The sequence below is a fragment of the Bradyrhizobium sp. i1.15.2 genome, assembly GCF_040548425.1.
Taxonomy (GTDB): Bacteria; Pseudomonadota; Alphaproteobacteria; order Rhizobiales; family Xanthobacteraceae; genus Bradyrhizobium; species Bradyrhizobium canariense.
In genome coordinates this window covers 108,293-165,963 of record NZ_JBEPRQ010000010.1, presented here as the reverse complement: position 1 = coordinate 165,963, position 57,671 = coordinate 108,293, and the positions used below count along the sequence as shown (strand labels likewise).

At 64.0% G+C, this 57,671-nt stretch carries 48 protein-coding genes (2 of these 48 running past the window's edge); 20 read left to right on the top strand and 28 right to left on the bottom strand.

All coding sequences use genetic code 11. From position 1 onward, the window contains the following. The 5 genes from argC (ABIB80_RS20060) to ABIB80_RS20040 all read right to left on the bottom strand — a co-directional run. Positions 1-159: the 5' end (the start) of an N-acetyl-gamma-glutamyl-phosphate reductase gene (gene argC, locus ABIB80_RS20060; RefSeq protein ID WP_007591529.1), read on the bottom strand. It extends 888 nt beyond the left edge of the window; the window shows 159 of its 1,047 coding nt (coding positions 1-159); it begins with the start codon at positions 157-159; the stop codon falls past the left edge of the window. A 99-nt stretch (positions 160-258) separates the two neighbouring features. Next, a complete protein-coding gene (argC, locus tag ABIB80_RS20055) occupies positions 259-1,257 on the bottom strand; it encodes an N-acetyl-gamma-glutamyl-phosphate reductase (RefSeq protein WP_007591530.1) in 999 nt (332 codons plus the stop codon). Then, positions 1,254-1,922 carry an FMN-binding negative transcriptional regulator gene (locus tag ABIB80_RS20050; protein ID WP_007591532.1) on the bottom strand — a complete coding sequence of 223 codons (669 nt, stop codon included), beginning with the start codon at positions 1,920-1,922 and terminating at the stop codon, positions 1,254-1,256. Before ABIB80_RS20050 ends, argC (ABIB80_RS20055) begins: the two co-directional genes overlap by 4 nt. Before the next feature lie 297 nt (positions 1,923-2,219). Continuing rightward, a complete protein-coding gene (locus ABIB80_RS20045; RefSeq protein WP_354128172.1) occupies positions 2,220-4,820 on the bottom strand; it encodes a DUF3857 domain-containing protein in 2,601 nt (866 codons plus the stop codon). Between the two features lie 174 nt (positions 4,821-4,994). Next, the gene (locus ABIB80_RS20040) at positions 4,995-5,525 is read right to left on the bottom strand and encodes a DedA family protein (protein WP_354128171.1); all 531 of its coding nucleotides are present in this window, start codon (positions 5,523-5,525) and stop codon (positions 4,995-4,997) included. A 273-nt stretch (positions 5,526-5,798) separates the two neighbouring features. On the opposite strand from ABIB80_RS20040, the gene parE reads away from it, so the two are divergent. The 4 genes from parE (at position 5,799) to ABIB80_RS20020 (ending at position 10,291) form a co-directional block, all read left to right on the top strand. Continuing rightward, complete coding sequence (parE, locus tag ABIB80_RS20035) at positions 5,799-7,841, top strand: DNA topoisomerase IV subunit B (protein ID WP_247286189.1); 2,043 nt, start codon at positions 5,799-5,801, stop codon at positions 7,839-7,841. Between the two features lie 467 nt (positions 7,842-8,308). Further along, entirely contained in the window at positions 8,309-9,091 is a 783-nt protein-coding gene (locus tag ABIB80_RS20030; RefSeq protein ID WP_007591537.1) for an outer membrane protein, read from the top strand. Between the two features lie 222 nt (positions 9,092-9,313). Beyond that, positions 9,314-9,499, top strand: a complete 186-nt coding sequence (locus ABIB80_RS20025; RefSeq protein WP_007591540.1) for a hypothetical protein — start codon at positions 9,314-9,316, stop codon at positions 9,497-9,499. 21 nt (positions 9,500-9,520) lie between these two features. After that, on the top strand, positions 9,521-10,291 hold the full coding sequence (locus tag ABIB80_RS20020; RefSeq protein ID WP_007591541.1) for an SDR family NAD(P)-dependent oxidoreductase: 771 nt from the start codon (positions 9,521-9,523) through the stop codon (positions 10,289-10,291). 109 nt (positions 10,292-10,400) lie between these two features. Here the strand turns inward: ABIB80_RS20020 and ABIB80_RS20015 are convergent, their stop codons facing one another. Together ABIB80_RS20015 and ABIB80_RS20010 are read right to left on the bottom strand one after the other, a co-directional pair. Next, positions 10,401-11,168: an outer membrane protein gene (locus ABIB80_RS20015; RefSeq protein ID WP_007591542.1), complete on the bottom strand. Its 768-nt coding sequence runs from the start codon at positions 11,166-11,168 to the stop codon at positions 10,401-10,403. Positions 11,169-11,347: 179 nt separating this feature from the next. Continuing rightward, positions 11,348-12,565 carry an FAD-dependent oxidoreductase gene (locus ABIB80_RS20010; protein WP_354128170.1) on the bottom strand — a complete coding sequence of 406 codons (1,218 nt, stop codon included), beginning with the start codon at positions 12,563-12,565 and terminating at the stop codon, positions 11,348-11,350. A gap of 151 nt (positions 12,566-12,716) precedes the next feature. On the opposite strand from ABIB80_RS20010, the gene ABIB80_RS20005 reads away from it, so the two are divergent. Continuing rightward, positions 12,717-12,857 (top strand): hypothetical protein, encoded by a 141-nt coding sequence (locus ABIB80_RS20005; RefSeq protein WP_245285860.1) that lies wholly within the window; start codon positions 12,717-12,719, stop codon positions 12,855-12,857. A 142-nt stretch (positions 12,858-12,999) separates the two neighbouring features. Here ABIB80_RS20005 and ABIB80_RS20000 read toward each other — a convergent pair whose 3' ends face one another. Beyond that, positions 13,000-14,514, bottom strand: a complete 1,515-nt coding sequence (locus ABIB80_RS20000; protein WP_354128169.1) for a caspase family protein — start codon at positions 14,512-14,514, stop codon at positions 13,000-13,002. A 211-nt stretch (positions 14,515-14,725) separates the two neighbouring features. On the opposite strand from ABIB80_RS20000, the gene ABIB80_RS19995 reads away from it, so the two are divergent. The 4 genes from ABIB80_RS19995 to fabA all read left to right on the top strand — a co-directional run bounded on the left by ABIB80_RS19995 (position 14,726) and on the right by fabA (position 19,449). Then, positions 14,726-15,691 (top strand): AraC family transcriptional regulator, encoded by a 966-nt coding sequence (locus ABIB80_RS19995; RefSeq protein WP_354128168.1) that lies wholly within the window; start codon positions 14,726-14,728, stop codon positions 15,689-15,691. Between the two features lie 298 nt (positions 15,692-15,989). Then, entirely contained in the window at positions 15,990-17,576 is a 1,587-nt protein-coding gene (locus tag ABIB80_RS19990; RefSeq protein ID WP_354128167.1) for a DEAD/DEAH box helicase, read from the top strand. Positions 17,577-17,742: 166 nt separating this feature from the next. Continuing rightward, positions 17,743-18,810, top strand: coding sequence for a GGDEF domain-containing protein (locus ABIB80_RS19985; protein WP_354128166.1), 1,068 nt, complete (start codon positions 17,743-17,745; stop codon positions 18,808-18,810). A 108-nt stretch (positions 18,811-18,918) separates the two neighbouring features. Beyond that, positions 18,919-19,449, top strand: a complete 531-nt coding sequence (fabA, locus tag ABIB80_RS19980; RefSeq protein ID WP_354128165.1) for a bifunctional 3-hydroxydecanoyl-ACP dehydratase/trans-2-decenoyl-ACP isomerase — start codon at positions 18,919-18,921, stop codon at positions 19,447-19,449. 74 nt (positions 19,450-19,523) lie between these two features. On the opposite strand, the gene ABIB80_RS19975 is transcribed toward fabA, so the two are convergent. The 8 genes from ABIB80_RS19975 to ABIB80_RS19940 all read right to left on the bottom strand — a co-directional run bounded on the left by ABIB80_RS19975 (position 19,524) and on the right by ABIB80_RS19940 (position 27,153). Then, positions 19,524-19,949: a TfoX/Sxy family protein gene (locus ABIB80_RS19975; protein WP_007591550.1), complete on the bottom strand. Its 426-nt coding sequence runs from the start codon at positions 19,947-19,949 to the stop codon at positions 19,524-19,526. Positions 19,950-20,085: 136 nt separating this feature from the next. Further along, positions 20,086-20,496, bottom strand: coding sequence for a HesB/IscA family protein (locus ABIB80_RS19970; protein ID WP_081747958.1), 411 nt, complete (start codon positions 20,494-20,496; stop codon positions 20,086-20,088). A 74-nt stretch (positions 20,497-20,570) separates the two neighbouring features. Further along, positions 20,571-20,942, bottom strand: coding sequence for an SUF system Fe-S cluster assembly protein (locus ABIB80_RS19965; RefSeq protein WP_007591551.1), 372 nt, complete (start codon positions 20,940-20,942; stop codon positions 20,571-20,573). Next, on the bottom strand, positions 20,939-22,186 hold the full coding sequence (locus ABIB80_RS19960; protein ID WP_007591552.1) for a cysteine desulfurase: 1,248 nt from the start codon (positions 22,184-22,186) through the stop codon (positions 20,939-20,941). Before ABIB80_RS19960 ends, ABIB80_RS19965 begins: the two co-directional genes overlap by 4 nt. Beyond that, positions 22,183-23,505: a Fe-S cluster assembly protein SufD gene (gene sufD, locus ABIB80_RS19955; RefSeq protein WP_354128164.1), complete on the bottom strand. Its 1,323-nt coding sequence runs from the start codon at positions 23,503-23,505 to the stop codon at positions 22,183-22,185. Before sufD ends, ABIB80_RS19960 begins: the two co-directional genes overlap by 4 nt. An 11-nt stretch (positions 23,506-23,516) precedes the next feature. Continuing rightward, complete coding sequence (gene sufC, locus ABIB80_RS19950; RefSeq protein WP_007591556.1) at positions 23,517-24,269, bottom strand: Fe-S cluster assembly ATPase SufC; 753 nt, start codon at positions 24,267-24,269, stop codon at positions 23,517-23,519. Between the two features lie 131 nt (positions 24,270-24,400). Continuing rightward, positions 24,401-25,897 (bottom strand): Fe-S cluster assembly protein SufB, encoded by a 1,497-nt coding sequence (gene sufB / locus ABIB80_RS19945; RefSeq protein WP_007591558.1) that lies wholly within the window; start codon positions 25,895-25,897, stop codon positions 24,401-24,403. A gap of 116 nt (positions 25,898-26,013) precedes the next feature. Next, complete coding sequence (locus ABIB80_RS19940) at positions 26,014-27,153, bottom strand: cysteine desulfurase family protein (protein WP_007591560.1); 1,140 nt, start codon at positions 27,151-27,153, stop codon at positions 26,014-26,016. 344 nt (positions 27,154-27,497) lie between these two features. On the opposite strand from ABIB80_RS19940, the gene ABIB80_RS19935 reads away from it, so the two are divergent. Beyond that, complete coding sequence (locus ABIB80_RS19935) at positions 27,498-28,145, top strand: alpha/beta hydrolase (protein ID WP_007591562.1); 648 nt, start codon at positions 27,498-27,500, stop codon at positions 28,143-28,145. A gap of 7 nt (positions 28,146-28,152) precedes the next feature. After that, on the top strand, positions 28,153-28,665 hold the full coding sequence (locus tag ABIB80_RS19930; RefSeq protein WP_354128163.1) for a DUF1697 domain-containing protein: 513 nt from the start codon (positions 28,153-28,155) through the stop codon (positions 28,663-28,665). Here the strand turns inward: ABIB80_RS19930 and ABIB80_RS19925 are convergent. From ABIB80_RS19925 to ABIB80_RS19915, 3 genes are all read right to left on the bottom strand, one after another. Further along, positions 28,662-28,985, bottom strand: a complete 324-nt coding sequence (locus tag ABIB80_RS19925; protein WP_354128162.1) for a DMT family transporter — start codon at positions 28,983-28,985, stop codon at positions 28,662-28,664. The genes ABIB80_RS19930 and ABIB80_RS19925 overlap by 4 nt on opposite strands. Before the next feature lie 10 nt (positions 28,986-28,995). Next, entirely contained in the window at positions 28,996-29,673 is a 678-nt protein-coding gene (locus ABIB80_RS19920; protein WP_354128161.1) for a glutathione S-transferase family protein, read from the bottom strand. Between the two features lie 108 nt (positions 29,674-29,781). After that, positions 29,782-30,885, bottom strand: a complete 1,104-nt coding sequence (locus ABIB80_RS19915) for an anhydro-N-acetylmuramic acid kinase (protein WP_007591569.1) — start codon at positions 30,883-30,885, stop codon at positions 29,782-29,784. 164 nt (positions 30,886-31,049) lie between these two features. On the opposite strand from ABIB80_RS19915, the gene tyrS reads away from it, so the two are divergent. The 3 genes from tyrS (at position 31,050) to ABIB80_RS19900 (ending at position 34,257) form a co-directional block, all read left to right on the top strand. After that, the gene (tyrS, locus tag ABIB80_RS19910; protein ID WP_007591570.1) at positions 31,050-32,303 is read left to right on the top strand and encodes a tyrosine--tRNA ligase; all 1,254 of its coding nucleotides are present in this window, start codon (positions 31,050-31,052) and stop codon (positions 32,301-32,303) included. Positions 32,304-32,360: 57 nt separating this feature from the next. Then, positions 32,361-33,632, top strand: a complete 1,272-nt coding sequence (locus tag ABIB80_RS19905) for an MFS transporter (protein ID WP_354128160.1) — start codon at positions 32,361-32,363, stop codon at positions 33,630-33,632. A 220-nt stretch (positions 33,633-33,852) separates the two neighbouring features. Next, complete coding sequence (locus ABIB80_RS19900) at positions 33,853-34,257, top strand: DoxX family protein (RefSeq protein WP_354128159.1); 405 nt, start codon at positions 33,853-33,855, stop codon at positions 34,255-34,257. Between the two features lie 93 nt (positions 34,258-34,350). On the opposite strand, the gene ABIB80_RS19895 is transcribed toward ABIB80_RS19900, so the two are convergent. Continuing rightward, entirely contained in the window at positions 34,351-34,671 is a 321-nt protein-coding gene (locus ABIB80_RS19895; protein WP_219682609.1) for a hypothetical protein, read from the bottom strand. Here ABIB80_RS19895 and ABIB80_RS19890 point away from each other — a divergent pair. Then, complete coding sequence (locus tag ABIB80_RS19890; protein ID WP_219682608.1) at positions 34,654-36,348, top strand: methyl-accepting chemotaxis protein; 1,695 nt, start codon at positions 34,654-34,656, stop codon at positions 36,346-36,348. The two genes, ABIB80_RS19895 and ABIB80_RS19890, sit on opposite strands and share 18 nt — an antisense overlap. A gap of 185 nt (positions 36,349-36,533) precedes the next feature. Here ABIB80_RS19890 and ABIB80_RS19885 read toward each other — a convergent pair whose 3' ends face one another. Next, positions 36,534-40,337, bottom strand: coding sequence for a YhdP family protein (locus ABIB80_RS19885; RefSeq protein WP_354128188.1), 3,804 nt, complete (start codon positions 40,335-40,337; stop codon positions 36,534-36,536). 204 nt (positions 40,338-40,541) lie between these two features. Here ABIB80_RS19885 and ABIB80_RS19880 point away from each other — a divergent pair, with 204 nt between their 5' ends. Beyond that, positions 40,542-41,234 carry a peroxiredoxin gene (locus ABIB80_RS19880; protein WP_354128187.1) on the top strand — a complete coding sequence of 231 codons (693 nt, stop codon included), beginning with the start codon at positions 40,542-40,544 and terminating at the stop codon, positions 41,232-41,234. A 110-nt stretch (positions 41,235-41,344) separates the two neighbouring features. Beyond that, the gene (locus ABIB80_RS19875; protein ID WP_354128158.1) at positions 41,345-42,694 is read left to right on the top strand and encodes a M23 family metallopeptidase; all 1,350 of its coding nucleotides are present in this window, start codon (positions 41,345-41,347) and stop codon (positions 42,692-42,694) included. Between the two features lie 18 nt (positions 42,695-42,712). Here ABIB80_RS19875 and ABIB80_RS19870 read toward each other — a convergent pair whose 3' ends face one another. From ABIB80_RS19870 to ABIB80_RS19845, 6 genes are all read right to left on the bottom strand, one after another. After that, positions 42,713-43,948 (bottom strand): ABC transporter substrate-binding protein, encoded by a 1,236-nt coding sequence (locus ABIB80_RS19870; protein WP_354128157.1) that lies wholly within the window; start codon positions 43,946-43,948, stop codon positions 42,713-42,715. A 106-nt stretch (positions 43,949-44,054) separates the two neighbouring features. Continuing rightward, positions 44,055-44,966, bottom strand: a complete 912-nt coding sequence (locus ABIB80_RS19865; protein ID WP_354128156.1) for a DMT family transporter — start codon at positions 44,964-44,966, stop codon at positions 44,055-44,057. Positions 44,967-45,104: 138 nt separating this feature from the next. After that, positions 45,105-45,986, bottom strand: a complete 882-nt coding sequence (locus ABIB80_RS19860; protein WP_007591584.1) for an NAD(P)-dependent oxidoreductase — start codon at positions 45,984-45,986, stop codon at positions 45,105-45,107. Next, positions 45,986-47,117, bottom strand: a protein-coding gene (gene prfB / locus ABIB80_RS19855) for a peptide chain release factor 2 (protein WP_007591586.1) whose coding sequence is annotated in 2 segments (ribosomal slippage) — positions 45,986-47,047 and positions 47,049-47,117 — 1,131 coding nt in all. Because the reading frame shifts where the segments join, the coding sequence is not laid out codon by codon here. Before prfB ends, ABIB80_RS19860 begins: the two co-directional genes overlap by 1 nt. Positions 47,118-47,228: 111 nt before the next feature. Continuing rightward, positions 47,229-49,730 carry a penicillin-binding protein 1A gene (locus ABIB80_RS19850; RefSeq protein WP_354128155.1) on the bottom strand — a complete coding sequence of 834 codons (2,502 nt, stop codon included), beginning with the start codon at positions 49,728-49,730 and terminating at the stop codon, positions 47,229-47,231. A gap of 251 nt (positions 49,731-49,981) precedes the next feature. Further along, entirely contained in the window at positions 49,982-51,274 is a 1,293-nt protein-coding gene (locus ABIB80_RS19845; protein WP_007591588.1) for an N-acetylmuramoyl-L-alanine amidase, read from the bottom strand. Positions 51,275-51,978: 704 nt separating this feature from the next. Between ABIB80_RS19845 and ABIB80_RS19840 the strand changes: the two genes are divergently transcribed. Then, on the top strand, positions 51,979-55,053 hold the full coding sequence (locus ABIB80_RS19840; RefSeq protein WP_007591589.1) for an Rne/Rng family ribonuclease: 3,075 nt from the start codon (positions 51,979-51,981) through the stop codon (positions 55,051-55,053). A gap of 65 nt (positions 55,054-55,118) precedes the next feature. On the opposite strand, the gene ABIB80_RS19835 is transcribed toward ABIB80_RS19840, so the two are convergent. After that, positions 55,119-55,802, bottom strand: a complete 684-nt coding sequence (locus ABIB80_RS19835; RefSeq protein ID WP_007591591.1) for a helix-turn-helix domain-containing protein — start codon at positions 55,800-55,802, stop codon at positions 55,119-55,121. A gap of 209 nt (positions 55,803-56,011) precedes the next feature. On the opposite strand from ABIB80_RS19835, the gene ABIB80_RS19830 reads away from it, so the two are divergent. Beyond that, positions 56,012-57,508, top strand: a complete 1,497-nt coding sequence (locus ABIB80_RS19830; protein ID WP_354128154.1) for an amidase — start codon at positions 56,012-56,014, stop codon at positions 57,506-57,508. A gap of 84 nt (positions 57,509-57,592) precedes the next feature. Beyond that, positions 57,593-57,671, top strand: partial view of an MFS transporter gene (locus ABIB80_RS19825; RefSeq protein WP_007591597.1) — the 5' portion only. The gene runs 1,148 nt beyond the window's last position; 79 of the gene's 1,227 nt are visible here — the first part of the coding sequence; its start codon is at positions 57,593-57,595; its stop codon lies off the right edge, out of view.

Genomic DNA, 57,671 nt, shown 5'->3' with positions numbered 1-57,671 from the left:
CATGAAGAAATGCGGAAACACCTCGCCCATCGACTTGCCGGCGTGGGTGTTGGCGGTGAGCGCGACGATCTCGGCATTCGGATGCCGCGCCAACAGGCGCACCGCATCGGCCCCGGTGTAACCGGAGGCGCCGAGAATGCCGATCTTCTTCGAGCTCATCACGCGTTCCTTTCAGGCGTCACTGGATCGTCTTGCCGGGCCGAAAGTTGCAGCATCGCTTCGTCCGCCGGGCTGGCCTCGCGAGCAACGCTCGATCGGCTACTCGTCGGCAAGGCCCAACATCAGTCGCATGTTCTGCACGGCCGCGCCGGAGGCGCCCTTGCCGAGATTGTCGAGCCGGGCGACCAGCACCGCTTGGTGATGTTTGTCGCTGGCGAAGACGTAGAGCTCGAGCATATTGGTCTCGTTGAGCGCTTCCGGCTCAAGCTTGCCGCCCTTGGTCGCTTCGTTCTGAAGCGGCATCGCCGAGACGTATTTCGAGCCGGCGTAACGCTTTGCCAGCGCGGCGTGGAGATCGGCGCCGCTGGGCTTGCCGGGCAGCGTGTCGAGCTGGAGCGGCACCGAGACCAGCATGCCCTGCCGGAAATTGCCGACGGAAGGGATGAAGATCGGCCGCCGGGTCAGGTTCGAATAGAGCTGCATCTCCGGCAGATGCTTGTGCTCGAAGCCGAGGCCGTAGAGTTCGAAGGACGGCGCGCTGCCGTCCTCGAAAGTCGCGATCATCGACTTGCCGCCGCCGGAATAGCCGCTCACCGCATTGACGGTGACGGGATAGTCCGCAGGCAGCAGGCCGGCATCGACGATCGGTCGCAGCAGCGCGATCGCGCCGGTCGGATAGCAGCCGGGATTGGAGACCTTCTTCGCAGCCTTGATCTTGCCAGCCTGATCCGGCGTCAGTTCCGGAAAGCCATAGGCCCAGTCGGGCGCGACCCGGTACGCGGTCGAGGCATCCAGCACCCTCGGCCCCGACGGCCCCATGCTGTCGATCAGCGCAACCGTTTCCCTGGCAGCATCGTCCGGCAGGCAGAGGATGACGAGGTCGACCTCCTCCATCAGTGCCTTCTTCGCGGCGGGATCCTTGCGCTTGTCCTCGGCGATCGTCTTCACGACCACGTCGTTCTGCAGCTTCAGCCGCTCGTTGATGCCGAGCCCGGTGGTGCCGGAGCCGCCGTCGACGAAGACGGTGGCGGGCTTCGTCGCAGCGCCCGTCTTCGGGGCGTTTTTGGTGTCAACGAGGCTGGCTTCAGAAAAGGTCATGGCGCGCTCCTTTCGAGCATGTTGGTCTCGGATGCGAAGGCTTCCGGCCTTACGTCCTGCATCAGTTGCGCAATCTCCCTGGCGTCGGCATGGGCTTGCGCGCCAAGAGCGTTGGCGATCGCCGTATAGTCGGCGTCGGACTTGTGCTGGTTGAGCTTGAAGCTGCCTTCGACCTCTTCAACCGCCATGACCAGACCCACGATCGCCTTCTTCATCGCCTCGAGCCGCCCCGCCGTCATCTTGCCCGACGTCCATGGCGTCTTCGGCAACAGCCAGTTTTCGAACTTCTCCCTGAGCGTGTCGATCTGCACCGCCAGCTCGTCATCCGACAGAAGCCGCACCGGCCCGCTGAGATGCACCGACTGGTACAGCCAGGTCGGCACCTGATCCGGCGAGACGTACCAGTCCGGCGACACGTAGGCATCGGGGCCGTTGACCGCGAGCAGCCAGGAGCTCGTCCCGTCCGCAAGCTTTAGCAGGGGATTGTGACGGGCGACATGAAAGGCAGCCTGCGGCGTGCCGTCCGCGGCATAGGTCAGATAGAACGGAATTGGCGAGGCGACCGGCTTGTGGCCGTCGAAGGCGCACACGGTGCCGAAGCCGCGCGTGTCCGCAAATTTCAGGCTCGCGGCGCGGTCTTGCTTGAAAAAGGGTGGCGTGTACATCGTTGTCTCCTGCTGGGCCTCCTTGGGGGCCGCCGGATCAGATCGCGCTGACAGGAGAGAGAATGCCGCGGATCGGATCCAGCGGCAAAGACGATGATCTCAAACGCGATCGACCGCCCAAACCGCTAAAGAGCGGCGGCGGCGGCGGGCGAACAAAATGGTCGCGGCGTTGATCATGGCGGGCGGCTATAAGGCCAGATCGGCGAGCCGTCAAGGTATTGGAACCGGTCATTCCGGGCTGCCGTAGCCAAGAGAGGGGGCCGGTGCGCTCGATCGGCTGGCCTGCACTCGCCGTCGCTACCACCTGGCCATGCCGAGCTGGCTGAAGAGAATCTCCCAAAAGGAACCTGCGCGGGTTAGCTCGTATAAATGGGCGCTTGCCTGGCCGTTTCCAAGATTGGACGCCTTGCTGTACCACTTGATCGCCTGCCGGGTGTCCTTGGACACGCCCGTGCCGCTCTCATACGCCCACCCCAGATTGTATTGGGCCAACCCGTCGTTCTGATCAGCGGCCTTGCGCAGCAAGGATATACCCTTGGCGAGATCCTGCGGCACGCCTTCGCCTTTGATGTGCAAGAGGCCCAGACGTGTTTGCGCGAACGTCAAGCCCTGGTCAGCCGCCTTCGAAAACAGATCGAAAGCCAAAGAGAAGTCTTGGGGAACGCCGCGTCCGTCCCAGTACATAGCTGCAAGTCGGGATTGGCTAAAAGCGTTCCCCTGATCCGCCGCCTTGGCGTACCAGTCGGCCGCCTGCTTCTCGTCGCGAGCTGTACCCAGGCCCATCTCATAGACGTACGCAAGACTCTCCTGGCCGTAGGCATCGCCCTGTTCGGCAGACAGGCGAAACCATTTGATGGCCTCCGCGCTATTGCGCTTAGTCCCACTTCCGTTCCGGTACATCGCTCCCAGATAGAATTGCGCACGTGCGCTTCCGATTTCAGCCAGCGGCTTCAAGCGCTCCATCGCGCGTTCAAAATCATGCGCAAGATATGCGCTCACGCCGTCCTTGAAGTCGGCGCTGACGTCGATGACCGAGGATCCGCCTTTCGAGGTCACGCCGATCAGCCCGTACTTGAACTCGTCAAGCTTATCGAACCCTTTCTCGATTGCCGGAGCAAACTCTGCCGGACAGACCGGCGCATCGAGTGTAAGGCGAAGAACTGCGTTGGAACGAATGGTTCGGCCATCGAGGTCAATGGTACCACTCACGTCAATCCGGCCGTGAACGTCTCCGTAGCCTGTCCTGCCCTCGAAAGTCGCCGAATAGACGACCGGCGCCGGTTTTTCGTAGAAGAAAGTGTTTTCGGGAATCGTGAGCGAAGCGGCCTCGCGGTATTCCATCGGCCGACAAACAAACGGCCGCCCGCTCGCCTGGCGCGCAACCAACCGCAAGAGCGATTGCCTTGGATCCGTCAAAGGCAACATCCTGACGCGCGTGGGCCGATCAACTTCGAGGGCTTTGCTGATCTGAAATGTTGACGTGATGGCGTAGTTGTCCGTCAGCTCGCGCGGATTGGGGTAAGTATAATCACCGGTGCCGGTCAGGCCGGCCTGCTCGATCAGCCGGCTGGCGGCCATCCGCCGATCCGCATCATCCAAGCCCTGCGCGACCACGCGTCCTAATTGTGCACCGACGCCTGTCCCGGACAGGATCGACCGGACCTCGCGCTTCCCGTCCTTGCCAAGGACGTAGTCCGTTTCCGCGGCCAGCCGGAAGCGCGCCGGCTCGGTCATGGGGATGCGGCCCAAGGCACCTCTGTCGATGTTGAGGACCGGCTTGCCCGCAAGCTCCGGCGGCAGCGATCCGAAGGCAAAGAGAGAGGCTGTCGGATCGAGGTACTGGTCAATCTCCGGGACGTAAGCGATCGCGTGGTCAAAATTTGGCGTCGCCACTTCGGTGAGCATGTACCTTGCGTCCGAGTTCACCGCGACCAGATTGGCTTCTATGCCCTGGGCGGCGAGCAGCGCCTTGAACAGTGTCGCGTGCGCCTTGCAGTCGCCATAGCGCGACGCAAGCACGGCCGAGGCGGGCTGAGACGTCCAGCCGCCGTCCTCGAGGCCAATGCCGACGTAGCGGATATTACGGGCCACCCAATTGTAGATGCGCTCGATCTTCGCGCGTGCGCCGATGGCGTCGCCGACGATCTCCTGCGAAAGTCGTGTAATCCTCTCATCCGGTCGCGCCATGGGGGCGTTGCGGGAGTTCAGCGTCGCCGCGAAAGCGGAATAGTCAGCAAACGTGCTCACCTCGAAACGCTCTGCACCCGCGAGAGTCTCCTCGTCGATCTGCCGGGGTCTCGGCGCGTCTCGCCGGAAACGCACCCGATGGATGATCCGATCGTTCACTCTCTCTTCATGGTGCTCGACGTTGCGCAATGCGATCCGCAGCGGCCTGGATGCCGGTCCGTCAACGGTCACTTCGAGTAACTCGGGTGGCTGGTTAGCCGGCTCGCTCCAAAAGCGCGCAAACTCACCCGGAAATCTCGGCTGCTTGGCCTTGTAGACCAGACGCCCGCGGATGCTGTCGCCGGGAGCAACATGCGGAAAGGCGATGATCCTGTCGCGCACCTCGTCGAAATAGGGAGATGAGGAATCTGTCGATGCCGGTTGATCGCGAATGGCGCGCTGATCCACCGCGACCACGCCGCCGTCTGCCTTGAGAGTGGCAAGCTCGATTGACGTCAAATCGTCAAAATAGCTGTTGTATTGAAAACGTTGCTGCGCGATGGCTGCTGCGCCCTTCTCGTCGAGCGCCTTGATTTCGAACTCGAAGACCTCGGTGCTGAGCCCGTTCTCATCGAAGCTAACGGCATCGCGGGCCACCGTTCGGCGCCAGCCCGGGTCGATCCAGCCGGGCCTACCGTCGCTATCCGGTGACTCGGCGGCACGCAGTTTCATGCACGGCGACGAGAGTAGCGATGCTGCCAGAAAAGCTGAACAAATTCGTACGATCATATGCTGAGCGCTCGGCCGTCAGGTCGGCAGCTCAACTAGCAGGTGAAAATTACCAGCCGCACTCTCGGAAAGAACAACTTTTAAGTTTCTCCACGACCTTCCAAGCCGCGCGCTTTGTCACACCACGCGCCAGAGCCATTCCATGATCTTCGCGATCACGTCGCCGAACAGCAGCAGCGCCGCCGACCAGATCAGCGCCGAGACGAAATTGGCGGCCTGGAAGCTCCAATAGGGCATCTCGAAAATGCCGGCTGCAAGTGGCACGGAGGCACGCAAGGGGCCGAAGAAGCGTCCGATGAAAATGCTCGGCACGCCCCAGCTGCGCACGAAAGCCTCACCCCTGGGCAGGAGTTCCGGATAGCGCGAGAGCGGCCACATCTGGGCGACATGCTCCTTGTAGCGATAGCCGAACCAGTAGGAGACCCAGTCCCCGAGTGCTGCGCCGATGCCGCCGGCGATCCAGACCGGGTAGAAGCTGATGCCGCTCACCCCGATCAGCGCGCCGATCGCGACCAGCGCGCCCCAGGCCGGGATCAGCAGCGAGATGAACGCGAGTGACTCCCCGAAGGCGAGCACGAACACGATGGGAGCTGCCCACGTCTGATGAGCGCGCACGAAATCGGCCAGCGCGTGCGCATACTGCTCCATTCAAAATAGCCTTTCCGCCCTGCCTGAAGGTGCTGCTCGATGAAAAGGACTGGTAAGCCAAGGACTTGTGTGACATCAAGTCACAAAGTCCGATCCAGACCGGACCGGAACGTCACATTGGCGGGAATTGATGGGGCTGCGGCGTAAAATCGCCGGGATTGGCTCCCAACCACACCGCCCGGCCCGGCCTGCGATAACCTTTCCAGGTCAGAAGTGGCATAGTCGGCCCAACCGATTCGCCGCTCATGCGGCCCTCAAAGCGCATAAAGATATATGTCCAAGCAGTTGAAGCCCAAAGCAAAAGACGATTTTTTCGGCGGCGATGAGCCCAAGCCCCGCGCCGCCAAGGCCGCCCCACGTGCGGGCGGCGCCGAGGCCGACTACACGGCAGCCGACATCGAGGTGCTCGAAGGTCTGGAACCGGTGCGCCGCCGGCCCGGAATGTATATCGGCGGCACCGACGAGAAGGCGCTGCATCACCTCTTCGCCGAAGTTATCGACAACTCGATGGACGAGGCGCTGGCGGGGCACGCGACCTTCATCGGAGTCGAGTTGAGCGCGGACGGCTTTTTGACCGTCACAGACAACGGCCGCGGCATCCCGATCGATCCGCATCCAAAATTCCCGAAGAAGTCGGCGCTCGAAGTCATCATGTGCACGCTGCATTCGGGCGGCAAGTTCGACTCCAAGGTCTACGAGACCTCGGGCGGCCTGCACGGCGTCGGCATCTCCGTGGTGAACGCCCTCTCCTCGCTGCTCGAGGTCGAGGTCGCGCGCAGCCAGAAACTCTATCGCATGACGTTCGAGCGCGGGCACCCGAAGGGCAAGCTCGAGGATCTCGGCAAGATCAACAACCGCCGCGGAACCCGCGTGCGCTTCAAGCCGGACACCGATATCTTCGGTGCCAAAGCCGCGTTCAAGCCGCAGCGCCTGTTCAAGATGACGCGTTCGAAGGCGTATCTGTTCGGCGGTGTCGAGATCCGCTGGAATTGCGCGCCCGAACTGCTCAAAGGCGTCGACGACGTGCCGGCGGAAGCGACGTTCCACTTTCCAGGTGGGCTCAAGGACTATCTGGCCGCCGCGATCCATGCCGACACGCTGGTGCATCCCGACATCTTCTCCGGCAAATCGGGCCGCAACGGCGCGCATGGCGCCTGCGAATGGGCGGTGGCTTGGACCGCGGATGCCGACGGCTTCCTCTCCTCCTACACCAACACCGTGCCCACGCCCGACGGCGGTACGCACGAATCCGGCCTGCGCAGCGCGCTGCTGCGCGGCCTGAAGGATCACGCCGAGCGCGTCGGCCAGGGAAAGCGCGCGTCGTCCATTACGTCTGAAGATGTGATGGTCGGCGCAGCCGTGATGCTCTCGGTATTCGTGCGCGAGCCCGAATTCCAGGGCCAGACCAAGGATCGCCTTGCCACGGCCGAAGCGCAGCGCATCGTCGAACAGGCGATGAAGGATCCGTTCGACCATTGGCTGTCGGGCAATCCGAACCAGGCGAACAGGCTGCTCGACTTCGTGGTTGACCGCGCCGAGGAGCGGCTGCGCCGCCGGCAAGAGAAGGAGACCGCGCGCAAGACCGCCGGCAAGAAGCTGCGTCTGCCCGGGAAGCTCGCCGATTGCAGCGATGCCGGTCTGGACGGCTCGGAACTCTTCATCGTCGAGGGAGACTCGGCCGGCGGCAGCGCCAAGCAGGCGCGCGACCGCAAAACCCAGGCCGTGCTGCCGCTGCGCGGCAAGATCCTCAACGTCGCGTCCGCCGGCAAGGACAAGCTGACGGCAAATACGCAGCTCGCCGACCTCGTGCAGGCGATCGGCTGCGGGATGCTCGCGCAGTATCGCGAAGAGGATCTGCGCTATCAGCGCATCATCATCATGACCGACGCCGATGTCGACGGTGCGCACATCGCTTCGCTGCTGATCACCTTCTTCTACCGGCAGATGCCGCGGCTGATCGACGAAGGCCATCTCTTCCTCGCCGTGCCGCCGCTCTACAAGCTGACCAACGGCACGAAGTCGGTCTACGCCCGCGATGACGCGCACAAGGCAGCGCTGATCAAGAGCGAGTTCAACGCCAACGCCAAGGTGGAGGTCAATCGCTTCAAAGGCCTCGGCGAAATGATGCCGGCGCAGCTCAAGGAAACCACCATGGATCCGGCAAAGCGGACCATGCTGAAAGTGGTTCTGCTCGCCGACGACCGCGACACCACGGCGGATTCGGTGGAGCGCTTGATGGGCACCAAGGCCGAAGCGCGCTTCGCGTTCATCTCGGACAAGGCCGAATTCGCCAATGACGATTTGCTGGACGTCTGATCCGCAGGCGCTACCCGGTCGTATCCCATCCAGAGCCCCGGCATGAAGCCCGGGGCTCTTTTGTTTTTGGGGACGACAACCGCTCTTTCCCGCCGATCCTGCCCGCCGATCCTGCCAACGGTCCGCCTCGATTTCGGTGATTCCCTGCCTCGTCGCATCGCGACTCGGCCAACGACTCACCCAGTCAGGCTGATGCAGGATTGCCTCCGTTTCGGACAAAGCCGGATTCACTAACGAGAAGTTACCAAAATACAAATCGCAAAATTCGGCGTATCACTTTGATAATGCAGGGTTATTTCATACTTCGACAGCGACACTCGGAATCCCTGCCGTGCGGCGTTTCCCGGCAACTGTGCCTGCTCTGCAACAGCATTTCGGAGAGAAGCAGGTATAGTCCGGGACATCAGATGACACGGACTTCAGTGCGCTCGCGCCTGCCAGACAGACCAAAGCTTGGGGATTTTAAGATGAAGAAGATTTTGCTCGCACTGACCGCGGTTGCCGCGATGACCGGTTCGGCCTCGGCCGCTGACCTTGGCGCCCGTCCCTACGTGAAGGCCCCGATGGCAGCGCCTGTCGCCAGCTGGACCGGCTTCTATCTCTTCGGCGGCGCCGGCGGCGGCCTCTCGGCCGCTGACCAGCGCGTGCAGACCACGGTCGGCGCAGTTCCCCTGACGATCGATCAGCGCCAGGGTGGCTCGGGCTGGTTCGGCACCGTCGGTCTCGGCTACGACTGGCAGTTCAGCGGCACCTGGGTCGCCGGCGTATTCGCTGACGGTCAGTTCGGCAGCATCCGTGCTACCATCCAGGATCCGATCGCTGGCATCACTGGCAACCAGAAGCTGGAAGATTCCTGGGCCGCTGGTGTCCGCCTCGGCTGGCTGGTCGCTCCGAACGTTCTCTCCTACGTCAACGGCGGTTACTCGGGCGCTCACTTCGGCCAGACCAACTTCATGACCCTGGCCGGCGTGCCCGCCGGTATCCATCTCAACAGCTACAACCGCAATGGCTGGTTCGTCGGCGGCGGCGTCGAGAACAACCTGAACATCTTCGGCATCCAGTCGCCCGGCTGGTTCATGAAGACCGAATATCGCTCGGCCTTCTACAACGCCAAGACCCAGAACGAACTGTTCGATGCTGGCAACGTCCTTGTGGGCCGCGACATCCGCGCCAACACCTGGAACCAGACGATCTCGACTTCGCTGGTCTACCGCTTCAACTGGACCGGTCCGGTCGTCGCGAAGTACTGATCTGATCTGACCTAATCTTCAGACGTCAAAGCCCCGGCATCGCCGGGGCTTTTTCGTTGTACGGTGCTTCAGCGGACCTTGCGTGGACATGCATTCACCCTGCGGCCTGCATCAGCAGCCATTGTATCCCGACCACGGCTACGGCTAGTCTCCCGGCAAGTTTTCGGGCCGCGGCTATCGTCATGCTGCGGCACGACAGAGCGGACCAATGGGGAGGAATGCATGCGCAGATTTCTGCTTGTAGCAGGCCTGTTTGCCCTTGCCGTCGGGCTGCTCTGGATCGGACAGGGCACGGGCACCGTCGCGTGGCCGCGATCGAGCTTCATGGTCAACCAGTTGCAATGGGCCGGCTATGGCGCAGCCATGGCCGGCTTCGGGCTGGTGCTGATCTGGCAGAGCAACCAATAAAAGAAACCAGGGAATAGCAGCATGACATCCAGTCGGTTCGATCTCCGCGGCAAGGTCGCGATCGTCACGGGAGGCAATGGCGGCATCGGGCTCGGCATGGCCCGTGGCCTCGCCGACGCCGGCGCCAACATCGCCGTGGTCGGACGCAACGAAGCCAAATCTACCGCCGCCGTTGCCGATCTCAGTCAACGCGGCGTGAAGGCGATCAGTGTTCCCACCGACGTCACCGACAAGGCGGCCATCGCCGCGATGGTCGAGCGTGTCGTCGGGGACCTCGGCCGCATCGACATCCTCATCAACAATGCCGGCATGAGCATCCGCAAGCCGCCGCACGAGCTCGAGCTCGACGAGTGGAATACGGTGATCAACACCAACCTCACCAGCGCCTTCCTGTGCTCGAAGCTGGCCTATCCGGCGCTGAAGGCGTCCGGCAACGGCAAGGTGATCAACATCGGCTCGATGATGTCGATCTTCGGCGCGAGCTTCGCGACGGCCTACGCGGCGAGCAAGGGCGGCATCGTTCAGTACACGCGCGCCTGCGCCAACGCATGGGCGCCCGACAACATCCAGGTCAATGCCATCCTGCCGGGCTGGATCGACACTGACCTGACCCGCGGTGCGCGGCAGCAGGTATCGGGATTGCACGAGCGGGTGCTGGCACGCACGCCTGCGGGGCGGTGGGGCGACATCGACGATTTCGCCGGCATTACCGTGTTCCTTGCCTCGTCCGCCTCTAACTTCGTCACCGGCACCGCGATCCCCGTCGATGGCGGGTTCTCGGTGATGGCGTAGATCGTACGCGATAAACCTGCACACAAAAAAGAAGCCCCGGACAATGCCGGGGCTTTTGAATTTGGGTAGTGATCGTCTTTTATGGCTGCTTGGTCGTTCGTTGACCCACTCAGTAGCGGGCGATGACTGGCGCGTCGAACTTGTAGCTGGCGCGCACGACGGCCCACTGGATGTCGCGCGGCTTGGCATCGAAGCTGTAGTTGCCCGACGTGCCGCCAAGTTGATAGGTCTGGCTGGCGAAGGCTGCGTAGTTGTATTCGAGGCCGACGATCCAGTTGCGGGTGATGCCGTATTCCCAGCCGGCACCGACGGTCCAGCCGTTGGCCCAATGGGTTTGACCGCCGGAACCGGTGGCCGGACCGACCGTATCGGTGACCGACAGACGGTTGTTCACGCCGGCATAGCCGCCTTTGATGTAGAACAGGTTGTTCTGCACGGCGAAGCCCGCGCGACCGACGACGGTGGCAAGCACATTGGCGCGCCAATCAAAGACGTTGCCGCCCGGAGCAAATGCCGTGTTCACGACCGTGCCCTTGTTGTCGAGGCCGGAGATCGTGCCTTCCATACCGAAGACGTAGTTGTTGGCCTGCCAGTTGTAGCCGATCTGGGCGCCGCCCATGATGCCGGCGCTGCGCTGACGGTAGCCCTGCCCCAGGGTCAGATCGCCGAACGGCGCGCCGGTCCCGTTGTTGATGAACTGCTCGTTGGTCCATGCGCCGCCGATGTGGCCGCCGACATAGAAGCCGGTCCAGTTGAACATCGACTCCATATAGGCCGGCGCCTTCGTGTAGCGCGCGCCGAGATCGGCGGCGGAAGCGGCGCCCGTCGAAACCAGAGCGGTCGTGCAGGCGAAGGCGGCAATCAACTTGGTACGCATGGTACACCCCGTGTCCTTTGATGGGTGCACGCTCACACGCAGGTCTTACTCAAATTTGAATCAAGACAGTTAAGACGCCGGATTGGCAAGCAGCGCGCCTTCAATCCATCTGAACTGTTGTACGCAGGCAACGCCCTGAGCGCGATTTAACGCCGCGTTATCCCTACCGGGTCCTTGCGCTACCGTGCCGCCGCAGCCTTCGACTGCACGTGCTCGGGCCGGACGCCAAGCGCGATCAGGCGCGCCGGAATGCCCTGGAGCCACGGCAGCGCGGTGATCAGGCGCACGATCAGCGGCACTTTCAACGGCCGGTCGCCGCCTCGCAAGGCGCCGCTGATGATGTTGTTCTGCACGATCATCTGCATTCGCTGCGTCATCTTCACCGGGAATTCGCGGCGACGGCGCACGGCGTCGAGCTCGTTCTCCGACGGACAGCCGTGCTGCAGCTTGTCCGCCAGCAAATTTGCGGTCGCGACCGCATCCTGCACGGCGAGATTGACGCCGACGCCGCCGACCGGCGACATCGCATGGGCGGCGTCGCCGATGAGAAGCAGGCCCGGCTGCGTCCAGCGCTTCAGGCGGTTGATCGCAACGGTCAGCAGCTTGAAATCGTCGAAGCTCTTCACGTCGGCAATGCCGTTCTTCAGGATCGGCGCCATGCGGACGACCTCGTCAAGCAGCGCCTGCAATCCCCTCGCCTTCACCGCGTCGTATTGTCCCTTGGCGATGACATAGGCGCACTGCCAATAGTCGCCGCGGTCGAAGGTGATCATCATCTTGCCGGGCTCGACGCGCGCGAACACGTTCTCGGTCTCGTTCGCCTTGCGGCCGACGCGAAACCACAGCACGTCCATTGGCGCGCCGATCTCCTCGACCTCGAGGCCGGAATGCTGTCGCACGGTCGAATGCCGGCCGTCACAGGCGATGGTGAGATCGGCTTCGATGTCCACGATGCCATCAGGCGTGTTCGCCCGCACGCCGGCGATGGTCTCGCCGTGGCGGATCAGATCGACGGCCTCCGTGTTCATCATCACCTTCAGCGAAGCGAAGCGCTGGCCGGCCTCGCGCAGGAAATTCAGGAAATCCCATTGCGGCATGAAAGCGATGAACGGGTACTTGGTGCGGAGGCGGCTGAGATCGGCGATGCGAACGGGGGTACCGCCGAACAGGCCGTCCATCTTCTGCAAGCGCTGATGCGGCAGCTTCAGAAATCCGTCGATCAGGCCGAGCTCGTCCATCACCTGGAGTGTCGAGGGATGCACGGTGTCGCCGCGGAAGTCGCGGAAGAAATCCGCATGCTTCTCCAGCACCACAACATCGATGCCGGCGCGCCCGAGGAGATAGCCGAGCATCATGCCGGCCGGTCCGCCGCCGACGATGCAGCACCGCACTTTCAACGAAGAGCCCTGGGGATGCTGCGAGGTACGGGTTTCACGGCCGGGCCCTCATTTACGGGTCAAGGTTTCTGTGCAGTGCAGCAAGCAAGATTCATTTGCCGCGATTGTGAATGGCCGTTAGCCTTGCCACCAATTCCGACTGATTCAGGACATGGCAGTGCAGACAATCCTCATACTGCTCGGCGTCTGGATCCTGATCAACGTGCTTTTCGTCTTGATCATGATCGCACCGCGCAGGCCGCCGCTTGCGCCGGTGCGCATCGAACAGAACGGTTATCCGTACGAGGAGTAGGAGAAGTTCCTGCTGCGCCGCGTCATCATCTCGATCGCGATGGGCGCGTTCTTCTTGCCGACTCCGCCCTTGATCGAGGCCGTCAAGCGCTTCATCAGGAAGCGCCGCGAATAGCTACGGCGGACGCGTCCTGCTCGACACCTCAATTGTTGCTGCGGTTCGCGCTGCGGAAGCTCTTGATCTCCGACACGCTGCCGTCGCGATAGGTCAGCTCCACCGAGATGAACTGCGTTGCCGGCGCGAGCTTCATGTAGAGCGGCATGCCGGCGCTGATCGCGCTGGGATCGCGCATGTCGCAGCCCGGCATCTTCAAGACCTGGTTCGGAACGGCGGTGTCGATGCCGATGCGCACCTCGCGGATGGCGCAGCGGTAGGACACGAGGTGCGTGTAGTAGACCAGCAGCCCGTTGAACTCGCGGAATGACAGCCAGCTCGTCGCGGTCATGTCGAGGATCTTGCGCTGGTCGCGGATCAGCGCGGCTTCGGGATTGAACCTGATCGGGAACGGGCCCTGCATGTCACCGGACTGGTCGACATAGCGGACCTCGATGGTGCCGGCTTGCGCGTCCGGCGGCAATTCGATCGACGGGTTCGGCATTCTCTTGCGCGTGCGCGGGTCGAGCGTATCGATGAAGCCGGTTTCGCGGAAGTCGCCATTGCCGGCCATGCGCCAGGAAACGCCGAGGGTCGGATCGGCAAAGGAGAACACCACGCTCCAGCCGCCATTGTGGCGCGAGAAGCTCGCGATCGGCGCGTTGGTGGTCTCCTCCTTCGGCACGCGCGGCACCGAGACCGGTGGCAGCGCCGCGAGCTTCTGCGCCGGCGGATCGGCCGGGCGCGCGGCGGCATCCTTCGCGACGCCGCCGAGGAAGACGTCATCGACCATCTGATCGAAATAGACCGGCACTTGCCTGTGCTTGACGGTGTCGGCCATCTCGCTGACGAGACGGCGCGTACGCTGCGCCACTTGCACCAGGTTCTCGCCGGGCTGGAGCAGTTCCTTGGCGAAGGTGCGCGTAAACACCGAATTGGGATTGGCGTCGTCATTGGAGAGACGGTCGAGCGCGGTCTGGCGCGGGCCCGCGGAGAAGACCGAGAACACGCCTTCGGGCAGCTGCACCATCGAGGCAAGCCCGCCGCCACCGGCGACGGCGCGGGTACCCTTGCGCTCGAACGGGTTGTTGCGGCAGGCGTCGAACACCAGGATCGAGGTTCGCGCCTTCTTGTTCTGGAGGCGCTCGACGATGCGATCGGCCAGGATGGAGGCGTCACGCACCAGCTCTTCCTGCCCTTCCGTGGCCGCCGGCACGTCCGTCGGCAGCAGGTAGTTCTGGCCTGCGATTTCGAAGCCGTGGCCGGCATAGAAGAAGAACGCGGTGTCGCCGGGCTCGATCGTCCGATCGAACGCGAGCAGCGTCTCCGAAAATTGCTGCCGGCTCTGGTTTTCGGCGACCATCACCGAGAAGCCGAGCTGCTTTAGCGTATCGCCCATGGTGCGGGCGTCGTTGACCGCCTTGAGCAGTTTCGGAACATTCCTGTAGTCGTTGTTGCCGACGACGAGCGCAACGCGCTTCTCGGCACAGGCGGGAAGCGCGAAACCGCTGAGGCCGGCCGCGAGGCCAAGCGCTGCCAGTACTCTGAAAAGCCGACGCGTCATCGAAAATCCCTCAAGAACAGCCCACGCCGGTTCCTTCGAACAGCGGTTCATGGGAACCGCGTCGTTGATGTGATAGTCGGCCCAGCCATAGCGCTGGTTCAACAGCCCTGAGGACTCAGGTTCTGTCGTCTAGCCTATGGCAGATCCCGCTGGAATCTGCTTTTTCTCAATCAATTCTTGTGGGCAATTCCGCTGGAAGCGAGGGGCCGCCGTGTATCGCTGGTGCACCGACGAGGTCGAGCCGCACGATCGCTTCGACTTTTGGCGCGAGGTGCGCGCCAAGGGCCTGTTCGGCGTCACCGCCGAACTCGAGCGCGAACGCCGCGCCGACTTCTTCGGCGAATTCTCGCTGCGTCAGCTTGGCGGAGCGGGCCTCGTCGAGCTGAAGGCCTCGCACTACAATGTCGAGCGCAGCATGACCGACATCGCTCACGCGCCGGGCGACAGCATCTGCGTCTATCAGCAGCTTGGCAGCGGCGGCTGGTTCGGCGGCATGCGCGGCAGCGATTTCACGATCGCCAATGGCAGCTTCGCCACCAGCCATACGGACCTGCCCTATCGCACGACGCCCCTCGGCGCAGGAGGCTTCCACCTGCGGATCCTGAAGATTCCCGTGATCGGCCTCTCCACGCAGGACAAGCGCATGCGCGAGCTTGCGCCCCGGACGTTCGACGATTCCACCCTGGCGCCCCTGCTTGGCGCCTGCTTCGCCGATCTCGGTGCGGTTGCCGCAGGTGACGACGGCGCCGCCGATGCCGCTTCCCTCGTCCAGGCTTTAGCCCATCTGGCGTTGATCGAGCGCGGCATCCTGCGGTCCAGCGGCCGCCTCGGGCAGGCCGCGCTGCGGACCGCCCGGCTCTCGCACGCACGGCGCCTGATCGCGCGCCACCTGCAAGACCCAAATCTGGCGCCGACCATGGTGGCCGACCTGCTCGGCATCTCCGTGCGTCACCTGCATATGCTGTTCGAAAGCGCGGCCAAGAGTTTCTCGCAAACCGTGACGGAGGAACGCCTGAACCGGAGCCGCCGCTTGATGCGCGAAGCCCCGGACCGGTTGATCGCCGACATCGCGACCTCCTGCGGCTTCGACAGCCTCGCGACCTATTACCGAGTCTTCAACGCCGCCTACGGGATGGCCCCCGGCGACTTCCGGGCCCAAGGTTCGGAAGGGCGTTAGCCGACGTTTGGACAGCTCCGGCCGATCGCCGGATTGGGCGGAAAACCGCAGCCTCGCCCGCTATTTGGGCGAAAACCTCAGGTTTTTTAGGGCCTTCCCGCGCCTGCTCCATTGACTTTGGCCGATTCCCGCCTATGTTCCGTGGCGACGCGGCTCAGATCGAAGAGCGATTCCTGAGCCTGGCGCTTTGTTCGCGTGAGTCAGCACCCCCAGCTTCTTTGAGAGCGCGCCGTTTCGGGGTGGAACGCGACAGCCTTATTACCCTCGATTCCGAACGGCGGTTTCGACCAGAGGCTCAATGTCTTTTACCCATCTCGGACTATCCGAAAAAGTCCTCGCCGCAGTGGCGGCCACCGGTTACACCACCCCCACCCCCATTCAGGAACAGGCGATCCCTCACGTCCTCGCTCGCAAGGACGTGCTCGGCATCGCCCAGACCGGCACCGGCAAGACCGCGGCCTTCGTGCTGCCGATGCTCACCATTCTTGAAAAGGGCCGCGCCCGGGCGCGCATGCCGCGCACCCTGATCCTCGAGCCGACCCGCGAACTCGCGGCGCAGGTGAAGGAAAACTTCGACCGCTACGGCGCGGGCCAGAAACTCAACGTCGCCCTCCTGATCGGCGGCGTTTCCTTCGGCGACCAAGATGCCAAGCTGACGCGCGGCGTTGACGTGCTGATCGCAACTCCCGGCCGCCTGCTCGACCACACGGAGCGCGGCGGCCTGCTGCTCACCGGCGTCGAGCTGCTCGTCATCGACGAAGCCGACCGCATGCTGGACATGGGCTTCATTCCCGACATCGAGCGCGTCTGCAAGCTCGTCCCGTTCACGCGGCAGACCCTGTTCTTCACCGCGACCATGCCGCCGGAGATCCGGCGCATCACCGAAACCTTCCTGCACAATCCGCAGAAGGTCGAGGTATCGAAGCCTGCCACGACCGCTGTCACCGTTACGCAGTGCCAGGTCCCGGCCGGGCGCGAGGCGCACGAGAAGCGCGAGCTGCTTCGCCGACTGCTGCGCGAGGCCAAGGATCTCCAGAACGCGATCATCTTCTGCAATCGCAAACGCGACGTCGCCGTCGTTCACAAATCGCTGCAAAAGCACGGCTTCAGCGTCGGTGCGCTTCATGGCGACATGGACCAGTCGGCCCGCACGGCGGCACTCGAGCAGTTCCGCAAGGGCGAGCTGCCCCTCCTGGTCGCGTCCGACGTCGCCGCCCGCGGCCTCGACATCCCCGAGGTCAGCCACGTCTTCAATTTCGACGTTCCCCACCATCCCGACGACTATGTCCATCGCGTCGGCCGCACCGGTCGCGCAGGCCGGTCCGGCATGGCGATCTCGCTCGTTACGCCGCTCGACCAGAAGTCGATGGTGGCGATCGAGAAGCTGATCGGCCAGAGCATTCCGCGCGCCGAAGGCGATTTCGAAGTCCGCACCGATGCATCCGATGCGAGCGAGCGTCCGCGCGAGCAGCGCGGCCGTGAACGTTCACGCGGCGGACGCGGCAAGCCGCAGCGCGGTCGCGATCGCGAACGCAGCCATGAGCCGCGCGAACCACGTGGCGAGGCACAGCCTTCTGTCGAAGCACGGTCCGTTCCCGAGGCAAGGCCCGCTTCCGAAGCAAAGCCCGCGCGCGAGGCAAGACCTTCGCGTGAAGCAAGACCTTCGCGTGAAGCCAGACCTTCGCGTGAGGCAAGACCTCCGCGCGAAGCCAGGCCAGCATCCGAGCCGCGTGACGGTGCGCGCCAGCAGGCCAATCCGTCGCATGTGCCGTCGATCGGCCGTCCCGAGCCGCGCCGCCAACGCGAGGCCGACAGCGAGCCGGGCGACCACTCGCATCTGCCGGCATTTCTGCTGCGTCCGGTTCGCTCCCCCGCCGGCGCCTGAAGCACGATACGCGCCCGGCTTTGGTTGAAACCAAGCTGGCGCGCACTTTTTCGGATGCATTCGTGGACGTATATTTACGGGGCGTTCACGATCGTCCGTTAGCCTACGAACATAATTTAAGTATTGCTGCGGTCGCCGGCACGCTGATCGCTGTGGGGTATGTTCCGTGGTCAAGGTGCTCGACGAACACGAACGCACGATGGCGTTCGCCGAGGTAGCGCTCGGTCAGATCCGATCGCTACGGCAGACGGCAATTCCCCGCAATTACGAGATCTGGTACGTCTACGCCACCGGCTACAACGCTCCACTCAACAAGATCATCAACGAGACGCTGGCGCGGAGCGGCAAGCTCACCGAAGCCGATCTCGATCAGATCTACGAGACCTACCTCTCCCACATCAAGACTACCGACCGCATCGACAAGGTCGGCGCGCGCGTCATCGGCGAGATCGACGACGTGATGAAGGTCCTCGGCGACGCGCTCGGGATGACCGGCTCCTACGATGCCAGCCTGTCGGGCGCGACCGAAAAGCTGTCATCGGCCAAGAGCCGCGAGCAGCTCAAGTCGATCGTCGAGACGCTGCTGCATTCGACCCGCGAGATGCGCGAGACCAACAAGGCGCTGGAAGACCGGCTGACGCTGTCGAAGAGCGAGATCAGCAACCTCCAGCAGAGCCTGGAGGCGATCCGCGCAGAGAGCCTCACCGATCCGCTGACGGGGCTCGGCAACCGCAAATATTTCGATCGCATGATCGACATGGCCGTGGAAGGCGCGCTCGCCTCCGGTGAGCCGCTGTCGCTGCTGCTGGTCGACATCGATCATTTCAAGTCGTTCAACGATTCCTACGGTCATCTCACCGGCGACCAGGTGCTGCGGCTGGTCGGCCTGTCGCTGAAGCAGACCATCAAGGGCCAGGACATCACCGCCCGCTATGGCGGCGAGGAATTCGCGGTCGTGCTGCCCAACACCGCGCTGCGCCAGGCCCTCACGGTGGCCGATCACATCCGCCGCGCGGTGATGGCCAAGGAATTGAAAAAGAAGTCCACCGGCGAAATCCTCGGCCGCGTCACCATCTCGGTCGGCGTCTCCATGCTCAAGCCGGGCGACGACACCGATGCGCTGATCGAACGCGCGGATGCCTGCCTCTACGCCGCCAAACGCAACGGCCGCAACCGCGTGATCTGCGAGGCCGATCCGGAATTCGCAGTCGAGACGCACAACCGGGTGGCGTGACGCCGAAGCCACGCACCGCCACCCGCGCTTGACATTCTGACCGGACGAACGACATCTCTCTCGCCGCCTTGAGGGGTCCGCCCGCGAGCATCCGGAGGACTTGTCGTCTTGCCCAACCCGCATGATTTTCACACGCCGCAACCGTCCTACACGAGGGATGAGCTGCTGAGATCGAGCGAGGGCGGCTATTTCGGCCCGGGCAATGCGCAATTACCGGCGCCGCCGATGCTGATGATGGATCGCATCACGGAGATCAGCCTGGACGGCGGCGAGTTCGGCAAGGGCCATATCGTCGGCGAGCTCGACATCGCGCCGGGCCATTGGTTCTTCGATTGCCACTATCGCGGCGATGCCACGATGCCGGCCTCTCTGGGGCTGGATGCCATGTGGCAGATGGTCGGCTATTGGCTGGGATGGTCGGGCTCCCCGGGCAAGGGCCGCGCCATCGGCGTCGGCGAGGTCGCGTGCACGGGCGAGGTCACGCCGAACGCGCAACGCGTGCGCTACGAAGTCTCCATGAGGATGGTCCGGCGCGGCAAGCTGGTGCTCGGAATTGCCGACGGTCGCGTGCTGGCCGACGGCATCTGCGTCTTCACCGCCACGGACATGCGGGTTGGTCTGACCAAGACCGTGGAGTGAAGTCGTAGGGTGAGGCAAAGCGAAGCGTGCCCACCATTACAGGTCGCAATCGCGGGAAGATGGTGGGCACGGCGCTAAGCGCCTTTGCCCACCCTACGAACCGCCTTCTTGATTGTTCGTTTATTCGCCGGCGGCTTCTTCGCAACCTTCTTCGCCGCCTTCTTGAGCTTGGGCCGCTTCTTCACCTTGGCGCGCTGGGCGGCGGCGAGCGCGGCCCTCGCCCATTGCGAAAGCTCCTCGGAATCGTCGAACAGCCGAGCCGGCAGCTCCCAATAGGAGTTCACCACCACGGTCTTGGCGCGGGTCGCGTATTGGAACGGCTTCGAGCCTTCCGCTTCAAAATCCGGGATGGTCACCTCGTCGGCGCGGAAAAACAGGCCGGCGCGCAAGGCCAGCGCGAAATTGACGCCGTCGGCGGAGATGCCGTAGCCGGAGAACATTTTTCGGATGGCGACGGGGCCGAAATCGGCGAACAGGTCGATCAGGAATTCGCGGTTCATGGCAGGCTTCCCGGGGCGAGCAGCCCAGCGTTCATACCACCGCCGTCATTGCGAGCGAAGCGAAGCAATCCAGGCTGTCGACGCGGAGACAGCCTGGATTGCTTCGTCGCAAGTGCTCCTCGCAATGACGGAAAAACTACCCGTCGATCTGCGCCGGGCGCAGCTCGACCGACTCGCCGCAGCCGCAGGCGGAGATCTGGTTGGGGTTGTTGAAGACGAACTGGGCCTGCATCTTGTCGGCCTTGTAGTCCATCTCGGTACCGAGCAGGAACAGCACGGCCTTCGGATCGACCAGGATCTTGACGCCCTTGTCCTCGACGACCTCGTCGGTCGGGCGAACATCATGGGCGTATTCGACCGTGTAGGACTGGCCGGCGCAGCCGCCGTTCTTGACGCCGACGCGCAGGCCCACAATCTCGGAATCGGCGCGCTGGGTCAGCTCGTTGATGCGCTGGGCAGCAGCATCCGTCAGCCGCATCACTTGTGGGCGCGGCCGCCGCGGTTTCGGAGTGGATGCTGGTGTCGAGCCCGACGATATCTGTGTCATGTCAATGATGTGGTCCGTTGCCGAGCGAATTCAATGCCAAGGATCTAACGAGTATCTAAAGCCAGGGTTACGCGTCACCACATGTTGAGCACGAGGCGGGCCTCGTCGCTCATGCGTTCCGGCGTCCAGGCCGGCTCCCAGACCACCTTGACGTCGACCACGCCGACGCCGGGAACGCTGGCGACCGCGTTCTCGACCATGGTCGGCAGCTCGCCGGCAGCCGGGCAGTTCGGCGTCGTCAGCGTCATTTGCACGTCGACCGAGCGATCGTCCTTGATCTCGACCTTGTAGATCAGGCCGAGCTCGTAGATGTCAGCCGGGATTTCCGGGTCGAACACGGTCTTCAGCCCGGCGATGATCTCGGTGGTGAGACGCTCGGTCTCCTCAGGCGGCAGCGCCGACTGGGTTTCCATCGGATTGGCTTTGATTTCGGCCGTGTCACTCATGCGAACAAATCCCGCGCCTTCAACAGCGCCTGTGCCAGATGATCGACTTCTTCTCGCGTATTATACATGCCGAACGACGCCCGGCATGTGGCCGTGACGTTGAACCGCTCTAAAAGCGGCATCACGCAATGGGTGCCGGCGCGCACCGCGATGCCCTGGCGGTCGATCACGGTGGCGACGTCATGGGCGTGCGCGCCCTTGAGCTCGAAGGAGATCACCGGGCCCTTGCCCCGCGCCGTCCCGATCAGCCGCAGCGAGTTGATCTCGCGCAGCTTGTCCTGGGCGTAGGTGACGAGATCGTGCTCGTGCGCGGCGATGCGCTCCTTGCCGATCGAATTGACGTAGTCGATGGCGGCGCCAAGCCCGACCGCCTCGACGATCGCCGGCGTGCCGGCCTCGAATTTGTGCGGGGGATCGCCGTAGGTGACGACGTCGCGCGAGACCTCGCGGATCATCTCGCCGCCGCCGTTAAACGGGCGCATCGCGACCAGGTGGTCGTACTTGGCCCAGAGCACGCCGATGCCGGTCGGACCGTAGACCTTGTGGCCGGTGAAGACGTAGAAGTCGCAGCCGAGGTCCTGGACGTCGACTGGGATATGCACCGCGCCCTGGCTGCCGTCGACCAGCACGGGAATGCCGCGGGCATGGGCGATCTTCACGACGTCCTTGACCGGAACGATGGTGCCGAGCGCGTTCGACATCTGCGTGATCGCGACCAGCCTGGTCTTCGAGGTCAGCAGCTTTTCGAATTCGTCGATGAGGAAATTGCCCTCGTCGTCGACCGGGGCCCATTTGATCACGGCACCATGGCGTTCTCTGAGAAAATGCCAGGGCACGATGTTGGAGTGGTGCTCCATGATCGAGATAACGATCTCGTCGCCTTCTTTGATGTTCGGCTCGCCCCAGGACGAGGCGACGAGGTTGATCGCCTCGGTCGCGTTGCGGGTGAAGATCACTTCCTCAGGTCGCGGCGCGTTAATGAACTGCGCCACCTTGATGCGGCCGCCCTCATAGGCCTCGGTCGCGGCATTGGCGAGATAATGCAGGCCGCGATGCACGTTGGCGTATTCGGAGGTATAGGCCTGCGTCATGCGATCGAGCACGGCGCTCGGCTTCTGTGCAGAAGCCGCGTTATCGAGATAGACCAGCGGCTTGCCGTAGATCTGCATGGCCAGCGCCGGAAAATCTTCGCGCACGCGCGCAACGTCGTAAGAGCCGTTCTTGACTGCCGGATGCATGCTCATTGGCGCCGCTCCAGCCAGCGCTCGGCAATGCCGATCACGTGCTCGCGCAGATCATCGTCGGCGATCTGCTCGATCGCCTCGCCGACGAAAGCCTGGATCAGCAGCGCCTGGGCCTGCTTCTCCGGCAGGCCGCGCGCCTTCAGGTAGAACAGCAGGCTGTCGTCGAGCGCGCCGGCGGTGGCGCCATGGCCGCAAGAGACGTTGTCAGCGAAAATCTCGAGCTCGGGCTTGTTGTCGGCTTCCGCTTCGTCCGAGAGCAGCAGCGCGCGGATCATCATCTTGCCGTCGGTCTTCTGTGCGTCGGGACGAACGATGATACGGCCCTGAAACACCGAGTGCGCACGGTCGTCGATCACGGCGCGGAAGACTTCCCGGCTGACGCAGTTCGGCACGGCGTGGTCGACCACCAGGGTGGTGTCGCCATGTTCGGTCTTCTGCAACAGGTTCACGCCGTTAACGGAGAGCTCGCTGCCCTCGCCCGCCAGCGTGATGAAGCCTTGCAGGCGGCTGACCGCAGCACCGGTGGTCATGTTGAAGAAATTGAGCTTCGTGTTCGCACCGACCGTGACGAACTGCGAGGTAATGTTCACCGCATCCGGCGAATCGTCCATCAGGCGGATATGCGCGACATCGGCGTTGTCGCCGACCCAGAGGATGACGGCGTCGTTGACTTGATAGGCGCTCGTCTTTCCAGCCGCGACGAAGCTTTCGATGATCGTCGCCCGGGCGCCCTTGCCGATACGCAGATGCGAGCGCGTGAACGACGAGGCCGAAGATGCGGTCGCGACATGAATAAGTTGGACCGGGGCGGACGGCTGCGCGCCATCAGCGACCGAGATCACCACGCCGTCGGTCGCCATCGCCGCATTGAGCGAGATCACGGCGTCGCTTGAAATGGTCTGCAGGAGATCGGCGGCGGCGGGATTGGCCTTGTTCTCCAGCACCTCACGCAACGTCTTGACGCTCACCTCGGAGCCAAGCGCCTTCAGGTCCGACAAATCGGCCGCGAACACGCCGTCGACCAGCACCAGCTTGCGGGCGCCCGCGATCGCATGCGCCTTCACGGCGTCCGCGGCACGCTTCAACGCAGCCGCATCGGGTGCAGCCGCCAGCGGCAGCACCTCGCCGACCAGCGCGCGCAGATCGGTGTATTTCCATTCCTCGATCCGGCGGTGCGGCAGGCCGAGACGCTCATAGGTCTCGAACGCCTCGCGACGCACCGCGATCACGGAAGGCGAACCCGGCAGACGGCCTGCGGCGCTGGCGAAGAGATCGCTCACCGCGCGGCCATTTCCGGTCTTTGCCACAGCAACGTTCATCGCAAAATTCCTTACGCGGCGTCCTCGAACTGGGCGTAGCCGGACGCTTCCAACTCCAGCGCCAGTTCCTTGCCGCCGCTCTTCACGACACGGCCCTTCGACATCACGTGCACGATGTCGGGGACGATGTAGTTCAGCAACCGCTGATAGTGGGTGATAACGACCATCGCGCGCTTGGGCGAATGCAGCGCGTTGACACCATCGGCCGCAATGCGCAACGCGTCGATGTCGAGGCCGGAATCCATCTCGTCGAGGATGCACAGGCTCGGCTCAAACAGCGCCATCTGCAGCACCTCGTTGCGCTTCTTCTCGCCGCCGGAAAAACCGACATTGACGCCGCGCTTGAGCATGTCCTGCGGGATGTTCAGCGACTTCGAGACTTCGCGGACTTTCTTCAAAAAGTCGGGCGTCGAATATTCGCTCTCGCCGCGCGCCTTGCGCTGCGCGTTCAGCGCGGTACGCAGGAAATTCATGGTGGAGACGCCGGGGATCTCGACCGGATACTGGAACGCCAGGAACACGCCCTTGGCGGCGCGCTCGTTGGGGGCCATCGCGAGCAAATCTTCGCCCTTGAACAGGATCTCGCCGTCGGTCACCTCGTAACCCGGCTTGCCGGCGATGACGTGGGACAGCGTCGACTTGCCGGAGCCGTTCGGCCCCATGATCGCGTGGATCTCGCCCTCGTTCACGGTCAGCGTCAGCCCGTGGAGGATCTCACGTTCCTCAACACGAACCTTGAGGTCTTTCACTTCGAGCAAAGCCATATCTTGTTTCCATCTATCTCCTCATCCTGAGGAGCGCCGCAGGCGCGTCTCGAAGGATTAAGGCCAACAATCTTTTCGTATCCATCCTTCGAGACGGCCGCTTACGCGGCCTCCTCAGGATGAGGTCGGCGCTAGCCGACCGATCCTTCAAGCGAGATCGAGATCAGCTTCTGCGCTTCCACCGCGAACTCCATCGGCAGTTGCTGCAGCACGTCCTTGACGAAGCCGTTGACCACGAGGCCGACCGCCTCCTCCTGCGTGAGGCCGCGCTGGATGCAGTAGAACAGCACGTCCTCGGAGATCTTCGACGTGGTGGCCTCGTGCTCGAACGTCGCCGACGAGTTCTTGGCTTCGATGTAGGGAACGGTGTGCGCGCCGCATTTGTCGCCGATCAACAGCGAATCGCAGGCGGTGAAGTTGCGCGCGCCGGTCGCCTTACGATGCGCCGTGACGAGGCCGCGATAGGTGTTCTGCGACTTGCCGGCGGCGATGCCCTTGGAGATGATCCGGCTCGACGTGTTCTTGCCGAGATGGATCATCTTGGTGCCCGAGTCGACCTGCTGATAGCCGTTCGAGATCGCGATCGAGTAGAATTCGCCACGCGAATTGTCGCCGCGCAGGATGCAGCTCGGATATTTCCAGGTGATCGCCGAACCGGTCTCGACCTGGGTCCAGGAGATCTTGGAATTGTTGCCGCGGCAATCGCCACGCTTGGTGACGAAATTGTAGATGCCGCCCTTGCCTTCCGAATTGCCGGGATACCAGTTCTGCACCGTCGAATATTTGATCTCGGCGTCGTCATGCGTGACGAGCTCGACCACGGCTGCGTGCAGTTGGTTCTCGTCGCGCTGCGGCGCGGTGCAGCCCTCGAGATAGGAGACGTAGGAGCCCTTGTCGGCGATGATCAGCGTGCGCTCGAACTGGCCGGTGTTGCGCTCGTTGATGCGGAAGTACGTCGACAGCTCCATCGGGCAGCGCACGCCCGGCGGCACGTAGACGAACGAACCGTCCGAAAACACCGCCGAGTTCAGCGTCGCGTAGAAATTGTCCGAGGTCGGCACCACGGATCCCAGATATTTCTGCACCAGCTCGGGATGCTCGCGGATCGCCTCCGAGATCGGCATGAAGATCACGCCGGCCTTCTTCAGCTCCGCCTTAAAGGTGGTCGCAACCGAAACCGAATCGAAGACGGCATCGACCGCGATCTTGCGACGCGTGGGATCTTCCTCGCCGGGCTTCGGCTCGACGCCTTCGAGCATGGCGACTTCCCGCAAGGGAATGCCGAGCTTCTCGTAGGTCTTCAGAATCTCTGGATCGATCTCGTCGAGCGAGGTGATCGTCTTCTTCGGCTTCGGCGCCGAATAATAATAGAGGTCCTGGAAGTCGATCTTGGGATAATCGACGCGCGCCCAGGTCGGCTCGGTCATGGTTAGCCAGCGCCGATAGGCTTCGAGCCGCCACTGGAGCATCCAGGCGGGTTCGTTCTTCTTCTCGGAGATGAACTTGACGGTCTCTTCCGACAGCCCCTTTGGGGCCTTGTCGGACTCGATCAGGGTCTCAAACCCATAACGATACTGATCGACGTCGATGCGCTTCACGCGCTCGACCGTCTCTTGCACGGCTGGCATTCTATCCTCCGCTCGCGGTTTCAAGGACCGCGGTGGATCATCAAACTCGGACGACTATTACGATGTTTCTTGGCGGGAAGCACGCGCTTAGAACCGTTCAAGCCGTGTTTCATCGCTTATCCCTTAAGTAGGGTATTACCGAGCTTTCGCCAAGCCTCTAACGCCCTGTTGATGTCATCCGGCTCCGTGGACCAGCCCAGACTAAGACGCACCGCTCCTTGGGCGACGGTCGGATCATACCCCATTGCCGACAACACGTGGGACGGCTGAACCTTGCCCGAGGAACAGGCAGAGCCTGAGGACACGGCGACGCCTTCGAGGTCGAAGCCGATCACCGCGGTCTCGGCCTTAAGGCCGGGGGCGGTGAACAGAACGGTATTTGGCAACCGCTTGACGTCACTTGAGAAGACCGTTGCGCCGGCCATGGAGCGAATACCATTTTCCAAGCGATCTCTGAGACTTGCCATCCGCGCTGCATCCTCCGACAAAGCCTGAAGGGCGACCCGCACCGCTGCCCCGAAGCCGGCAATGCCGGCGACATTCTCGGTTCCCGCGCGCCGGTTCATCTCCTGCCCGCCGCCCCGCAGCAACGGCTCAAGCCCGGCCACGCCCTCGGCCGCGACCAGCGCGCCAACACCCTTGGGACCGCCGATCTTGTGTGCAGAAAAGGTCGCAAGGTCTGCGCCGATAGCTTTGATATCGAAAGGGATTTTTCCAAACGCCTGGATTGCATCGACGTGCAGGAGGCCGCCAGCCGCGTGAACGATTGCCGCGGCCTCGGCGATAGGCTGCAGCGCGCCCGTCTCATTGTTGGCCGCCATGATGGAGACCAGCGCCGGCGGGCCGTCGCCGAGCAGCGCCTTCAAATCGTCGAGGTCGATCACGCCGGAGCGCGTAACCCTGACCTGACCGATCCTATCGGCCGGGAACCGGCCGCCCGCCAGCACCGACGCATGCTCGACCGCCGAGACTAGGAGCCGCTCAACAGGCCCGCCAGAAGGCCCTCGAAGGCCCGGCGACAGCGCCAGCGCGTTGGCTTCGGTTCCCGCGGAGGTGAAAACCACGTTCCGCGGCAACGCGCCGACGGAGGTCGCAAGCAGGGCCCGCGCGTCCTCGACAAGCCGTCGCGCCTCGCGCCCCTCGGCATGAACCGAGGAGGGATTGCCGATGAGCTCGGAGGCTGCGAGCATTGCGCTTCGGGCCTCGGGACGAAGCGGCGTGGTCGCATTCCAGTCGAGATAGATGCGGCTCGGCATAGACTACTATATTACCTGCGATCGTGGTTGTTGCGCCAGCGCTGGTACCCGACATGGGCTCCCCTGGAGCACTTGGCAATCTCGATTCCGGATTCCCCATCGCGCGACGGAACGGCCATGACGCTAACATCTTGAGCCGATTGCGGGATGTTCAAGATGCTTGCTTTTTGACCCTCGCCTCATGTTAGAACGCGCGCGTCAGTTCGCCGCGCGCCGCTCGCGCATCATCCGAGGGCGCCGCTCCACCCTTCCATTCGCGGCTTGATCGGCCCAGCAGCCGATGAAATCCGCACAATCGGTTGATTGTTGAAGAGCGTCTTCAAGGGATCAATCAAGAGATCATCATGCCTGAAGTTATTTTCACCGGCCCCGCCGGCCGTCTCGAAGGCCGCTACCATCCGGCCAAGCAGAAGAACGCGCCGATCGCGATGGTCCTGCATCCGCATCCGCAGTTCCACGGCACGATGAATCATCAGATCATCTACCAGTGCTACTATGCGTTCGCGCATCGCGGCTTCTCCGTGCTGCGGTTCAATTTCCGCGGCGTCGGCCGCAGCCAGGGCTCGTTCGACCACGGCACTGGCGAATTGTCGGACGCGGCCGCGGCGCTCGACTGGGCGCAGACCATCAATCCCGAAGCGCGCGCCTGCTGGGTTGCCGGCTTCTCCTTCGGCGCCTGGATCGGCATGCAGTTGCTGATGCGCCGCCCGGAGGTCGAGGGCTTCATCTCGATCGCGCCGCCCGCCAACCTCTACGACTTCTCGTTCCTCGCGCCCTGCCCGTCCTCTGGCCTGATCGTGCATGGCGAGAAGGACGCGGTGGTGCCGCCCAAGGACGTCAACACGCTGGTCGAGAAGCTGAAGACGCAAAAGGGCATCGTGATCGACCAGCAGGTCATCCCCGGCGCCAACCACTTCTTCGACGCCAAGCTCGAGCCGCTGATGGAAACCATCACCGCCTATCTCGACATGCGCCTCGCCAACGTGCGCTGAGCTTTCCGTGGGCGCGTTCATCGCATTGCTGCGTGCCGTGAATGTCGGCGGCACCGGCAAACTGCCGATGAGCGAACTCAAGGCCATTTGCGAGGAGCTCGGCTACGCCGCTGTGCGCACCTATATTGCAAGCGGCAACGTCGTCTTCACAAGCCGCAAGTCGCAATCTGCGATCAAGACCGCACTCGAAAAGCGGTTGCACGCCTATGCCGGCGCGCCGGTCGGCGTGCTCGTGCGCAGCGCCACCGAGATGGCGCGGGTCTTGGCCGATAATCCGTTTCCAAAGGCCGCGCCCAACCGCACCGTCGCGATCTTCCTCGACAACGCGCCGCCGGCGGATGCGCTCGCCGGCATTCGCGGCCAGAACAAGGAGGAGGTCCGCCTCGGCCACCGCGAGATCTACGTGCATTACGGCGACGGCATGGGCACGTCGAAGCTGGTCATCCCCGCCGCCAAGACCGGCACCGCGCGCAACATGAACACGATCGCGACGCTCGCGAAAATGGCCGCAGAGCTCTAGGCCAGCTTGAGCGCCGCGATCCCCGTCAGCACCAGCACGATCCCCGCGATCTTCATCGCGCTCAGGGTCTCGCCGAATAGCACGACGCCCATGATGAAGGTGCCGGCGGCGCCAATGCCCGTCCACACCGAATAGGCGACGCCGACCTCGAGCACCTTCAAGGCGCGTCCGAGCAGGAACACAAAGGCGGCGAGCAGCACCAGCGAGACGATACTCCAGCTCACACGCGTGTAGCCCTCCGCGTATTTCATCGAGATCGCCCAGCCGACATCAAGCACGCCGGCGACCACCAGCATCAGCCAGGCCATGGATTGCGACATCGGCGAGGGCTCAAGCCGCGAGCTTGAGCAGATGCGCGTCATGCCGCACCAGGAAGGCGCGCAGCAATTGCGGATAGTCCGCGCCGACCGCGGTGCGGACGCTCGGACGCTTCGCCAGTTCGGCGCGCCATGCGCGGACCTTCGGCACATCGCGGAAAATGCCGTGCTCGGTCAGCTCGTCGAACAGATCGAAATAGCGGAAGACGGGCGCGAACACTGCGTCGACCAAACTGAACGCTTCGCCGGCAAAATAAGGACCGGCGCCGAGCGCCGCCTCGACCCGCGCGAATTTTGCAACGAGCGCCTGGCGCTTGCTCTCGAACGTCGCCGGATCGGTCGTGGTCTCCAGGCCCCAGAGATCGCCGAGCACTGCTGAACCAAACTCCATCCACGCCCGGTGCTCGGCACGCTTCAAGGCATCCGCCGGATGCAGCTTCACACCGCCTTGCGTCTCCTCGATGTACTCGCAGATCACGTTGCTCTCGAACAGCGCGACCTCGCCCTTGTCGGTCGTCACGACCAGCACCGGCACTTTGCCAAGCGGCGACAGTTTGAGAAACCAGTCCGGCTTGTTGGCGAGATCGATGTCGACCCGCTCGAACGGAACGCCCTTCTCCTTGAGCGCGATCACCGCGCGCTGCACGTATGGACAAAGCTTGTGGCTGATCAGTCTGAGTGAAGCGGTCATGGCAAAGATCCCGGCAGTTGGATGCAACTGCATCCAAGATAGATGCATTTGCATGCATTCGTCAAGTTCAATGCATTTGCATCGACCGGTATCGATCTGGGGATCACCTCAAGGCCGCGCGATCACCCCGCCCGTCATTGGCATTGGCACGCCCGTGGTCGCGGGATACGACAGCGGCAGGCCCTTCAGGCCGCGCGCGGCAAGGAAGCCGAAGGCCTGCGCCTCGATGGCGTCGGAGGCCCAGCCGACTGCCTCGGCGGCCTCGACAGTGGCGGACCCAACGCGCTCCCGCAGCATCTGGAGCATGGTCCGGTTGCGGGCGCCACCGCCGCAGACGATCCAGCTTCGCGGCCTGCGTGGCAGCAGCGGGATGATGCGGGCGATGGCCGCCGCGGTGAAGGCGGTCAGAGTCGCGGCGCCGTCGGCCGGCTGCACCTCGCCGAGCTTTAGTGCGGCAAAATCGTTGCGGTCGAGCGATTTCGGCGGCGGGCTTGCGAAGAACGGCAACTCCAGCGCCCGCGCGATCCAGGCTTCGTCCGCCTTGCCGAGGGCGGCGAACTTTCCGTCCGCGTCGAACGCCTGGTTCATGGTGCGGTACATGAAATCGTCGAGCAGCGCGTTGCCGGGCCCGGTATCGCAGGCGATCAGCGTGTCGTTGCCGTCGATATAGGTGATGTTGGAGACGCCGCCGATATTGACGACAACGATCGGCCCTTCGCGCTCCAGCGACTGGACGAGCGCCCGGTGGTAGACCGGCACGAATGGCGCGCCCTGCCCGCCAGCTTCGACGTCGGCGGCGCGGAAATCATGCATCACGGGGATGTGGATCGCCTTGGCCAGCGCCGGCGCATCGCCGATCTGCACCGTCAGCCGTTTCTCGGGGCGATGCAGCACGGTCTGGCCGTGGAAGCCGACGATGTCGATGTCTTCCGGCCTCATCCGATTCTGGGCGACAAAGGCGGCGACCGCCTCAGCATGCGCCTGGGTCACCGCGCGCTCGGCCTCGGCCAAAATCCCCGGCCGGGCATCGCGCTGCGGCAGGTGCACCGCCTCGCTCAGCGCCTGGCGCAGCAGGTTGCGCTCCGCCGGGCTATACGGCCGGTAGCCGGACGGCCCGAACGCCTTCACCTGCTTTCCGTCGGTTTCGATCAGCGCAACATCCACCCCGTCCAGCGAGGTGCCGCTCATCAAACCGAGTGCCGTCAACATCATGGATCAGCGTCCTCAAGAGACCCTTCCGGCATGCCGATCTTGTGCCAGAGGGACACATCTTATAATGCCACAGGCCAAAGTGGCGGGCAGCAATCGAGTTCCCATAGAAGACCCTTAAATTGCTCCCAAAACAGTAAACCAAGAATTGTCAGGCGCGCCGACAAATGACTGCATTCAAATCGGATTTCCTCAACACGCTGCAGGAACGTGGATTCGTCCATCAGTGCTCCGATTTCGAGGGGCTGGACGCACTCGCCGCCAAGGGCGAGGTGACCGGCTATGTCGGCTACGATTGCACCGCCCGCTCGCTGCATATCGGCAACTACCTGACCATGATGATGCTGCACTGGCTGCAGCAGTCCGGCAACAAGCCGATCACCCTGATGGGCGGCGGCACCACCATGGTCGGCGATCCCTCCGGCAAGGACGAGACGCGTGCAATCCGCTCTGTCGCCGAGATCGAGGCCAACAAGGAATCGATCCGCGGCGTGTTCGCAAAAGTGCTGCGTTATGGCGACGGCAAGAGCGACGCCATCATGCTCGACAATGCCGAGTGGCTGACAAAGCTCAACTACATCGAGATGCTGCGCGACGTCGGCCGGCACTTCTCGGTCAACCGTATGCTGACCATGGACTCCGTGCGCCTGCGCCTCGAACGCGAGCAGGAGATGAGCTTCATCGAGTTCAACTACATGATCTGCCAGGCCTACGACTATGTCGAACTCGCCAGGCGGACCGGCTGCAACTTGCAGATGGGCGGCTCCGACCAGTGGGGCAACATCATCATGGGCGTCGATCTCGGCCGCCGCATGGGCACCCATCAGCTGTTCGCGCTGACGACGCCGCTGCTGACGACGGCATCGGGGGTCAAGATGGGCAAGACCGCGCAAGGCGCGGTCTGGCTCAACGCCGACCAATTCTCGCCGTATGATTTCTGGCAGTACTGGCGCAACACCGAGGATGCCGACGTCGGCAAATTCCTCAAGCTGTTCACGACGCTGCCGATGAGCGAGATCAGGAAGCTCGAGGCGCTCGGAGGCTCCGAGATCAACGAGGCCAAGAAGGTACTCGCCACCGAGGCGACCGCGCTCCTGCATGGCCGCGACGCCGCGAACGAGGCGGCCGAGACCGCGCGCCGCACCTTCGAGGAAGGCGCGCTGGCCGAGAGTCTCCCGACCGTGGAAATTCCGCGCGGCGAGTTCGACGCCGGCCTCGGCGTGCTCAATGCCTTCGTCAAGGCGGGCCTCGTTGCCTCCAATGGCGAAGCACGGCGCCAGATCAAGGGCGGCGGCCTGCGCGTCAATGACGAGCCTGTCACGGACGAGAAGATGGCGTTGTCGGCGGCCAACCTGACGCCGGAAGGCGTGGTCAAACTGTCGTTCGGCAAGAAGAAGCACATCCTCCTCAGGCCTGCATAGGCGTATGAGCTTTTCGCTGCTTGTCAGGGCGCGCTGAAGCGCGCTCCCTGATCGGCAATGGACCAGAACACGCTAGAGGAACAGTCCAAGCAAACGACCCGGGAACGCGTCACGGCGACGCCGCAGGGCGTCGTGCGCACCGCGCTGGTGGTGCTCGCGCTCTGCTTCACACTTGCCGTGCTCGGCCGCGGCCTCAGCGAAAGCTTCACCGTCTTCCTGAAGCCGATCTCGGAAAACTTTGGCTGGGATCGCGCCCAGGTGGTCTCGATCTATTCGCTGACCTGGCTCGTCAGCGGACTGATGGCGCCATTGGTCGGGCGCCTGTTCGATCATTCCGGACCGCGCATCGTCTATGCACTCGGGCTGTTGCTGCTCGGCTCGGCCTTCCTGATCGCAAGCCACGCGCAGTCACTCTGGCAATTCCAGCTCTCGATCGGACTCTGCGTCGGCATCGGCGTCGCCTTCATCGGCAATGTGCCGAACTCGATCCTGCTCGGCCGCTGGTTCGGCCCAAAGCTGCCGACCGCGATGGCGGTGGTCTACTCGGCCATGGGGGGCGGCGTGCTGGCGCTGCTGCCGGCCTCGCAGCTTTTGATCGATCATCTCGGCTGGCGCGAAACCTACCAGCTGTTCGGCTTCGCCGCGCTCGGCCTGCTGGTGCCGCTGATGCTGCTGCCATGGCGGCTGTTCGCCTCGGGCTCGCCGCATATCGCCAAGAAGACCGATCCCGATTTCGTCGATCACGGCTGGACCCTTCCGAGCGCGATGCGCCATCACGCCTTCTGGGCGCTGTTCTCGACCTTCTTCTTCACCGCGGTCGGCATGTACGCGATCGCCGCCCAGATCGTGGCCTATCTGATCGATGCCGGCTTTCCGCCGCTGCAGGCCGCGACGGCCTGGGGCTTCTCCGGCGTCGTCCTGGTGTTCGGCATGCTCGGCGTGTCAGCGCTCGACGGCCTGATCGGACGCCGGCCGTCGGTGCTGCTCAGCTACGCGATCTCGATCCTCGGCATCTTCCTGCTGTGGCTGTTGCAATACTCCGCCAATCTCCTCCTGCTCACCGGATTCGTGGTCTGCTTCGGCAGCATGATGGGCTCACGTGGACCGCTGATCACGGCGACCGCGATGAAGATCTTCGGGGGCAAGCGCGTCGGCACCATCTACGGCACCATCTCGATCGGCAGCGGACTCGGCTCGGCGTTCGGCTCCTGGAGCGGCGGCCTGATCCACGACGCGACCCACGGCTACAACGCGCTGCTCGCCTTCGCGCTTGCGAGCGTGGTGCTCGGGATGATCCCGTTCCTGGTCGTGCCCGCCTTGCGGCGGTAGGTGTCTCAGAGGTAACCTGCGGGCATTCGCGTCACCGGGAAATTACGGATGGGCACGGCGCGAACAGCTGCAAAAGATGTGGATGGCGCGCGGCTGAAAGTCCCTCCCGCGGTGTTTTGTCCGACATGACAAAAATGTCAGCGCAAATTGCCCTTGGGCGGCTTGCAGCGCAGAACTGAATGCGGTCCTAGTCGCAGCATTGGATGGAGGGCACAAACCAATGAACTTTCCCTATCTCGTTCGCTTTCAACCGGTTCTCTTGAGCCTGTTTCGTTTCGTCACCGGCCTGCTGCTGTTCCAGTACGGCATCGCCAAGCTGTTCAAGTTTCCGGTGCTTCCCTACTTCGCAAACATCCCGCCGATTATCTACGCAGCCGGTACGCTTGAGCTCGTGCTTGGCGCGCTGCTGATGATCGGCCTGTTCACCCGCCTCGCGGCATTCATCCTCTCGGGTGAGATGGCCTTCGCCTATTTCATGGGGCACATGTTCAAGGGCGAAACGCCGGTGTTCCTGCCGCTGCTCAATGGTGGCACCGCGGCGATCCTGTTCTGCTTCGCCTGCCTCTACCTCTCGGCAGCCGGCGGCGGCTCGGTCAGCGCCGATGCGGCGATGGGCAAGGACTAGCGGCACAACCGGCGGCGCGTTCGCGCGGCGCTGAGGCGTCAGCAATTGATCCGCGAATAAAGAGATGGCACCCGTACATTTACGGGTGCCATCTCAGCGCGAGCCCAGCACGTTCCAGACGAGGACGAGGACCGCGACCAGCAGCATCGACATGATGAGGCGGTGGACGAATCGGTTCATGTCCGCTCCCACCGGATTCGGTCGGGACTGAAGACCCACACAATCTTTCTCCCAGTTGACTTGCCATGCGCCCACGCGGCGCATTTCCGCATGGATGTTTGCGCATGCAGCTCGCGGACGCCGCTTGCGCGGCAGCCGTCGCACGCGTCCATTCATGATTGGTAAGAATTTCATGCTACCGACGCGAGCAACAATAATCATTCCGTCGAGGCCGTGATGAAGCTGCTGAGTCACCTCAAGATCCGCACCAAGCTCGCCAGCATGGTCTGTCTTTCGGCACTCACGGTCACGGCCATCATCGGGGTGTCGTCCGTGCTCAGCAAGAGCCGCATGCTGGAGGACCGTGTCCAGCAGATGCGGACCGCGGTCGATATGCTCCACAACTTCGCCCAATCACTTGAAGAGGAAGTCGGCGCCGGCAAGCTGACGCAGGCCGAAGCGAAAATCCAGTTCCACCAGCGCGGTCGCCGCATGAGCTTCAATGGCGGCCAAGGCTATCCGGTGGTCTACAACGCCGATACGTCCCTCATCGTCAACGGCGCCAACCAGCAGCTCGAAGGCAAGATCACCGGTGCGAAGGACTCCAATGGCGTCCTGATTGCCGACGCCATTATCAAGGCCGGCGCCGAGACCACACAGGGTGGCGTAACCTCATATCTCTATCCCCGTCCCGGGCAGACGGAGCCCGTCCGCAAGACCGTGTTCGCGCGCAAATTCGCGCCCTGGAACGCGACGATCAGCTACGGCCTCTATGTGGACGACATCGACGCCGACGTGCGAGCCTTGACGCTGGAGCTGGGGGCGATCGGCATCGGCCTGATGCTGCTGATGGCGACCCTGTCCTGGCTGATCGCCCGGGACGTGCTCGGCGCGCTCGACCGCCAGAAGAACCGCATGCAGGCCATTTCCGAAGGCGCGATCGACACGGCGGTCGAGGAGACCGGTCGCGGCGACGAGATCGGCCGCATGGCGGAGACCCTCGAAGTGCTCAGGCAGACCGCCTTGACGGCGCGCAAGCTGGAGGCCGAGCAGGTCGCCACCAAGTCCCGCAGCGAACAGGAGAAGCGCGACGCGCTGATCTCGCTTGCCGACCGGTTCGATGCCTCCGTCGGCCAGCTCGTCGGCCTGATGGCCTCGGGCTCCGGCGAGCTGGAGGTCACCGCCAAGTCGATGTCGTCGACCGCGGAAGGGACCAACCGCCGCGCCGCCGTCGTCGGCTCGGCCGCCACCGAAGCCAGCCAGCGCGTCCAGACGGTCGCGGCCGCCGCCGAGGAGCTCTCCTCCTCCATCACCGAGATCAGCCGTCAGGTCGCGCAGTCCGCCGTGGTCACCGGCCGCGCCGTGGACAGCGCGCGCCGCACCGACACCATCGTCCGCGCGCTCTCGGACGGCGCCCAGCAGATCGAGCATGTCGCCGAGCTGATTTCCAGCATCGCGGCGCAGACCAACCTGCTCGCGCTCAACGCCACTATCGAGGCCGCACGCGCCGGTGAAGCCGGCCGCGGCTTTGCTGTCGTCGCTTCGGAGGTGAAGTCGCTGGCGAGCCAGACCGCGGAAGCCACCCGCGAGATCGGCGACAAGATCGCCCAGATCCAGGGCGCGACCAAGGAAGCGGTGGACGCCATCGGTGGCATCACCGCCACCATCGAAGAGGTCAGCCGGATCGCCACCTCGATCGGCACCGCGATCGAGGAGCAAGGCGCCGCCACCGCCGAGATCGCCCGCAGTGTCTCGCAGACGGCCGAGGCGACCCAGGAGGTCACCACCAATATCGGCGGCGTCAGCACGGCAGCGAACGAGACCGGCAATGCCGCAGGCATGGTGCTCGCCGCAGCCTCGAACCTCTCCAAGCAGGCAGAGCAGCTCTCTGGCGAAGTCGGGACGTTCCTCGCGGGCGTGCGCGCGGCGTAAGGCGGCGCACGGGCCTCGTGGTTCGAGACGCCCGCTCCGCGGGCTCCTCACCATGAGGATCCAAGATTTATCCGTGGAACAGGACCTCATCCTGAGGAGCCCGCGGAGCGGGCGTCTCGAAGGATGGCCGCGCGCAAACCACCATCCGCATTCATTCTCGGAGACGTGAAGCGGGTAGCCCGCGGCTATCGCCGCGCGAGGCTGCAGCCGCTCGACAGCGGCCTTGCTGATCCGGTCGGGCTCTCGCCGGATTGTGCCGACGGCAATTGCTCGTCGAACGGCGAGTTCTGCTTGCCGGTGTTGAACTCGAAGATCTTACGGAACAGACCCGGCATCATCGCCGAGATCGGATTGACGCGCATCACCGGCGCGGCCGGCGTGCCCACGACCTCATACGTGACGCCGATCACGCCTTCATTGCTACCGCCGCCGAGCAACAGGCCGACGAGTGGAATCTTAGCGGGGATATTGTTGAGCCCGTACATCGGCACGAAGGTGCCGCTCATGCAGACCTGGTTGCCGGGATAGTCGATCGAGCCTTCGATGGTGCCGCCGATCATCGGCCCCTGGACGACGCCGTCGCGGATCGTGAGCGCGCCGTTCTGCCGGGTGAACTCCGCTCGCAGCGCCGTGAAGGCGACGCCGCTCTGCGCACCGTTGGGACCGCCTGCCGCGACTCGATCGAGCTGATCCATGCCCTTGACCGAGAAGTCGCGCACGTTGATCAGGCCTTCCCTGGTCGTAGGCTCTGACGTCGGCGGCTCCATCGCCACCACCATCTGGCCGCCGAAGACCTTGTTGGTGGTGTCGGTGAAGCGCAGGAGCGCGCCGGCATCGCTGGTCTGGAGATAGATCACCTCGCGGTTGCCCTGGGCGCGGCCTCCGCGCAAATCGGCTGCCACAGGCGTGTCTTTTCCGATCCTGCCGCTCAGCGTGAAGGCTTTGACCGCACCATTGCGCCGCGACATCTTGGCCTCAACGCTGCGCATCGCCTCGCCATTGAATCCCATGACGGCGCCGAGCTTCACGTCCATGTCGAAATCGACGTTCTTCGTCTTGCTCTTGGCATCGTCCTTGGAACTGCCTGAGATTGCCGATTTCAGGAAACCGCGGCCGTCGAATACGTCGCCGCGCATCGTGCCCTTGATCACGCCGTCCTGGCCGCGCTCCACCTTCAGCGACGCCTTGTCGCCGTCGGACGGCGCGTAGGTCGGGAAGTTCGCGTTCATGAGGTCGCCGTTCGGATCGACCTCGAGCGCCCCCTTGATCGAGGCGCCGCCGCCTTCGATGACGATGTCCTCCAGACGCGTCGATTGCGCCGTCGGCACCACCTTGAAGCTGGCCTTGCCCGCTCTGCCCGGCAGCTTGACCCAGCCGGGCAGGATGTTGTCGAGCTTGACCGAGGTCAGGTCGGCCTCGATGCCGAGCTTCGTCGTCTGGTCGGGTCCCCCGGCGATCTTGCCTGACAGCTTGATCGGCACCGATCCGCTGACGGCGGGGCCCAGATCGAACCCGAGGCGCGCGCGGCTCGCATCGTCCAGCGTAGCCTGCAATTTGACGTCCGCATCGCCCTCGGCCGGTTTGCGGTAGTCGAGCGAGGCCGCCTGCCCGTTGATCTTGACGTCGCCCTTGACCTGATAGCCCTGGTTGCTCGCGACGATCTTGAGGTTGTTGGCCTCCAGCTTCTGGTTCATCACCAGCTTGTCGGCACCAAATCCGTTGAGATCGGCGGTAACGCTGTAGGTGGTATCGGCTTTGGTCAGCTCGCCCTTGACCGGCAACCCAAGCTGGACGTTCGCCGAGAACGTCCCCTTGCTGGTATTGGGATCGACCACGGTCGACGACAGATCGCTCAGGCGATCGTTCGAAAGCATTTCGGCGGCCGCAGGCACCGGACCTTCGACACGGAACCTGGTCCGCGACGGCGACGGCTTGGGAGCCATATCGGGCACCTCGAAGACGAAGTCGGAAATCGTGATTTTGCGGCCCGCTGGCGTATCGGCGATGCCCTGCCCGATATTCACGGTCGCTGTGCGGCCGGTCACGCGCGCCTTCAAATCGGCATCGTGTACCACCGGCAGGCCATCGACGGGGCGAACCGTGATGCCGCTCGCCACGATATTGACCGACAGGCCGTCGTCGGGAATGGGTGGACCCTTGCGCGGAAGATTCTTGGTCGGCGAGTTAACGCCGATCTCGATGCGCTGGAGCGTTCCGCGCTCGATCCGCTCGATCACCCATTCGCGCAACTCGGGGACGACAAGCGTCGGCCACATCCGCTTGAGCGCGGAGGCCGACATCGGCGTTCCCGCAAAACCCAATGTCAGCCGCGGCTCGCCCGAATAGTCGATGGCACCGGTGCCGGCGACGCCGATCTCTCCGTTGGAGATATCGGCCTGCGTCAACAGCAGCCTCTTGTGGTCGGTATCGAAGCGGAAGCCGATCGCGATGCGGTTGAAGACCAGCGGCGGCTCGTTGTCGATGCCGCCGAGCAGGATCGAACCGCCACTGAAACCGAGCTGCCAGTCGTTGACGGTGCCGTTGGGCGGCTCGACATGAGCCAGAAGCGTCAGGCGGTTCGCACCCGAGAGGATCTTGAACGGAGCCACCAACACGCGCCGATTGGCGTCCCACTCGACATTGATCTCGGCCGAGTCGATCGCCATCGGATAGTCGGGCGTATCGGTGTCGATGATGTTGCCCGCACCCACCGTGATCTTGCCGCGAAAGAAGGTCGGCACGCCGTCGCGGCCGAGCTCGCCCTTGAGCTCGCCGGTCAGCGGCAGGTCGGCGGTGTAGGTGAGGTCCTTCACCCGCAGCGCCAGCAGGATGTTGGCGGTCGAGACCTTGTCGGCGCGGATATCGACCGAGCGCACGCCGTTCTCGGTGGGTCCGATCGTGGCACGCAACGACCACGGACGCGCGCCCTCCTCGCCGAGGCTGAGCGCGACGCCGCCATGGCTCGGTCGGCGCAGGCTGAGCGTGATGTTCTCGAACGTCCATTTGCTGCCGCGCTGCTGGTCGTCGACGATCAGATTGCCGTTCTTCAGGCCGATCTCGTTGAGATTCTGGCCGTCGAGGCCGGTCATGCTCAGACTGTCGAGCCAGTCGAGGCCCTGAAGAATGCCGGTCGGGGCCGTGACCTGGGTCGCGGCTTGCGATGTGTCGGGGGTCGCAGGCTCGGTTGCGAATGGCGGCGGTGGGACACCGTTGCGCGGGAAAGTCGGCGGCAGCCCCGCGTCCTTCTTGGAGGCGACGCCGGTCGCGAGCGGCTTTGCGGTGTCGCCAGCCGACACTGTGACCGTCCCGTCAGGCGCGATCCGGATCGCGAGCTCGGCATCGACGAGGTTGAGGCTTTCGGCGCGCAGATGCCCCATCAGCAGGCCTGCACCCGACAGCTTCACCTCGGCCTTCGGTGCGGTGGCGACAATGACGTGATCGTGGTCGCGCACGACGATATCACGGATACGCACGGCGATGCGGATCCGCCCGGCCCGTTCGATCTGCGTGCCGCCGACCTCCACGGTGTTGCCGTGACCGATATTGTCCTCGATCGCGGCGGCGAGCCACGGCGTCGCAATGTCGAGATTGATGGGACCGGCACCGAGCCGCCACCACAGTGCGCCGAAACAGCCGACGAAGATGACAACCAGGGCACCGACGACCACGGCCACGCGCTTCAGCCAGCGACCGCCGCCCATCCAGCGGCGCAGCGGCCCAAACCCGTCAGCGAACCGATGGAAGCCCGAATTGGAACGCGACAACAGCCGGCGCGCTCGATGGCCCGCCGCCGCTTCCTGATCCGGATCCCAATCGGCGTCGTCCCATTGCTGCTGCTCTGGTTGGCTGCCGCGCCGATCCAAATCCCGATTGTAATCCTGGGGCGACGTATTCCTTGCCATTGCCTCTCGATACAGGCGCCCGTCGTGGGATTGAGCGCCGCCGGGGCCGCAGCCGTCGACGGGAAGCGAAGCTTCCCGCGCCGGCATTGCCGCCATACCTCGAATATTCCTTCTGTTCGTCATGTCGCCCCGGGAGCGCGTTCAACGAGCAGTGGGGTGGTGCGTGGAATTCCTTGTAACCAGACTCCGGCGTCGTCAGACTCGCCCAGCCGAGGGCACGATTCCGGTAGACCGGAAGAGGGCTGCAATACCGCTTTGGTTGACCCGCCGAAAGCGACGAAAGGAAGGCGTATGTCCAAGAAATCCCGAAAGAAATCGTCCAAAACGCCCTCCGGCAGTCCGACGGCTAAAAAGACGCCCGTGAAAGCGCGGGCTGCGACTCAAACCAAGTCCGCGAAAACACAGCGGACACCGGCGAGCAAATCAACTGGGACCATAGCAAAGACAGCATCGCATAAGGCCGCATCGAAACGGTTAAATTCTTCCAAATCGGCGTCCGCGCCCGAAACGGCGGCGAAGGCCGGCTTGGCCGAGGGGCAGAAGGCTCCCGCCTTCCGCCTGCCCCGCGACGGTGGCGGTGTCGTCGCGCTGTCGGATTATACCGGCCAGAAGCTGGTCCTGTTCTTCTACCCCCGCGCCGACACGCCGGGCTGCACCAGGGAGGCCATCGATTTCACCCGGCTGACCGGCGCCTTCGCCACGGCTGGCACCGCCGTGCTCGGTATCTCCGCTGATCCAGTCAAGGCTCAGGACAAGTTCCGCGACAAGCATGGTCTCGGAGTGCCCCTCATCTCGGACGAGACACACGAGATGCTGGAAGCCTACGGCGTCTGGGGCGAAAAGTCCATGTATGGCAAGAGCTTCCTGGGAGTTCTTCGTACCACGATGCTGCTTGGCGCCGACGGCAAGATCGCCCGGATCTGGCGCAATGTCCGGGTCGACGGCCACGCCGACGAGGTGCTGGAGGCCGCAAGAAGCCTTTAACCAATCCTTTAAATTCAAGCGGTTCCGTTTCCGGAAAATTAACCATGACTGGCCCAGATTGCCGCGGCAATTAGGCCGTACGGACTCATCCGACCGGCGCGGGAGTGCCGATGTCGAAAAGTTCTGCCCAACTCTCGCAGTACCCCCAACATCACCCCCACGACCACGGACGAGCCTTTCATCGCCGTGCCGCCGCTGTGGCAACAGCGCTTCCCCTTCCGGATACCGACGACGCCTACACCATAGTGCATCACGGCAAGCAGGTTCGCCTGGGACCTGTGGTGTTCTGGATCGTGGTCGGCACCGTCGTGTTGCTCGGGCTCTGGTCGGCCGCAACCGCGACCTATTTCGCCTTCCGCGACGACGTCCTCACCCGGCTGATCGCCCGGCAGGCCGAGATGCAATACGCCTATGAGGACCGCATCGCCGAGCTGCGCGCCAAGGTGGACCGCACCACCAGCCGGCAACTGCTCGACCAGGAGCAGTTCGACCAGAAGCTCGACCAGATCATGAAGCGCCAGACGGCGCTGGAGTCCCGTGCCACGGCGCTCGGGTCCATGCCGGACGTGACCGGATCGATTCCCCGCTCCACCCCGCAGCGTGGCGATGCCAGCCAGACGACGCCAAAACCCTCGCCGATCAGCGACACCGTGATCTTCGTGGCGCCGCCGGATCGCGAAGCGCGGCTCGAATCGCGCGCGCCGACCCTCGCAGCTCCGCCCGTCAATCAGTTCGCCAAGAATCAAGGGTTCGACAACGTCGTCGTTCGGCTCACGACCTCGCTTGACCAGGTCGAGCGTCGCCAGATGGCGGCGCTCAACGCCGTCCAGGAAGGCATGGATTCGCGCATGCGCCGGATGCGCGGCGTCGTCAGCGATCTCGGCCTGAACCTCGCAAATCTCGAAGCCGCCGTGCCGCGCACGGCGATGGGCGGGCCTTTCGTACCCGTAAAACTCACCGCCAGTTCGGGGCCGTTCGAAAAGCAGCTCTATCGCATCAACAGCACCCGCGCCGAGATGGACCGGCTCAATCGCACCCTCGCACTCGTGCCCTATCGCAAGCCCGTCATCGGCGAGGTCGAGTTCACCTCCGGTTTCGGCGTGCGCAGCGATCCGTTCCTCGGCCGGCCCGCGATGCACACCGGGCTCGACTTCCGCGCCGCGAGCGGCGATCCCGTTCGCGTCACCGCCAACGGCAAGGTCGTCTCCGCCGGCTGGTCCGGCGGCTACGGCCGCATGATCGAGGTCGATCACGGCAATGGCCTTGCGACTCGCTACGGCCATCTCTCCGAGATCAACGTCAGGGTCGGCGAGATCGTGAGAATCGGCCAGGTCGTCGGACTCGTCGGCTCGACCGGCCGTTCCACCGGCCCGCATCTGCACTATGAAACCCGGATCGACGGCGAAGCGGTCGATCCGCAGAAATTCCTGCGCGCCGGCGTGCGGCTCAGCGCGGGCTAGGCCCGCGCTTCTCGCATTCTACTGGCCGCGCTCGTGGCCGACCTCTCCTGTGATGACGTCGCCGAACAGCTCCCAGGCCTGCCCGTTGAAGCGCATCAGCTGCATCTGCTCGATCGGGAAATAATCGTCGGCCGAGGTGTTGACCATGATGCCGGGCAGCATCAGGTCGGTGTGGAAATCCTTCAGGTTCGAGGCCTGCTTCATCACGTTGTCACGCGTGAGATTATCGCCGCACTGCTTCAGCACCTGCGCCATCGCCTCCGCCTGAACGTAGCCATAAAGGTTGTTGGCGTTGGTCTTGTCCCCTTCGGGATAGTACTTGTCCATAAAGGTACGCCACGCGATGACCGCTGGGTCCTTGTCCCAGGTCGGGTCGGTCGGATCCTTCAAATATGCGGTCGAGATGATGTCCTTGGAATAGTCGAGCCCGGCGGGCTTGAGCACCGAGGCGATCGACGTAGCCGTATTGGCGAGGAAGAATTTTGGCTTCCAGCCGAGCTCGCCGACCTTCCGGATCGCCTGTGCCGATCCCTTTGGCGCAGCCCAGGAGAAGAAGATGTCGGCACCGGAATCGTGAAGCGCAACGATCTGCGAGTCGATCGAGGGATCGCTGACCTCATAGGATTTGTCGGCGATGATCATATTGGCCTTGTCGCCGAGCCCATCCTTCAGGCCCTTGAACTGGTCCTTGCCGGCGTCGTCGTTCTGCCAGAACACCGCGATCTTGCTGTTTGGAAAATTGTCACGGATATATTTTGCGTAGATCCGCCCCTCGCTCTGGTAGTTCGGCTGAAATCCCATGGTCCATGGGAAATTCTTGGCGTCGCCGAACTTGGTGCCGCCGGAGGCGACGAAGAGCTGCGGTACCTTCTTGGCGTTCATGTATTTCATGATCGCGGAGTTCGAAGGCGTGCCGAGCGGCTGGAAGATCAGCAACACCTCGTCGCTCTCGACCAGCTTGCGCGCCTGCTCGATCGCCTTTGGCGGCGAATAGGCGTCGTCATAGCTGATGAAATTGATCTTGCGCCCGTTGATGCCGCCCTGGTCGTTGATCATCCTGAAGAACGCGGCCTCGGTCTTGCCGATCACGCCATAGGACGACGCCGGCCCGCTATAGGGCATGATGTTGCCGAGCTTGATTTCGGTATCGGTGGCGCCGGGATCGTATTTTTTCTGCGCCAGGGCCGGTGTTGTGGCCAACACTGCGGCAGCAAGAATGGCGAGGGCAGCAAGGTTTTCGCGACGACCCGGCATCGTTCTCTCCCCTGTTTTGTAGTCTTGTTTTGCCGAGAGTGTCGCAAGGGGAGCGGCGGCTGGCAAGCGCCGCGATTTTCCGTGAGGTGAAACGACGACTCTGGAACTATGTGCCGCGCCGAAGCAGGTCCAGAACGCGCCCATCGATCACCAGCAACGCGCTGCCGATCACGATCGCGCCCGCGATCTCTCGCATCGAGATCGGTTCGCCCAGCACCAGCCATCCCAGAAGAACGGCGGTGACGGGAATGAGCAGCGTCACCAGCATCACGTTGGTCGCACCCGACCGCCGCAGGATCTGGAAGAAGACGATATAGGCGAGCGTCGTCGACAGGCCGGCAAGGCCAAGCACTGCAAGCCACGTCGTCATGCCCGGCATCGGCAGACGCCACGGCTGCTCCGCTGCGCCCGCGACGATCACCATCATCACCGTGGAAGCCATCAGTTGATAGGCTGCCGTCACCAGCGGCGGGGAGTCCTTCAACAACCGGCGCGCTGCCAGCGCCGCAAAGCCATAGCTGAAGGCGCCGCCGAGGCAGAGCAGGATACCGAGCCCCTGCCCCGCCCGTGTTTCAGCGCCCCATCCGCGCAGGATGATCACGCCGGCGAGGCCCAGTGCCACGCCGGCGACGCGACGCAGCCGTAAGGCCTCTTCGCCTGCCGCCGCCATTACGATCACCGTGAACAGCGGCGTGGTGGCATTCAGGATCGACGCCAGCCCGCTTGGAATGAAGGTCTGGCCGACCACGATCAGCGAGAACGGGATGACGTTGTTGAGGAGCCCAATCGCGACGAACGGTTTCCAGCCGGCGATGCCCTTGGGAAAGCCAATGCCCTGGATACGGAGCAGCGGCAGTAGAATGGCCGCGCCAAGTGCAACGCGCAAAAGCACCAGCGTGAGCGGCGGCAATTCCCGCAGCGCCGCGCCGTTGAAGAAGAACGACCCGCCCCAGAGCACCGAGAGCACAGCGAGCAGCGACCAGTCGCGCGCGTCGATCCGGCTGTGATTCAGGGGCATGGCGTCTCATGTCGCTAGGCGAGACAGCCGCCTAGGACGATCCTGCGAACAGCGCCACCCGATTTCCGATGACGCATCCGTTTACAAGACCAACGTGCGAACGAGGCAAACGACGCTGCCCCATGTCGATGTGATCCGCTAGGACGGCTTCTTCGGCCGCGACACCAGCTCGATCATCTTGCCTTCATCGTCGTCAGGCATCGCAGCCTTCGCCTGCGCGTAGGCCTCGACGGCGGCGCGCGCGACCAGCGGCTTGTCGGCCAGCAGGCTCTCGGCGAGCTTCACTGCGTAGGCGGCATCCTTGTGCCGCAGCGCCGCCGTGAATGTTGCGCCGGAAAAATCGCGGGCGACCATGCGCTTGGAGTGGCGCTGCACCTGCGGGCTTGCGGCGACGCCCGCCTGAATTGATTCCAGCACCAGATTCATGTCGAGCCCGGCCTGCTCGGCGATGGCGAGTCCCTCGGCGAGGCCGGCGATCTGGATCGCGCCCATCAGATTATTGATCAGCTTGTAGACGGTGCCGGCACCGACCGCGCCGAAATGGCGGATGGTCGAGCCGATCGGTGTCAGATAGGGCCGCGCGCGTTCGAGATCGGCGGGATCGGCACCAACGAGCAGCGTCAGCTTTCCGCTCGCTGCCGCATCCGGCAATCCCGTCACGGGGCAATCGATATAGATTAGCCCGCGCGCATTCATTTCGCGGCCCATCTCGCGGGCGTGGTCATAGGAAACGGTGGAGCATTCGATCGCGATGGTGCCTGATTTCGCCGTCTTGGCTGCGCCCTCGGGCCCGAGCCAGACCGCGCGCGAGGCCTCGTCATCGGCGACCATCGTCACGACCGCGTCGGCGTCGATCGCCGCGTCCTCAGGCGAGGTCGCCCACAGCGCGCCGCGCGCGATCAGGTCTTCCGCTTTTGTTTTGCTGCGATTCCAAACCGTCACCGTGAAGCCGGCATCGAGATAGCGGCCGGCCATGCCATGGCCCATCCGCCCAAGCCCGATGAAGGCGATCCGGGGCATCAGTCGACGTCCTCGATGTCGGCGCCGGGAGTGCCGAAGGCGCGCTGCGCCAGGGTCGCGGCCATGAAGTCGTCGAGATCGCCACCGAGAACGCCTGATGTATCGGAGGTCTGCACACCGGTGCGCAGATCCTTCACCATCTGGTAGGGCTGGAGCACGTAGGAGCGGATCTGGTGGCCCCAGCCGATGTCGGTCTTGGCGGCCTGGTCGGCGGCGGCCTTCTCTTCACGCCGCTTCAGCTCGATCTGATAAAGCCGTGCGCGCAGCATGTCCCAGGCCTGCGCCTTGTTCTTGTGCTGCGAGCGGCCGGCCTGGCAGACCACGGCGACGCCGGTCGGGATATGCGTCAGCCGCACCGCGGACTCGGTCTTGTTGACGTGCTGGCCGCCGGCGCCGCCTGAGCGCATGGTGTCGACGCGGACGTCGGATTCCTTGATGTCGATCTTGATGGTGTCGTCGATCACCGGAAACACAGCGACGGACGAGAACGAGGTGTGCCGCCGCGCGTTGGAATCGAATGGCGAGATCCGCACCAGGCGGTGCACGCCCGCCTCGGTCTTGAGCCAGCCATAGGCATTGTGGCCGGAGACCTGGATCGTCGCGGACTTGATGCCGGCCTCTTCGCCCTCGGACTCTTCCAGCACCTCGACCTTGAAGCCGTGGGTTTCGGCCCAGCGCGAGTACATGCGAAGCAGCATCTGCGCCCAGTCCTGGCTCTCGGTGCCACCGGCGCCGGCATGCACTTCGAGATAGGAATCGAAACCGTCGGCCTCTCCCGACAGCAGCGCCTCGAGCTCGCGCCGGGCGACTTCCTTCTTGAGGCTCTTCAGTGCGGCTTCGGCTTCCTTGACGACGCCCTCATCGCCCTCGGCTTCGCCGAGCTCGATCATGCCGATGTCGTCTTCGAGCTCCTGCTCGACCTTACCGATGCCGGAGAGCGAGTCCTCAAGCGAGGTGCGCTCCTGCATCAATTTCTGGGCTTTCTGGGGATCGTTCCAGAGGTTGGGATCTTCTGCGAGCTTGTTCAGCTCAGCGAGGCGCGCCGTCGATTTCTCGACGTCAAAGATGCCTCCTCAGCAGCCCGACCGACTGCTTGATCTCTTCTACCAACCGTTCGATTTCGGCGCGCATGTGGTTCTCTGGTCTCGCGGAATTGTTCCGCGTCTAATGACAACGGGATGTAGCGGCGGCGGCTGAAAAGCGCAACCGCCGCGGCGACGAACGTCTGTCTTGTCCTAAGCCTTAGTACAGCCCGCCGGTGCCCGGCCGCATGAAGAAACCGGAATCCGGCTGCTGCTGCTGCGACGCCGGCATCCGGCCGTCGGCATCGGCAACGCCGATGACCGAATAATTATCCGGCGGCGCCGTGCCCGGCTTGAAGGCTTCGAGGATGGTTCCGCCGGTCTCGCCCGGACCGGCGCGCATGCCGGTCTTGGCGACGACGCGCACCAGCTTGATGCCGGCCGGCACCTTGAACGGGACCGCGGGCTTGTCGACGAGCGCGAGCTGGAGGAAGTCGCGTGCGATGGGAGCTGCGAGATGACCGCCGGTCGCGGCGTTACCCTTGCCGAGCGGACGCGGCTTGTCGTAGCCCATGTAGATGGCGACGGCGACGTCGGGCGAGAAACCGACGAACCAGGCGTCCTTGGCCTCGTTGGTGGTGCCGGTCTTGCCGGCGATCGGCTTGCCGACCTGCTTGACCACGGTCGCGGTACCGGCCTGGACCACGCCTTCCATCAGCTCGGTGATCTGATAGGCGGTCATGGAATCCAGCACCTGCTCGCGGCGGTCAATCAGCTGCGGCTCGTTCTGGTTCTTCCAACCACCCGGCGCGTCGCAGCCGCGGCATTCGCGCTGGTCGTGCTTGAAGATGGTGTGGCCGTAGCGATCCTGGATGCGGTCGATCAGGGTCGGCTTCACCCGGCGGCCACCATTGGCGAGCATCGAATAGGCCGTGACCATGCGCATCGCCGTGGTCTCGCCGGCGCCGAGCGCGTAGGACAGATAGTTCGGCAGTTCGTCATAGACGCCAAAGCGGCGGGCATATTCGCCGATCAGGGGCATGCCGATGTCCTGGGCGAGGCGCACCGTCACCGTGTTGAGCGACTGCCGCAGCGCGTTGCGCAGCGTCACCGGCCCCTGGAACTTGCCCGAGGAGAAGTTTTCAGGCCGCCACACGCCCGCGCCCTGGCCCTGGTCGATTTCGATCGGGGCGTCGAGCACGACAGTCGAAGGCGTATAGCCGTTGTCGAGCGCGGCCGAATAGACGATCGGCTTGAACGACGAACCGGGTTGCCGATAGGCCTGCGTGGCGCGGTTGAACTGGCTCTGGTCGAACGAGAAGCCGCCGACCATCGCCAGCACGCGGCCGGTCCAGGGGTCCATCACCACCATCGCGCCGGACACTTCGGGAATCTGGCGCAGCCGGTACTGACCTTCGACGGGCTGGGCGTCCTTGTACAGCGGATCGGCGTAGATCACGTCGCCGGGCTGGAGCACCTGCGACACTGCGCTTGCCGCCCTACCCTTCGCAGCCCCGGAGGCCGCTCTTGCCCATTTGATGCCGTCGAGCGTGATGAGGCCGGTCTCGCGCTGCTTGCTGATGGCGCCGCCGAGCTCGCGGCTCGGCTGGAAGCCGATGCGCGCCGACTGATCGCTGGTCTCCAGCACCACGGCCATGCGCCATGGCGAGATATCGGACAGAGACTTGATCTCGGCGAGCTTCACGCCCCAGTCGCCCGAAATGTCGAGCTTGCTGATGGCGCCGCGATAGCCCTGCTGCTCGTCATAGTTGACGAGACCGGCGACCATGGTCTTGCGCGCCATGACCTGAATCTTGGGATCGAGCGTAGTGCGGACCGAGAGGCCGCCCTCGTAAAGTTTCTTCTCGCCATAGCGCTCGAAGATGTCGCGGCGCACTTCCTCGGCGAAATATTCGCCGGCGAAGGTGTGGGCGCCATTGGAGCGGCTGGTAACGACCAGCGGCTCCTTGCGCGCCTTGTCGGCGTCGGCCTGCTTGACCCAGCCGTTCTCAACGAGACGATCGATCACGTAGTTACGGCGCTCGATGGCGCGGTCGCGGTTGCGGACGGGATGCAGCGTCGCAGGCATCTTCGGCAGCGCCGCGAGATAGGACGCTTCCGCCACCGTCAGCTCGTTCACCGACTTGTCGAAATAAACCAGCGACGCAGCGGCGATTCCGTAGGCGCCGAGACCCAGATAGATTTCATTCAGATACAGCTCGAGGATCTTGTCCTTCGAGTAGGTCTTCTCGATCCGCATGGCCAGCAAGGCTTCCTTGATCTTGCGCGCGAAGGAGACCTCATTGGTCAGAAGGAAGTTCTTGGCGACCTGCTGGGTGATCGTCGAAGCGCCCTGCGGCCGGCGGTTGGAGCCGTAGTTCTGGATGTAGACCACGCCGGCGCGCGCCATGCCGGTGTAGTCGATGCCGCCATGCTCGTAGAAATTCTTGTCCTCGGCCGCGAGGAAGGCGTTGATCACGAGTTTCGGCACCGCCTGGATCGGCAGGTAAAGCCGCCGCTCCTTGGCGTATTCGCCGAGCAGCGAGCCGTCGGTCGCGTGCACGCGGGTCATCACCGGCGGCTCGTAATCCTGAAGCTGAGAGTAGTCCGGCAAGTCCTTGGAGAAATGCCAGATCAGGCCTGCGACGGCACCGACCCCGACAAGGAACAACACCGTTCCCGCGGCGAACAGGAAGCCCATGAACCGCACCAGCAAGCGCATTATCTGTTTATCCGTTCAAACTCTGGATCAGCCCAAAGATCAGCCCTGGCGCCCGAAACAGGCGCCAAACCATCGCGAATTCACCGGCCTTACTCAATACTATCGGTGCCGGACCCAAGACGCTTGCCGAGCGGGATTCTCGCCGATTCCGGAACCCCCTGCGGCGTTTTTATAAAGCGCCCGCTGTGGCCAAACTAGGGCTTTTGCGGCGGGACGGAAAATCCCTTCTCAATTCGACGATCCTCCGGTCGTCAATTTGACGATCCGGCCGTGGCCATCCGCTTGGCCAAAAACCCGTCGATCGCCTGTGCCATCGAGCCCACGGCACGCGAACGCCATCCTTCCGAGACCAGATGTTCGAGGTCGCCCTTGTTGGAGACATAGCCGATCTCGACCAGGACCGACGGCACGTCGGGCGCCTTCAGCACCCGGAAGCCGGCCGATTTCAGGGGATGCTTGTGCATCCGCACGGTCGACTTCATTTCGCCCATCAACAGGTGGGCAAAACGACTTGAAAAGGTGCGGGTTTCCCGCTGGGTGAGATCGATCAGGATGTCGGCGACATCGGTCGGCTCCTCCGCGAGGTTGAAGCCGGCGATGGCGTCCGCCCGGTTTTCCGCATCCGCCAGCCGCTGCGCCTCGGCGTCGGAGGCCTTGTCGGACAACGTGTAGATGGTCGCGCCCTGCGCATCGCCCTCGGCGCGCGGCAGCGCGTCGGCATGGATCGAGACGAACAACGCCGCCTTGAGGCTGCGGGCGACTTTGACCCGGTCGTTGAGCGGGATGAAGGTGTCGTCGTCGCGTGTCATCACCACGCGAAATTTGCCGGTCTTTTCCAGCCGTTCGCGCAGAGCCAGGCCAAAGGCCAGCACCAGATTCTTCTCGCTCTCGCCGCTCGACTGGGTGCCATTGTCGATGCCGCCATGGCCGGGATCGATGACAACCACCGCGCGGCCATCGGCCTTCTGCCCGGCTTCAGGATGTGCAGATGCGGGAACCGTCGCGGGCGGCGGATCGGCAATTGCCGGCCGCAGCTCAGGACGATTTTCCGGAGCCAGCGACGGCACGAAGGCGGTGCGCTCGACCTCCTCCAGTTCGAGCACCAGCCGCGCGGGCTGACCGTTGGCGGCCTCCACCACGTAGGAATTGGCGATCTTGGCCGGGCCCGTCAGGTCGAACACGATTCGGGAGCCGCCGGGCATCACCAGCCCATAGCGGAAGGCCTTGACCAGTCCGCGTCCGCCGGACCCGGTGCCGGCGGGAAGTTGAAAATTGACCTGGGGGACGTCGACCACCACCCGATACGGGTCGGCCAAGGTGACGGCGCGGAAGCTAACGGTCTGGTCGATGTCGAGGACAAAGCGGGTTTGCCTGCCGTCACCGGCCAGCCGGGCGGCCGAAGCCGTCGGGAAATTCACTGATGCAACAGCGGGTTGAGGCTGACTTTCCGCAGCCTTCAGGCGCGAGGAATCGGCACAGGGCAATGCTGCCGCGCAGAGCAGCACGCATCCTAGCAAGATCCTTTGATTTGCGCGGCTCGCCACCGATTCCGTGCCTCCGAGCAGCCTCTTTAATGCAATAGAACCACACGGTTAAACGATCCTTAATGACAGAGACGCGAAACTCGCTGACTGTGACCGCCGTGCGACGCTCCTTGCACGGATGGCCCAATCCACGTATGTACGGAATGCTGACGGCCGATATTTCCGGTTGTGTCGCATTCAGCCTCCCGGTGCAGCGCCGGAACTCTCAAGGTTTGGGAATTCCAGCGTTTTTCCGTTCCCCTCTAAGTCCAGCGCGGTGCGCGGCAGCAAGGTGGAGCGGGGCAAGCCCCGGCGGCGGACGGTTCCCGGTTACCACCACGTTTCCGGGACGGTTCTGACAGCGGCGCAACCCGTTACCCGATCCCTTAATCCCAAGGGAGCGGTTCGTAATACCCAAGGCGAGCGCGCTCGCGCCATGCCTGGCCAACAGCAACTGATTGAGGGGCGGCCCCGCCGCCCAATGTTTCATACGGGCCGACGCTTGATGCGCCAGACTGTGCCGACCAATTCTGAAGGACCATTCGCGACGCTGCGGAGTGAAAATTCCGCGCGCCACTTTGGTCCTCCGGCGTCCGGTTCGGCAAGGCGCGAGAGACGGCGTTTCGGCCTTCCCCTCACCCCCGAATCAGGTGGACCGTCGCGTCACCCGGCAGCGCTGATGGCGCCCACGGTGAATCGCGCCCGCCGCCGCCAAGAGTTAAGACATGCCCAACAAGATGTTGATCGATGCCACCCACCCGGAAGAGACCCGGGTCGTCGTGGTCCGCGGCAATCGCGTCGAAGAGTTTGATTTCGAGACCGCGCAACGCAAGCAACTGCGCGGGAATATCTACCTCGCCAAGGTCACAAGGGTCGAACCCTCGCTCCAGGCCGCTTTCGTCGAATATGGCGGCAACCGCCACGGCTTCCTCGCCTTCAGCGAAATCCATCCCGACTACTACCAGATCCCGGTTGCCGACCGGCAGGCGCTGATCGAAGCCGAGGAGCAGGCCCATCGCGAGGCCGAGGAAGAGAGCGAGAACCGCTCCCAGGGCCGCCGCCGCTCCCGCCACCGCAATTCCCGCCGCCGTAGCCATGGCGAGCGCGTCCGCAGCGACGTCGTCGAAGGCAGCGATCCCGCGGCCCGGCAGGTCCAGGGCGAGGCCCTGCCCGAAGGCGCTTCGCACGAGGGCGAGCACCTGCACGCCGGCGCAGAGCATCACGGCGAGCACGAAGGCCACGATCATCACGGCCACGAAGCACATGACCACGAAGGGCATGACCACGACGACCATCATCATGCCCATGGTGACGATCATCACGCCCACGACCATGGCGACCACGATCATCATGGCGAGCACGACCATCACGACCATGATCATGCCGACGAGACACCGGCGCCTGTCGCAGCGATCGGCGCCGAGCCCGCGGTCGCCACAGAGGCCGTTGCCGAGCCGCAGGAGGTTGCCTCCGACGTACACGCCGACGATCTTGCCGAGGCCGTGACGTCGGCTACTGAGCCTGCCGACGCCGTGTACGCCCCCGGCGAGAGCACGCAGGCTCCGCATCACGAATCCGAAGCGACGGCCGAGGATGACGACGAAGACGAGGACGACGAGGAAGCCGAAGAGGACGTCGTTGAATCCGTCGGCGGCGACGATGTGCTGGAAGAAGTGCCGGAGCGCACCTTCCGTCCCCGCCGCCAGTACAAGATCCAGGAAGTCATCAAGCGCCGCCAGGTGATGCTGGTGCAGGTCGTCAAGGAAGAGCGCGGCAACAAGGGCGCGGCGCTGACGACCTACCTCTCGCTCGCCGGCCGCTATGCCGTCTTGATGCCGAACACCGCGCGCGGCGGCGGCATCAGCCGCAAGATCACGAGCGCGCAGGACCGTTCGCGCCTAAAGGAAGTGGTGCAGGATCTCGACGTGCCCGAGGGCATGGGGATCATTCTGCGCACCGCTGGCGCCGCCCGCACCAAGCCCGAGATCAAGCGCGATTTCGAGTACCTGATCCGGATGTGGGAGACGGTGCGCGACATGACGCTGAAGTCGCAGGCCCCGACCCTCGTCTACGAGGAAGGCTCGCTGATCAAGCGCTCGCTGCGCGACCTCTACAACAAGGAGATCGACGAGATCTCAGTTGCCGGTGAATCCGGTTACCGTGAAGCGCGCGACTTCATGAAGATGCTGATGCCCGCCAATGTGAGCGCGGTGAAGCAGTATCGCGACGGCCAGCCGCTGTTCTCGCGCATGGGCGTCGAAAGCCAGCTGGATGCGATGTTCTCCCCGACCGTGCAACTGCGCTCCGGCGGCTACATCGTCATCAACCAGACCGAAGCGCTGGTCTCGATCGACGTCAACTCCGGTCGTTCGACGCGCGAGCATCATATCGAGGACACCGCGCTCAAGACCAATCTCGAAGCCTCCGAGGAGGTCGCGCGTCAGCTTCGGCTGCGCGATCTCGCCGGCCTGATCGTCATCGACTTCATCGACATGGACGAGAAGCGCAACAACCGCGCGGTCGAGCGCAAGCTGTCCGATTGCCTCCGGCAGGACCGCGCGCGGATCCAGGTCGGACGCATCTCGCATTTCGGCCTGCTCGAAATGTCACGCCAGCGCATCCGCGCCAGCGTGTTGGAGTCCTCGACCGATCCCTGCACGCATTGCGGTGGCACCGGCCATGTGCGCTCGGTGTCCTCGGTTGCGCTCCAATTGCTGCGCGGCCTCGAAGAGATCCTGATGAAGGGCGCAACCCACAATCTGGTGGTCCGCACCCGCACCGACGTCGCGCTCTATGTGCTGAACCACAAGCGCGGCCATCTGCGCGACCTCGAGAACGGCTTCAAGGTCACGTTGTCGGTCATCGCCGACCCGAGCGTCAACGGGCCGCAGGCCTATGTCATCGACCGCGGCGAGCAGGTGCATACGCTGGAAGCCGCCAAGGCTCTGCTGGCGGCGCAGGCGGCCGCAAGCCCGCCGCCCCTGGTCGAAGAGGCCTATGACGACGAGGAGTTCGATCCGGAGACCGAATCCGAGGTCGAGACCGAAGAAACCGAAGGTCTCGCCGAGGAGCAGACCGCAGGCGACGCCGCTACCGAGCAGGACGGCCAGCGCCGCAAGCGTCGCCGTCGCCGCCGCGGTCGCGGTGGCCCGCGCGACGAGGAGACGCGCGAGGATGGCGCTCCCGCTCTTGCCGAGACGGCCGTGGCGGCCGGCGAAGGCGAAGAGGATGCCGAGGCCGAGCCGGATGGCGAGGAAGGCGAGGAACAGGGAGCCCGTGGCGAGCAGCAGGGCAGCGCCGATCGCCGTCGCCGGCGTGGTCGCCGTGGCGGACGTCGGCGTCGTGGTCCTGGCGAGGAAGGTCTCGCCGGCTCCATCGGCGACGAGCTCGCGGCCAGTGCGCCGTCGGAAGCGACCGATGCAGTCGCCGATTTCGACGGTTTTAGCGGCGAGGCTGCGCCCTCGATCGCGCAGGCCGAGCACACGTCGGAACCTCAGGTCACCCAGCCTGAGCCGCGGGCCGAAGCACGGATTGAGGCAACGGCCAGGCCTGAGCCGGCTCCTGCTGCCGCGGACGAAGAGCACGCCGACGACAAGGCCGCACGACGCCGTTCGACGGTTCGGGAAAAGGTGAGCTTCCTGTCGAGCAGCCAGAGTGAACCGGCACCGATCGCGCAGGCGGCCGAGCCGGTTGCCCCGCCCGCACCGGCTCCGGAGCCCGCGCCCGCAGCGGCAAGCGAAACCTCGGCCGCACCGCGTCGCGCCGGCTGGTGGTCGCGCCGCTTCGGCGGCGGCGAATAGACGAGCCCCAATCAAAAACGCCCGGCTTCGGCCGGGCGTTTTTCGTTCCACGCTCTCTTTGCTGTTCAGAGCGACGGTGGATCGCCTTCGATCGGCGCCACGTCGCGCGATGCGATCCGGCGGAGCTGATCGTAGAGGTCAGGCGCTTCGCTGGTGCAAAGGCAGACGCCTGTCGCAGCAGGCCCTTCGCCGGCGTTGAGGTAGGCGTGGCCCATGGTGCTGTCGAGATAAATGCCGTCGCCCTCGCCCAGGATCTCCGGCGCGTAGAACTCGGTGTGGACGGCAACGCGTCCGCTCGTCACCACGAAATATTCCTCGCCGGCGTGGCGCAGCAGCGGACCGAACTCCTCCAGCGAGCGCGCCCTGACTTCGGCCAGGATCGGCACCATGCGTTTGCCGATCAGATCGGTGCATTGATAGGTGTAGGTGTAGAATCCGGTCGTGATCACCTGCCCCTGCCCGGCACGGCTGATGCTCCGTCGCGCCGTGACCGGTCTGCTCTGCTCGGGACGCGGGGGCACCGGATTGAACAGCTCGGCGATCTCCATCTTCAAGCCGGAGGTGAGCTGGAGCAGCTTGTCGTAGGTCAGCGACATCAGACCGTTCTCGACCTTGGACAGGGTCGACAGCGCCATGCCGGTCCGCTCCGCCACCTGCTTGAGCGTCAGCCCCCGCGCCTGGCGGGCAGCCTTGAGGCATTGGCCCAGCTGGGAGTTGGCGCCCTCCGGCGTCGTCACGATCTCGCTCATCCAGCAAGGTTATCACGGCGGCCGAAAAATTGTTTGATCGATCCACCTAATCTTTTCGACTGAAGCCGGCCCTGGGTTCCGCATCTGGCCGCCGTTTGGGCAGGCAAACCAGCATTTGTGCATGAAATGGCCGGTTCTGACGAATATTGGTGCGCGGCCTCCACTTTCCGATATGCTAAATCGTTTTCAAATTTTGAAAGGGATTGGCATTGTCCGACCTTTGCGATTCCAGCGCCGTTGAGCTGCGCCGCCGCCTGTCCGCCCGGGACATCTCGCCCGTCGAGCTGCTGGAGTCGTGCCTGTCGCGGATCGCCACCGTCAATCCCGCCGTCAATGCCGTCGTGACACTGGACGAGCCTGGCGCTCGCGCCGCTGCCAAGGAAGCCGAGGCCGCCATCCTGCGCGGTGAGGATCATGGCGCCCTCCACGGGCTCCCCGTTCTCATCAAGGACACCCAGGACACCGCTCGACTGCGCACCACCTATGGCAGTCCGTTGCTGAGGGACAACGTCCCACTCGCTGACCAGGGCTCGGTGGCACGGCTGCGCGCGGCTGGCGCCATCATCTTCGGCAAGACCAACACACCGGAATGGGCGGCCGGCGGCAACACCCGCAACCCCGTGTTCGGGGCGACCGGCAATCCGTTCGATCCGATGCGCTCGGCGGCCGGCTCCTCCGGCGGCTCGGCGGTGGCGCTCGCCTGCGGCATGGCTCCGCTCGCCTCGGGCTCGGACACCGGCGGCTCCTTGCGCAATCCGGCCGGCTTCGCCGGCATTGTCGGCATGCGCCCGTCCTTCGGCCTCGTCGCCAGCGAGAAGCGCGTGTTCGGCTGGTCCAATTTGTCGACCGACGGGCCGATGGCGCGCAATGTCGCCGACACCGCGCTGATGCTGTCGGTGATGGCGAGCGACGATGCCCGCGATCCGCTCGCCTATACGCTGCCCGGCGAGCCTGTGCGCGGGCATGCCGAACGCTGGGCCGCGCCGCGCCCCGCAGAACTCGGCAGGCTGCGCCTGGCCTTCACCGAAGACTTCGGCTTCGCCCCGACCGAGCAGACCATCCGGCGCGTGTTCCGTCAGCGCGTGAGCAAGCTTGCACCTCTCTTCGCCGAATGCCGCGAGGCGACGCCGGATTGCTCCGGCGCCGATGACGCCTTCGCCGTGCTGCGTGCCGGCATGTTCCTGGCGACGCATGGTAAGAACTACAAGGAGCGGCCCGAGATGCTCGGGCCCAATGTCCGCGCCAATGTCGAGGAAGGCCTCGGCTACACGCTCGAAGATCACGCGCGCGCCGCAACGACGCAGACGCGGATCTATCGCGCCTGGCAAAGCTTCTTCGAAAGCTGCGACGTGCTGATCAGCCCCACCATCACGCTCAGTCCGCGGCCGTGGTCGGAGCCCCATCCCGCGGAGATCGACGGGGTGCCAACGAAATCCTACTTCCATTGGCTGGCGCTCGCTTATGCCGTGACGCTTCCCGGCCATCCCGCCATCAGCATTCCTCTCGGCCTCGATGAAGCCGGGCTGCCTTTCGGCCTGCAGATCGTCGGTCAGCGTGGCGGCGACGCCGCCGTGCTCGCGGTGGCCGCGAGCCTCGAAGCAGCGTTCGCCGGCGACGCGCAATTGTGCCGGCCGGCGCCCGATCTGGCCCGGCTTGCCGTGGCGCCGCCGCTCTCGGCTGCACCCGGCTTCCTGACTTGGGAATGAAGAACGTGGGAATGATCAGAACTCGGGCATGACCTGAACTCGGCAACGACCGAAACCAGCCCTTTCGGCGCGATGGAGACGAGGATGACGGAATTGCCGAGGAAGACCAGCGTCATCGCATTCGTCCTGCTCTACGTCGCCTACTGCATCTCCTATGTCGACC

What these genes read in the sequence shown, in the direction of transcription:
- argC (WP_007591530.1), bottom strand. Translation starts at nt 1,257, where the DNA reads ATGACCTTTTCTGAAGCCAGCCTCGTTGACACCAAAAACGCCCCGAAG.
- ABIB80_RS20050 (WP_007591532.1), bottom strand. Translation starts at nt 1,922, where the DNA reads ATGTACACGCCACCCTTTTTCAAGCAAGACCGCGCCGCGAGCCTGAAA.
- ABIB80_RS20045 (WP_354128172.1), bottom strand. Translation starts at nt 4,820, where the DNA reads ATGAAACTGCGTGCCGCCGAGTCACCGGATAGCGACGGTAGGCCCGGC.
- ABIB80_RS20040 (WP_354128171.1), bottom strand. Translation starts at nt 5,525, where the DNA reads ATGGAGCAGTATGCGCACGCGCTGGCCGATTTCGTGCGCGCTCATCAG.
- parE (WP_247286189.1), top strand. Translation starts at nt 5,799, where the DNA reads ATGTCCAAGCAGTTGAAGCCCAAAGCAAAAGACGATTTTTTCGGCGGC.
- ABIB80_RS20030 (WP_007591537.1), top strand. Translation starts at nt 8,309, where the DNA reads ATGAAGAAGATTTTGCTCGCACTGACCGCGGTTGCCGCGATGACCGGT.
- ABIB80_RS20025 (WP_007591540.1), top strand. Translation starts at nt 9,314, where the DNA reads ATGCGCAGATTTCTGCTTGTAGCAGGCCTGTTTGCCCTTGCCGTCGGG.
- ABIB80_RS20020 (WP_007591541.1), top strand. Translation starts at nt 9,521, where the DNA reads ATGACATCCAGTCGGTTCGATCTCCGCGGCAAGGTCGCGATCGTCACG.
- ABIB80_RS20015 (WP_007591542.1), bottom strand. Translation starts at nt 11,168, where the DNA reads ATGCGTACCAAGTTGATTGCCGCCTTCGCCTGCACGACCGCTCTGGTT.
- ABIB80_RS20005 (WP_245285860.1), top strand. Translation starts at nt 12,717, where the DNA reads ATGGCAGTGCAGACAATCCTCATACTGCTCGGCGTCTGGATCCTGATC.
- ABIB80_RS20000 (WP_354128169.1), bottom strand. Translation starts at nt 14,514, where the DNA reads ATGACGCGTCGGCTTTTCAGAGTACTGGCAGCGCTTGGCCTCGCGGCC.
- ABIB80_RS19990 (WP_354128167.1), top strand. Translation starts at nt 15,990, where the DNA reads ATGTCTTTTACCCATCTCGGACTATCCGAAAAAGTCCTCGCCGCAGTG.
- ABIB80_RS19975 (WP_007591550.1), bottom strand. Translation starts at nt 19,949, where the DNA reads ATGAACCGCGAATTCCTGATCGACCTGTTCGCCGATTTCGGCCCCGTC.
- ABIB80_RS19970 (WP_081747958.1), bottom strand. Translation starts at nt 20,496, where the DNA reads ATGACACAGATATCGTCGGGCTCGACACCAGCATCCACTCCGAAACCG.
- ABIB80_RS19965 (WP_007591551.1), bottom strand. Translation starts at nt 20,942, where the DNA reads ATGAGTGACACGGCCGAAATCAAAGCCAATCCGATGGAAACCCAGTCG.
- ABIB80_RS19960 (WP_007591552.1), bottom strand. Translation starts at nt 22,186, where the DNA reads ATGAGCATGCATCCGGCAGTCAAGAACGGCTCTTACGACGTTGCGCGC.
- sufD (WP_354128164.1), bottom strand. Translation starts at nt 23,505, where the DNA reads ATGAACGTTGCTGTGGCAAAGACCGGAAATGGCCGCGCGGTGAGCGAT.
- sufC (WP_007591556.1), bottom strand. Translation starts at nt 24,269, where the DNA reads ATGGCTTTGCTCGAAGTGAAAGACCTCAAGGTTCGTGTTGAGGAACGT.
- sufB (WP_007591558.1), bottom strand. Translation starts at nt 25,897, where the DNA reads ATGCCAGCCGTGCAAGAGACGGTCGAGCGCGTGAAGCGCATCGACGTC.
- ABIB80_RS19940 (WP_007591560.1), bottom strand. Translation starts at nt 27,153, where the DNA reads ATGCCGAGCCGCATCTATCTCGACTGGAATGCGACCACGCCGCTTCGT.
- ABIB80_RS19935 (WP_007591562.1), top strand. Translation starts at nt 27,498, where the DNA reads ATGCCTGAAGTTATTTTCACCGGCCCCGCCGGCCGTCTCGAAGGCCGC.
- ABIB80_RS19925 (WP_354128162.1), bottom strand. Translation starts at nt 28,985, where the DNA reads ATGTCGCAATCCATGGCCTGGCTGATGCTGGTGGTCGCCGGCGTGCTT.
- ABIB80_RS19920 (WP_354128161.1), bottom strand. Translation starts at nt 29,673, where the DNA reads ATGACCGCTTCACTCAGACTGATCAGCCACAAGCTTTGTCCATACGTG.
- ABIB80_RS19915 (WP_007591569.1), bottom strand. Translation starts at nt 30,885, where the DNA reads ATGATGTTGACGGCACTCGGTTTGATGAGCGGCACCTCGCTGGACGGG.
- tyrS (WP_007591570.1), top strand. Translation starts at nt 31,050, where the DNA reads ATGACTGCATTCAAATCGGATTTCCTCAACACGCTGCAGGAACGTGGA.
- ABIB80_RS19905 (WP_354128160.1), top strand. Translation starts at nt 32,361, where the DNA reads ATGGACCAGAACACGCTAGAGGAACAGTCCAAGCAAACGACCCGGGAA.
- ABIB80_RS19900 (WP_354128159.1), top strand. Translation starts at nt 33,853, where the DNA reads ATGAACTTTCCCTATCTCGTTCGCTTTCAACCGGTTCTCTTGAGCCTG.
- ABIB80_RS19890 (WP_219682608.1), top strand. Translation starts at nt 34,654, where the DNA reads ATGAAGCTGCTGAGTCACCTCAAGATCCGCACCAAGCTCGCCAGCATG.
- ABIB80_RS19885 (WP_354128188.1), bottom strand. Translation starts at nt 40,337, where the DNA reads ATGCCGGCGCGGGAAGCTTCGCTTCCCGTCGACGGCTGCGGCCCCGGC.
- ABIB80_RS19880 (WP_354128187.1), top strand. Translation starts at nt 40,542, where the DNA reads ATGTCCAAGAAATCCCGAAAGAAATCGTCCAAAACGCCCTCCGGCAGT.
- ABIB80_RS19875 (WP_354128158.1), top strand. Translation starts at nt 41,345, where the DNA reads ATGTCGAAAAGTTCTGCCCAACTCTCGCAGTACCCCCAACATCACCCC.
- ABIB80_RS19870 (WP_354128157.1), bottom strand. Translation starts at nt 43,948, where the DNA reads ATGCCGGGTCGTCGCGAAAACCTTGCTGCCCTCGCCATTCTTGCTGCC.
- ABIB80_RS19865 (WP_354128156.1), bottom strand. Translation starts at nt 44,966, where the DNA reads ATGCCCCTGAATCACAGCCGGATCGACGCGCGCGACTGGTCGCTGCTC.
- ABIB80_RS19860 (WP_007591584.1), bottom strand. Translation starts at nt 45,986, where the DNA reads ATGCCCCGGATCGCCTTCATCGGGCTTGGGCGGATGGGCCATGGCATG.
- ABIB80_RS19850 (WP_354128155.1), bottom strand. Translation starts at nt 49,730, where the DNA reads ATGCGCTTGCTGGTGCGGTTCATGGGCTTCCTGTTCGCCGCGGGAACG.
- ABIB80_RS19840 (WP_007591589.1), top strand. Translation starts at nt 51,979, where the DNA reads ATGCCCAACAAGATGTTGATCGATGCCACCCACCCGGAAGAGACCCGG.
- ABIB80_RS19835 (WP_007591591.1), bottom strand. Translation starts at nt 55,802, where the DNA reads ATGAGCGAGATCGTGACGACGCCGGAGGGCGCCAACTCCCAGCTGGGC.